Consider the following 57,057-nt stretch of genomic DNA (forward strand, 5'->3'; position numbering starts at 1 on the left):
GACCCTGACCACCGCAATCGCCCGCCCCGCTGCGCGAGATGAAAGCTCCGCGCGCCGGGCGATTGCTCAACCTGCGCCAACCGGCGTAAACACTAACCGGGCTCCGGTCGTGGCTGGATGAAAGTTCAGTGGCAGGTCAGTTCGGATCTTGTCCGGTTCGCTTCTGAATGCCGTGACCGGCGTGGCCGAACTTCGCGCTCACATCGAACGCCTGTTTCGCACCTTCGAATTGAAATGGGCGCGGCATTTGCCGGGCTGGACAGCCGGTGCGCCCCATTTGAGAAATGATCGGAATCCTGGGCGCGAGGCCTGCCTCACGGATGATGATCTGCATCGTCTCTTCGTCACATTCGTGGCGGATTACAACGCATCGCCTCACCGCGGTCTCGGCGGAGCGACCCCGTGCGGCACATGGGCGAAGCTGTCGAAACATGAACAGTTTGACCCCTTCGCGCTGCCTGGGTCTCAAGCACTGCGCGAAGCTTGTGGCAGTTCCCATGCTGCTGGCGTCTCGGAAGCCGGCATCCGATTTGAGGGGCTGGTCTATTCGAATGAGTTCATCCGCAACCAGCGCAAGGCTCCGGGCGTGGACAGGATCGCCCAATCGGGGGAAAAGCTGGAAATCATCGTCGACCCGATGAACCTCGGGGCCATCTCGGTCGCCGCCAATGGTGATCTGATTTCCGTTCCCTGCCTCGACGAGACCATGCGTGGAAAGTCACTCACCTGGTGGAAGGCGGAAAAGACCCGGCGCAAGGCTGAAGCCGCACTTGATGTCGCCGATCATTCCAAAGCCCAGTCTGAAGCCCGTGAGAGTTGGCGCGGGGAGGCAAAAGCCATCGCAGACTCGGCCGGCGTCACCATGGAAGGTCGCAGCGACGAGGAGGCGGCGCGTCTTCGCAAGGAACTGGAGTTCGGCAAGGGCGCACATGAAAAGCCCTTTGTCGGCCGCGACGAGTTCATCGATCCTCTTCAGACCGGCTACGTGACCGGTCCCAGTGGCAATCACACCGCATCAGCGCCCACGTCACCATCTGAGACCGAGGCCGCCGAACGCCCCGATGGAGCAAATCCCCTCGATCGCTTCCGCTCCAATGGCGCCCGACGCCGCCCAAGATCCTGATCAGGAGATAATCCATGACCACAAATGAAGCCCTGGCCGTGATGGAGAAAACGCGTACCAAAGCGGCCGCGACCGCCGCGCTGGATGACTTCTTCTTTGAAACCGAGACCCACCGCTTGATCCGCGAGCGGGTGTTCAGTGTCCTCGAAGCGCGGGAAACTCGCCTGGCGCGTGGGCTGTATGAGCAGAAGGGGGCTGCCTTGATCGGCCCAGCCGGTAGCGGGAAGTCGACGATGATGGCGCGGGTGATCCGTGAGTATGAGGAGGCGGCGGTCGCCACTGGCGGTCGGGAGTTCGGCCACAGGATCGTCAGTGCCATCGTGCCGGGAAAGGCGAGCGTGAAGGACACGTGCTGTGCCGTCCTCAGAGAAATTGGTTATCCGACCAAGGGCAACCGGACCGAGGACTACCTGATCGACTGTCTGCGCAGGCAGCTCCAGCATCATCATATCGCGGCCATTCACCTCGATGAGATCTAGGACGCAGGGCGTTACGCGACCGAAGAGGCGATGTCCGCCTTCGCGAAGCGGTTCCGCAACCTGATGCAGGTCGGGCCCTGGCCTGTTTCGCTTATCCTAACCGGGACCTCGGAAGGACGCGAGTTCATCAACCACGATCCCACCCTGACGCGGCGACTGCGTCCTGTCGAGATTTTGGCCATGACGCCCGAAGCCGATGGTCCCACCCTCCGAAATGCCATGACCAAGCTATTGAAGGGATCTGGCCTGACCGATGAAGGCCTGTTCCGACTCGCGGAATTCATGCCGCTCATGATGCATGCTGCAGCCTATCGGTTCGGTTTGGCCGTCGAGATCACGATCGAAGCGCTCTCAGAGGCCCTAGAGATGGGGGATGCCCGGGTCACCCTCGATCATTTCGCCGAGGCTCACTATGTCCGCACCAACTCTGATGACGAACTCAACCCCTTCCTGTCTGAGCATTGGCGCGGGATCGACACCTCCCGCGCCATGGATCGTTCTTACGAGGTCACGAATGAGGCGAAGAAGCCGCGCAAACGGAAGTAGCCAGAAATCTTCTCCCCGCTAATCCACGTTAGGGTCGCCCGTTGGGCGGCCTTTTTCTTTGTCTGCGCGCCGCAGGGCCCAGGGACAGGTCGGGAAAGCGATGTCGAAAGACGGGTTTTTGATGTCGGCAGGACGGTATTCGAAATGTCGTGTGAACGCATAAATTTATGATATTAATTGTTAAAATTCCAGAGCAGGACGGTCTTTGAGTGTCGGGCGATAGTCGCAGCGCGCCTGCACAGAAGTTCCCTTCGCTGTGATGTGCGGGGGATCGGGCGGATCGCCGATGGCGCAGGTCGTGTTTGCCGAACCGCCGATTTGACGGATCCCGTGGTCGGATCGGCAAGTCCCCGGGCCGACGGCATCTCACCGCGCGCCGAACCGGTTCGACCGCTTTTCAGCCGCCGAAGGTGCGACCGGCGGCGGTCCCGCCGAAACCGCCTGTGGAGCGGACGGTCGCGCGGGTCATCGGTGCGGCGGTTTTCGTCGAAGGCGCCGAACGGAAGGACGTCGAACGCAGGTTGCCCGCGCCGCGGTTCGTGTTGATGACGGTGCCCGCCGGTGTGGCGAAGCTGCCGGATTTGGTATTGACCAACGGTTGGGCCGCGATGCCGCGGTTCTGCGCCATCATGTTGCCGATCAGGTAGCCTGTCATCAACGGCAGGAAGACCGATCCGCCACCGGCCCGTTCCTCGACGATGCAGTCGCCGTTGTGTTCTTCCTCGCACAGCGCCTGGCTGTCGTAACGCGGGGCCTGCTCGTCGTGGGCGGCAGTCGCCTCGGCGAAAGCGCTCTCGCACTCCGCTTGCGTGTACCAGCTGCCTTGCTGCTCGGCCGCGCTGACGCAGGATTCCAGGTCGGGGAAAACGCTGGTTTCGACGGCGTCATCCTCGCAGGCGGCCAAGGCGAAAGCGGCGGCCCCCATGAGGGCCACGTTTGCGGCACGGGATCGTTTGCGTCGAGTGTCGGTTCGGGTGATGGTCATGAGTGTTATGTGAGGGCTTGCGGCGTCGCACACAAGCCCCGCCGGTCCGCGCGGTCAGGCGCGGATGTAATGGGGTTTGAACCGGCTGAGATCCTGCGTGATCCGCGCGCGATCCTCTCGCAGGCCCATGCCGACGCAGCTTCGCCCCACGATCCATGATCCGATCACCGGCCGAAATCCGTCGAACACCGGCATCGGGGCATAGGCCTGTGCGATCATCGGGTGATCGGCGTAGGCGCGGTCCTTGGCCTCCTCCGTCGTCCGGCCGCCTTCCTGGATCGTGATCGATGAGCCTTCGCGGCTGAAGAGCGGCTTGAACACGGTGCCCCGGTGCAGCGCCTCTTGCGCCCGGGATAAGGCAGGTGTCGCGGCCTCCAGATCATCCGCGAAGAAGGCTGGAAGCAGGTTCGGGTGCCCTTCGAACAGCTGCCACAGGACGGGCAGGATGCCCTTGTTCGACACCACGGCCTTCCACGCGGGCTCCAGAAACTGGCAGCGGGCCCCGGCGAGGTGGTCGGCGAAGTCGTCGCGTAGCATGTCCTCCCATGGATAAAGCTTGAACAGCGCGCCGATCACCCGAGAGTCCGCGTCGGCGAACTGGCCCGTCTCCGTCAGACCGATCTGGGCGACATCGACGAAATGGGCCCCCATGTCGGCGGCCCGGGCGGCGTAGGCCAGCATCTCGACGGTGGAATAATCCTCCAGGAGCGACTCGAAGGCGGTAAAGTGAATGTCCGTGCTGGGGGGAAATATCTCGGCGAAGCGAGCGGTCAGCGCCTCGAAAGTGCCGTTGAACTGGTCGGTATCGGCGGGCAAACGGCCACGGTCGAGCATATCTTCGAGCCAGCTCCACTGGAAGGAGGCCGATTCGAAGAGCGAGGTCGGCGTATCGGCGTTGTACTCGATCATCTTCGCGGGACCGGTGCCGTCGTAAACCAGATCGAAGCGGCCATAGAGCTCGGGCTCATCGTCGGACCAGGAGCGTGCAACGAGGTCCCAGTGCGCCCGCGGGATCGCAAGACGTTCCATCAACTCTTCCGAGGCGATCACGTGGGCCGCCGCCTCGCGACACATGGCGTGCAGCTCGGTGGAGGGGTCCTCAATATCGTTCTCGACCTGTTCGAGGCTGAACTCGTAGACGGTCTCCTCGTCCCAGTAGGGTTCGCCATACATGGTGTGGAACTTGAAGCCAGCCGTCTCGGCCTTTTGCTGCCAGTCGTGGCGGGCGCCGATGTGGATACGTTTCATGATGGTCCTCCGCTCGCTGCATGGATCCTTGATCGGGCAGCCGTGCAGGGCGTCGATACGGCCGGGCGACGCCGCAGGAGGCAGACCTTCGGGCGCGACGCAGGATGATCGTTTTGGTGTCGCACGCAGGCAGTCCTCGCACGGGTCTCTTGGGTCCTGACAGAGCTAGAACGATCGCCCCTTCCGTCTGCCCCGCATCCCAGGACATCAGGTATCTTTCCTTGCGCGTCGGGCGGTGACCGACGGGACGTAGGCGAATGATTGACGCCGATCCTCCCCTACCCCGTGCGTAACGTCGTGACCTCGAACCTCAAACCAGGTTTGCCTGTATGATGAAAACACGCCACCTTCGGCTAAAGTATCCTATCGAAGTGCGAAGACGCTTTGTGACCCGGCGCGAGGTCCATAAGGTCGATTCGATTGTTACGAGCGCACGTCTGAGTTGAGTGATGAATTTTTCGATGCGTCAGCTGGTGATCCCGCTGTCCCTGATTTTTACCGCCGTGACGGTCTGGATCACCTACGACCTGACGCGCAGCAGCGCAGATGACGCCTTCGAGGCACTGGTCGACGACAGTCGGCTCCAGCTGAAGCAGCGGGTCCAGAACATCTCGCTCGCGCTCAACGGACTGGCCGGGTTTCTCGATGCGTCCGAAAACATCACCCAAGCCGAGTGGGAGCGCTACGTCGATGCCCTTGATCTTGATGAGACCTTTCCGAGGATCGACGGGTTCGGCCTGATCGTACCCGGCGAAGCAAGCAACCCTACGGAAGGGGCAGACGGGACGCTTGATGCCTCCACGTCCGAGTTCGCCGCCCCATCGGAGTCGCCTTCGACACAAGACACGATCTCGCGCGTCTTTGCTCCATCCGGACGGCCCACATCGTTCTTAGCTGACAATACCGACTTGACGGCATCAATCATGGACGCCGCCAACGCGGCCCGCGACACCGGCGAGATCCGATTGACCGACCCCATGCCCGTGGCGCAAGGCCAGGCCGACAACGACATGGCCTACCTGCTGCACCCCCGCTACCGGAATGATTTGCCGTTGGACACCGTTGAAGAGCGCCGCGCGGCCTTCCTCGACTGGATCTACGCCCCCGTGATCGTGAACGAGGTCATGGCCGGGATGAGCCCGAACCAGAGGGAGTTCTACACGATCTCCATCTTCGACACCGAACGCCCCGATGATGCGATCTTCGGTCAGAGCGATCCGGAGCCGGGGTCGTTCCAGATCATCCACACAAATGAATTCCTTGGCCGAACCTGGGAGATGCACTGGAACAGCACGCCGGCGTTCGAGGCGACGCGCGGCATGTCGATGTTCGTCTTCGTGGTGATTGGCGGTGCCCTGATCTGCGTGCTGCTGTCGGAATACCAGCGCGCGATCGCCCAGCGCGACCAGACCAAGTCGCGGCAACTCGTGTCGAACGAAGATCGCAACCGGGCCGTCTTCGACAATGCGGTGTTCGGGTTGCTCGAACTGGATGGCAAGAACTTCATCCTCAGCGCCAATGCGGCGGCGCACCACTTGTTCGAGACGGAGGATCTTCGGGGCGTCCACCTGCGGGAATTGGTCAGCTCGCCCGAGATGTCGGATGGCTGGACCTTCGCCACCGCGACGACCCAGACTGCGACGGGCCGCAAGATCCACCTGGAACTCCAGCGCAACAGCTGGACACACGCCGACGGCGCGCCCCGGCATACCGTGATCCTGCGCGACGTGACGCAGGCCACCGAGAACGCGCGCGCCTCGCGCAAGAGCGAGGAACGCTGGAACCTCGCGTTGAAGAACGCGGATATCGGCGTCTTCGACATCGACTTGCGCACCATGACTTCGGTGGTGTCCGACACCTGGCTGCGCCTGATGAGGATCGACCCCGATACGTTCACGGAAGACCCGCGGGACGTCTTCCACGCGCGGCTTCACCCGGACGATCTGCCCGCAATTTTGAAGGCCGACCGCGACTGCCTGACCGGACGGACGAACCGATCGGTGAGCGAGTTTCGGATCAAGTTCGACGACGGGACTTGGCGCTACATGCGATCCGACGCCGCCGTGGCAGAGCGGGACGAAAGTGGCCGCGCCGTGCGGATGGTCGGCGCGCAGACCGATATACACGAATTGCGCACCACCCAGGACGCGCTGCACGCCAGCGAGGAACGCCTGCGCCTGGCCCAGTCCCATGCACCCGTCGGCATGACGATCCTCGACGGGAACGGTGCGCTGACCGATCCGAACGCCGCGTTGGCTTCGCTGACCGGCCAGGATCTCGACACCTTGTCCCGGATGCAGCTCAGCGATCTCTTTGCCCCCGACGACAGCGCGGAAATCGTGGCCTCGGTCATCGATCTGCAGGGCGATCCCGATCGCATGTTCCGCAAGCAGGTCCGCATCCGCAACACCGAGGGGGTCGAGCGCTGGGGCATGGTCAAGGTGACCTGGGCCTCCGGCCCGCATGGCGGCGGCGAGATCTTCGTCATGCAGATCAGCGACATCACTCAGGAGATCGAGGCTCAGCGGCTCAAGTCACAGTTCGTGGCCACCGTCAGTCACGAACTGCGCACCCCGCTGACCTCGATCAAGGGCGCGCTGGGCCTGATCCACAAGGCCGCCGATGCGCCCGGGGCAAAGTTTCCCACTCGACTGCTGGATATCGCGCAGGCCAACGTCGATCGACTGATCTATCTCGTGAACGATATTCTGGACTTCGAGAAAAGCTCGTCCGGCAGGCTGGAATTCCGCCCGTCCGAGCAGAATGCGGCGTCTTTGGTGCAACAGGCGATCGAGGACAACACGCCTTACGCCGACCGGTTCGGCGTCACCCTTGCGGCGGACGATACCACCCAGGGCGCCAAGGTGCTGGCGGACCCCGACCGGCTGGCGCAGGTCTTGTCGAACCTCATGTCGAATGCCAGCAAGAACGCGCCCGAGGGCTCGGAAGTGACGGTACGGATCGAGCGAAAAGGCGCGCGATTGCGCTTCGGCGTGATCGACCGCGGCCCCGGCGTCCCGAAGGAATTCCGCGACCGCATCTTTCAGCCGTTCAGCCAAGCCGACAGTTCGGATACCCGCGCAAAGGGAGGAACCGGCCTGGGGCTCAACATTTCGCGCCAGATCGTCGAGGCGATGGGCGGCGAGATGGGCTTCGAAAGCGAACCGGGGCTGACCGAGTTCTGGTTCACCTGCCCCGAAGCGGCGGCATCCAAACCTCGGCAAGCGGCAACGGCACCTTCTGCACCGCCCCCAAGCGACGCGCCGGGCCCCCTGAAGCGAGTCCTCTATCTTGAAGACGACGAGGCTTTCGCGACGACCCTTCGCACCCGGCTCAAGGATCTCGCGACAGTCACGACGGCCCGGACGGTGGCACAGGCACGCGAGGTGATCGGTGATCAGTCGTTCGACATGATCCTGCTTGATTGGGCACTGAACGACAGCGAATCCGAGAACCTTCTGGACGATCTTCTGGACACCTATCCAGACGCCAAGTTCATGGCGTTTTCCGTCGCCGGATCTGCCAAGCCCGGTGCGGCCATCAAGGTCAGACTTGCCAAGACTCGCCAAACGCTCGAAGTCGTGGCAAGTCAGTTGCACCAACCCCAAGGGGGGATCGCGGCACAATAGGAACAAAGCCGACTCAAAGACATTGTTTCGGCGCAATGACTTGATAACGATCAGGCAGATTTACGAGACACTGCACCGGGGACCGTGCCCCGGAGGCGGGGGGATTTTACACATGTCCAGTTTTCTGAAGGATAAGACTTCCTTCACGACTGATGCGCCGAACGCGTCAGATACGTCGACACGCTCGGGCGCCCTGCTCGATGCGGTCCCGGACCCGGTGCTTGCGATCGCGGCGGATACCTTCGACGTTGTTTACGCCAATCCCGCGGCCCTGCGCCTTTTCGAATGGAACCGATCCGCAAACCGCAGCCTCGCCGACCTCGGCCTGGGGCCGGAAGAGATTCGTTTGCGTACCGTTCTGTCGAGCAGCGACCATACCCGTCGCGAGATACAGGTCGCGCGTGACGCCAAACTTTACCGCATCGACTGTCAATTGCTCTCGACGGCGGGGACCGCCGACGACGACCAGGTAATCCTGACGATCTGGAGCCCGGCCGCGGACATCGATCGAAACCGCCGCGACCACGAGTTCGTGGCGACCGTCAGCCATGAATTGCGCACGCCGGTGACGTCGATCAAGGGTGCTTTGGGACTGGTGCTTTCCGGTGCCTCCGGCCCGGTGGCGGACAAGACCCGCGCCTTGCTGGACATTGCGCATCGCAACGCCGGACGGCTGCTGTTGCTCGTCAACGATATCCTCGACATCGAGAAGCTGACCTCGGGCAACATGAGCTTCGACAAGGACTTGCTCGATCTCGTCGCCGTGCTCGATGCCGCCCACGACGCCACCGCGAGCTTCGCGCATCAATTCGAGGTCCGTATCGAGGTCGAGGCGCCGAAAGGTCCCGTCATGGCAACCATAGATGGGGCGCGCATCCACCAGGTGCTGACCAACCTCATCTCGAACGCCTGCAAGTTCTCTCACCCGGGCGGCGTGGTGACCCTGTCGCTGGATGACAGCGACCCCGAAAAGGTGAGGATCTGCGTCGACGACACCGGCGTCGGCATTCCGCAAAGTGCGTTGCATACGATCTTCGATCGCTTCAACCAGGCGCAATCGGGCCATCGCAATCGGACCGGCAGCACGGGCCTTGGCCTGGCCATCGTCAAGACCATCGTCGAGGCGCACGGCGGCACGATCTCCCTCGACAGTGTCGAGGGTCAAGGCACCCGCGCCTGTTTCACCCTATCCCGCCCCGCGCCTGAATGAGGAAAGTGCGTCCATGACGATCCGCCTGCTGCATGCCGAAGACGATCCCGATATCCGCGAAATCGCCCTTCTGTCGCTGGAAATGTCCGGCGCATTCACCATCCGCCAGTGCGAGGACGGCCAAAGCGCGCTTGACTGCGCCGAGGCCTTCGCGCCCGATGTCCTGCTCTTGGATGTGATGATGCCTGGGATGACCGGGCTCCAACTTCTGGAACGGCTGCGGGACATTCCGGCGCTGGCCGAGACGCCGGCGATCTTCATGACCGCCCGCGCTCAGGAATCCGAACGGAAGGCCCTCCTGGACAGCGGTGCGGTTGCCGTGATTGCCAAGCCCTTCGACCCCATCGCCCTGTCCGACGAGATCCGGGCGGTGGTCGGACGCTAGCTCGACTCTACCGGATTCGCCTTACCCACCCGGGTCGCCTCGACCGGGCGGTGCTGAACCGGGTCCTGCCCGCGATCGAACGCGCGCAGCGCCCCGGACGATCAGGGCCCGGTCGCGTGATTTGCAGAGATGGTCATGAACCCGCACAGCAGATCGGCCAAGGCCGGATCCACCGGGCCGTTCGGGGGCAGTGCATCGAGGTGGCGAAGCAAACGGGCCTCTCCCTCCTGTGCCGCCTTGCCAAGAGCGGACAGACCGATCGTTCCGGCCGTCCCGCCGATCCGGTGGAGGATACGCGTGAACTCGACGAGACATGCTCGATCGCCCTGCCCCGCCCGTATCAGCCGGAACAGCCGCTCCAGTTCGGCATGCTGTGCGGGATAGGCGTCGAGGAACCGTGCCCGAAGACGATCAAGCGCACCCGACATGTTCAGCGCCGGTGCTGTCTTCGAGCCGGGGGTCATGTGGCGCTTTCACCCAGCGTCCAGAACTTGTCGAGGTTCTCTTCCATCCGCTGCGCCTCGCTCTCGGCGTTGGCATGCGCCTGGGAAAGGCATTCGATCGCCTGGTGTCCCGGACGCCAGAACAGGCGCACCGGCTGACCCGCACAGACGCGCAGATGCAGGGGTTGGCCGTTGCTGTCGTGCAGATCCATGCGATGAATGGCAAGGTTCAGCGCATCCGTCATCCGCTCGCGGTCCAGGCAGGCGCCGTCTTCCAGAACGCAGACGAAGCTTCCGCCGCCGACGTAGGTGATCAGCGACTGGGTGCTCATCAACTGGTCGCTGATCGCCTCTGCAATATCGGCGATGAGGCTCTTGAAGTCGAATTCGCTCAGCCCATCGAACAGATGCGGCGCGCGGCGCAGGGTCACGCCGAAGACGCTCGACCCGAACAGCGCACTGCGCGACAGGCGGGTCACGTAATTTTCCAGGGCGGTCAGGGTCACCACGTTGTCGATGTCGTGGACGTCAAAGGGCTGGTACAGCGAAAACGGGGCCGAGGATTGGGACACACTGTGTCCGGAGGCGGTCTGCGTCAGGCGCTCGTCCTGCTGGCGCCGCTCCTCGACGCGACGCTTTTCGAGTTCGAGTTGGTCGCTGAGTTCGCTGATGTCGAAGGGCTTGTTGATGTAATCCGTCGCCCCCGCGGCAAAGGCGCGGTCGATGTAGACCTTGTCGGCCATCGCCGTCAGCATCAGGACGGGTGCGCGCTCGAATCTCTTGTCGGCCCGGATATCGCGGACAAGGCTGATACCGTCGCGCTCAGGCATCTGGATGTCGACGAGGAAACACTCGATATCCCCATGATCGGCCATCACCTCCAGCGCCTGGGACACGCCTTCGGCCGTCAAGAGATCGAACCCGTCCATCAGTTCCACCAGAGATGTCAGCACCTCAAGGATGAACGGATCATCATCCACGGCTAGAATTTTCATCTCGGAACACCTTTGTCTGTCGTCAGCTCGACGTGGCTGGATAGACCCGACAAGACCGTAGAATTTGGTCAACAAAGTGTTTAAGGCGCGAAAATTTCTGACGACGTTGGTTCTTTTTGCAGGCTTAAAGCCCTTAAAACCTAGTGTTTCGCGTCGTTAAGTCCTGTGGCGCGATGTTTGCGGAGAATTGGCGACTGACCCCGCCCCTGCCGCGCCCGTCCTGGCCGAGCTTCGCAAAATGCCGGGGTCACCCACTTGCACGCATGGGGTGAACAGATCGATTCCGTGCAGGCCAGGCCCGGTCGGTTCAGAACCCGGCCTGCCCGGGACTACAGCATCCCGGCAACCCGCGGCAGCCAAAGAGACAAAGCCGGCACGAAGGTAAGCACGAGCAAAATTACGATCAGAATCGCAAGGAAGATCCAGGTCTCGCGGATCATTTCCGCCACGGGGATGCCGGTCAGCGCCTTGATGATGAAGAGCAGGATCCCGTAAGGCGGCGTGATCAGGCCGATCATCATGTTGAACACCAGCACGATCCCCAGATGGTGCAGATCGATCCCCAGGGCCGAGGCGGTCGGGATGAAGAGCGGTGTCACGACCAGCAGGATCGTCGAGACGTCGAGCACGCAGCCCATCAGCAGGTAGAGCACGTTGAGCAGCAGCAGGAAGCCGATGACGCTCAGATCCATGCTGTCGAAGATGCCGAAGACGGCCTGCGGAACCCGTTCGACGGTAATGATGTAGTTGAAGATGAAGGCGCCGCACAGGATCAGGGTCACGATAGCGGTCGTCTTCACCGTGGAAAGGACCACGCCGTAGAATTCCCTCGGCCCGAGGACGCGGTAGGCGAAGCTGGCCAGCAGCAGCGCGTAGAAGGCGGAAACGGCGGCGGCCTCGGTCGGGGTGAAGGCGCCCGAATAGATGCCGCCCAACAGGATCACCGGCATCAGGAGCGCGGGGAAGGCACGGATGAAGACCATGGGGAAGGACCGCCATGGGATCGCCTCTTCCACCGGGAAACCGCGGATCTTGGCCATGATCATCACGGCGATGGCCAGCACGATGCAGACCAGAAGCGCCGGAACCACGCCGCCAAGGAACAGCGCACCTACCGACGTCGAGGAGATCAGCGCGTAGAACACCATCGGGATCGACGGCGGAAAGATCGGCCCCACGACCGAGGAGGTCGCCGTCATCGCGCCCGCGAAACCGCGCGGGTAGCGTCCGTCCTTCATCATCATGCCCGTGATGACCTTGCCCACGCCCGCGGCGTCCGAGATGGCGGAGCCGCTCATGCCCGAAAAGATCAGCGAGGTCATGATATTCACCTGCGCCAGCCCGCCGGGCATCCGCCCGACGACCGCAAGCGCAAAGGTCAGCAACCGGTCCGAGACCTTGCCCGCGTTCATGATGTTCGCCGCGAAGATGAAGAGCGGCACGGCGAGGGCCACGAAATTCCCGAAGACGCCGTTGAGCACGTTCTCGGCCGCGAGACCCACGTCGCGGCCCGCAAGCATCAGGTAGAAGATGCTCGAGGTGATCATGGAAATCGCCAGCGGCATGCCCGCGATGGTGGTGGTCACCAGGATCACAAGCATGATCCACAGCGCGTTGTCGGCAAGGAATTCCATCGGTGGGGGCCTTCAGATCTGGTCGGTCCAGCGCGGCCCGAAGAGGGCGGCCAGCCGCGCGACGGCCTGGATCGTGAAGCCGACGAGGAACAGGATGTAACAGCCGTAAATCAGGTGCATCGGCAGGCGCAGCACCGGGCTTTTCTTGCGAGTCAGGAAGTCGAGGTAATCCCATGTCGCCGGGATCAGCACGACGAAGGCCACGATGATCAGCACCATCGAGAAGATGTTGAAGACGCGCCTGACCTTGGGCGAGACGACGTCGTAGACCACCTCGAACGAGACATGCTCACGGATCGGCACGAGGAACGCCGCCGCCCAGAAGACCGTCCAGATGAAGGCGATCATCGTGAACTCCTCGGTCCAGCGCAGCGGATTGTTCAGGACGTAACGATAGTAGATCTGCACCATGAAACCGCAGAACGCGGTCAGGAACAGCGCCACCCCGATCCAGTCGGCCGCCCGCTTGAGCAGGCGACCGACGGTGGTCAGGGACGACCGGGTCAGGACACCGGCCATCCTGGATCACTCCGCCAAGGCGTTGATCTGCTCGACCCAGCCTTCCGGCCAGTCCTGCGAGCGATCGCTGTCGAAGTAGACCTGCTGGACGTGGGACCGGAACGCGTCGACATCCGGGGTCGAGATGGTCAGACCTTCCTCCTCGAAGAAGGAGACCAGGCGCTCCTCCTCGGCGATGCGCTCTTCGTTGTTGAAGTCGCAGGAGGCCTGGGCGGCTTCGGTCATCGCGGCCTTCTCCTCGTCGGAGAGCTGGTCCCAGGTCTCGTTGTTGACGGCCACGTTGATGGCGTCGACGAGGTGGCTGGTCATGATGATCTGGTCGGTGACCTCGTAGAACTTGGCCGCCTCGACGGTGGGGAGCGGATTGTCCTGCGCGTCGATCGTGCCGGTCTGCAGCCCGAGGTAGACCTCGCCGAAGGGCAGAGGCGTGGGGCTGGCACCAAGCGCCTCGCCGAGGAACAGCCAGGCGTCCGACCCCGGCATCCGCAGCTTCACGCCGCTCAGATCCTCGGGGGTGTTCACCTCCTGGTCGCCGCGCAGGTTCAACTGACGCGTGCCCAGGTAGCAGGCCGCCAGCAACTGGATGTCCATCTCGTCCGAGACGCGCTGCTTGAATTCGCCGCCGAGGTCGCTGTCCAGGAAGGCATCGTAGTGCTCGGGGCTTTGAAACAGGTAGCCCGCGGTCAACAGGCCGAAGGCCGGGATCGCATCGGCGATGAGCTGGTAGGAGACGTAGGTCATCTCGGCGTTGCCGCGCTGGAGCGCGTCGAGATCCGCACCCTGCCCGAACAGCGAGCCCGAGTCGTAAAGCTGGATGTCGAACCGATCGGGCTGCGATTCCTCGAGCGTGTCCTTGAACACCTGCATGGCGCGGGTGTGGATGTCGCTGGGCACCGACGGCACGGTGTACTTCAGCTCGATCTGGTCCTGGGCGAAGGCCGGGGCCGACAGCAAGGTGCTGCAGGCCAGGGCGGTAAGAATGGTGCGTGTCATGACGTCCTCCCGTTTGGTTCTTCAGCCTCGATACATCACTGCGCCAAGGCTCTCGACGGATATTTACATTACGGGCTGACTGATGCAAACACTTATTGTATCAGTTATGGGATCAAGACATCGTCAAGATGTCGGTCCAGCGCAAACGGGAAGTCCAAATGGCCATCAGCGAAGATCTCAAGGGTGTCATCGGCGCCGCCGTCACCCCGGTGACTACCAGCTTCGACATCGACACGGGCCGCTTGCGTGCCCATTGCGAGACGATGCTGGACCAGGGCTGCCACATGGTCTCGACCTTCGGGACGACGGGCGAAGGGGCCTCCTTCTCGGTCGAGCAGAAGCTTTCGGCCATGGCGGAAATGAAGGCCGCGGGTCTCGACATGTCCCGCCAGGTGCCTGGCGTGATCGCGGCCTCTCTGGATGACGCGGCACGGCTCGTGCGTGGGTATGCCGACCTGGGCTGCCGCGCGGCCCTGATCCTGCCGCCCTTCTATTATGCCTACGACGCGCCGGGCGGATTGGGTGATTTCTTCGCCGCCGTGATCACGCGGGCCGGAGGGCCGGACATCGACGTGCTGCTCTACAACTTTCCCGCATTCAGCGGCCTTCTGTTCACGCCGGAGCGTGTGCAGGAAGTCCTCGACCGGCTGGGCGATCGCGTGGTCGGCCTGAAGGATTCGACCGGCGACCTCGACGCGGGCCGCGCGCTGGTCCAGGCCTTCCCGGATCTCGCGATCTATACCGGTGACGACCGCATCCTCAGCCGGATGGTGCAGGCGGGTGGCGCCGGCATGATCGGCGGCCTTCCGAATGTCTTCCCCGCCGATTGCGCCCGGCTGGCAGGCGCATCGCAGGACGATCCGCTTCAGCAGATCGCCTCGGCCCGGATCACGGCGGTCGATGCCCACGGCGGACTTTCGGTTCTGAAGGGCCTGCTGGCGCGGCTTTACGACGACCCAGCCTTCGCCCGCATGGTTCCGCCCCTGCGCCCGGTGCCGGCCGGGACGATCGACGCCATTGCGGCAGAGCTTTACAGTCCCGAGAAAGAAAGCGCCTGAACCGATCGTCGGGCCGGGCTGGCCGGGTAAGGGAGAGCGCCATGCAGAACCGTTCAAGTCGAGCCTCCACACCGCACCACAGCGTGCGCCAGACGGCGTACGAACTGTTCCAGGATGCGCTGCTGGACGGGCGGCTGCGGCCCGGGCAACTGGTCAGCCAGCGTGACCTGGTCGACCTGCTGCACCTGTCCATCGGTGCCTTGCGCGAACTCTTGCCCCGGCTTCAGGCCGAGGGCCTGATCGTCGTGCTGCCCCAGCGCGGCATCCAGATCCTGTCGATCGACTTGCCGATGATCCGCGCCGCCTTCCAGATGCGCGCGGCGCTGGAACGCGAAGCGGTGTTGCACGCGGTCCGCAAGATGCCCGACGAGACGCTGCGGCAACAGCGCAGCCGTCACGAGGCGATCCTGGAGGAATTGAAGACCGATGCAACGGACGAGGTTCTCGACCGCGGACAGGAGATCGACACCGGCTTTCATCAGCTTTTGATCCAGTCCATGGGCAACGACCTGATCAAGCAGGCCTACGACATCAACTTCATCCGGATCCGCCTGATCAATCTCGATCGGATCCGGCTGTCCTCGCAGATCCTGCCGGATGCCTTTGCCGAGCACTTCGTCGTCATCGACGCGATCCTGTCGCGCGACCCGGCCCGGGCCGCCGTCGCCATGGACGACCATATCACACACGCACGCGATCGGGCGCTCGAACTTTGAACGATGCGTCACGCGACACCTCGACCGACCTGCGCCCCGTGCGCCTGCGGTGCGAACATCTCGCCGCGCCGCGCGGGCTGAATACCGATCGGCCCCGGATGGGCTGGGCGCTGGACGGCGCCGGGGGACGCATGATCGCCTGGCGCATCGTGGCAGGGCGCGACCGGGCCGCGGTCCGCACCGGCAGGGGTGATCTTTGGGACAGCGGCAAATGCCCTGCCCGCGACGATCGCCTGGTGGATTGGGGCGGTGCCCCCCTCCCCTCCGACCTGCGGCTGTGGTGGAGCGTGCAGGTCTGGGACGAGGCCGGCCGCGTCTCGGACCTTGCGGAACCGGCAGAGATCTTCACCGGGCTTACCCCGGACGACTGGCGAGCCGAGTGGATCGCCCGCTACTTCGTCCTGCCCGCGGGGCGCGAGGTGCCGCAGGACAACACCTACGACAACCGGTTCCAGGCCCGTCCCGCGGATTACCTGCGGTGCGAGGCCGACCTGCCAGCGGCCCCCGTCCGCGCCACGGCCTACGTCTCGGCGCTTGGCCTTTACGAGCTTCACGTCAACGGGACCCGCATCGGCGAGGACGTTATGGCCCCAGGCTGGACGGACTACCACACCCGGGTCGAATACCAGGTCCACGACGTGACGACAGCCCTTCACGCCGGGCCGAACTGCATCGGCGCAATCCTGGGCGAGGGCTGGTATTCGGGACGTATCGGCCACAATCAGCGCCGCGCGGGCAACCACTACGGCGGACGCCCGGCCTTCCTTTGCCAGATCCACCTGGACTTCGCCGACGGCACCACTCGGATCCTGCGCACCGATCAGACCTGGCAGACCCGCCAGGGACCGATCTGCTATTCCGACTTCCTCGTTGGAGAGCACTACGACGCACGGCTGGAACTGGGCGACTGGTCCCGCCCCGGTCACGGCACGCGCGGATGGCAACCGGTGGAATGCATCGTTCCCGAACCGGGCCTGCCCGGACTGGACGCCGCCAGGATCCAGCCTACGCGAGAGGTCGCGCGTTTCGCCCCGAAACGGATCACGGCGGCGCCCGACGGGACGCGGATCATCGACTTCGGTCAGAACCTGGCAGGCTACTGCGAGATGACCGTCGAGGCCCCCGCAGGCACCGTCTTCCGGCTGCGTCACGGCGAACGCCTGACCGAGGATGGGGCGCTCTACACCGAAAACCTGCGGTTCGCCGTTTCGGAGGATATCTACGTCGCGAAAGGCGGCGGACCCGAGACGTTCAAGCCGCGCTTCACTTTCCACGGGTTCCAGTACGTCAGCCTTACGGTCGAGGGCGACGCGGCCGATCCGCAGCTCACCGCCATCGCGATCCAGACGGATCTGCCCATGGCGAGCGGCCTGCAGACCGGCCACCCGATGGTGAACCAGCTTCTGAGCAATATCGAATGGGGTCAGCGCGGCAATTTCCTGGCGGTGCCGACCGATTGCCCGCAACGGGACGAACGCTACGGCTGGACCGCCGACGCCCAGGTCTTCTGGCGAACGGCGGGCTTCTTCGGCGACGTCTCGGCGATGTTGACGAAATGGATGGAAGACCTGATCGACGGTCAGTCCCCGGACGGTGCATTTCCCGATGTCGCCCCCACGAAGCCGCTAAATCCCTACCGTCTGACACCCCAGCCCGGCGCGCCCGCCTGGGGCGATGGCCCGATCATCATGGCCTGGCACCACTGGCTGCGTTACGGGGACCGGGACCTGCTGGAGCGGTGTTGGGCCCCCTTCACCGCGTGGATGGATTACATCGCGCGTCATAACCCCGGTCGTATCCGCCGCCACGCCGTGAACAACAACTACGGCGACTGGCTCAGCGTCGGGCCCGAGACGGATCGCGCCTTGCTCGCCACCGCCTATTGGGCGAATCTCGCGGACCTCATGGCGCGGATCGCGGGGGTAACGAACAGGGACCCTGCGCCGTGGCAGACCTTGGCGGCAGAACTACGGCAGGCATTCCGGGCCGCGTTCTGGGACAAGGGCCGCCTCGCCGGCGACACGCAGACCGCGTATCTTCTGGCGCTCGATTTCGATCTGCTGGACCCGGGCGATCGCGCGGCGGCGGCGGCCCGGCTTGTTGCGCTGATCGACGACGCGGGCGGGCATTTGCAGACGGGCTTCATCGGCGTGCGCCATCTTTGCCCGGTGCTGGCCGACAACGGCTATCCCGAGAAGGCGGTCAGCCTTCTTCTGAAGGACAGCTACCCAAGCTGGGGCTTTTCGATCCGCCACGGTGCGACGACGATCTGGGAACGCTGGGACGGCTGGACCCCCGAGCGCGGGTTCCAATCGACGGCGATGAACTCGTTCAATCATTACTCCTACGGTGCGGTGGGCGAATTCATCTGGTCCCGGCTCGCGGGGATCGACTGGGACCCGGACGCGCCCGGCTTTGCCCGCGTCGTCATGCGCCCGATCTTCGATCCGCGCATCGCGGAGGTCACCGCCACCCACGCCGCCCACAGCGGCGACATCTTCAGCGCGTGGAAAATCGACGGGGAGGAGGTGCGCTGGACCGTCGCCCTGCCGCCGGGCGTGACCGCGCGGGTGACCCTGCCCACCGGGATGGCACTGAATGCGAAGGCCCCTGCCGAAACTTTCGACCTGACGCCCGGACGCCACGAGATGACGATCCGCACGGACTGCGGGATCACAGCAATCAAGGACAAGACATGACCTATTACCTAGGCGTCGATGTCGGCACCGGCAGCGCACGCGCCGGAGTCTTCGACGCGACGGGACAGCTTCTGGGCACCCATGCCGAGGCCATCGCGACCTACCGGCCCGCGCCGGGCTACGCCCAGCAAGCCACCGCCGAGATCTGGGCGGCGGTCGGAACGGCCTGCCGCGCCGCCATCGCCGCGGCCGGCATCTACAAGGACGGTATTCGCGGAATCGGCTTCGACGCCACCTGCTCCCTGGTGGTCTCGGACGACGAGGGCGGACCGGTACCGGTCGGCCGCGACGGCGTACCGGACCAGGACGTGATGCTCTGGATGGATCACCGGGCCATCTCGGACGCTGAAGAGATCAACGCCATCGGCGGCGCGCCGCTGAAGTATGTCGGCGGCACGATCTCGCCAGAGATGGAACTGCCGAAACTGCGCTGGATGAAGCGGGAACTCCCCGAAGCCTGGGCACGGACCGCCCGGTTCTGGGACCTGCCCGACTGGCTGGTGCACCGTGCGACCAATGGCGAGACGCGCTCGCTTTGCTCGACGGTCTGCAAGTGGACCTACCTCGGCCACAAGGGACAGACCGGCGAAGGCTGGGACGATGAATTCCTGGCGAAGATCGGCCTTGGCGACCTTGCCACCGCGAACCACGACGCCCTCGGGGCCGAACTGGTCGCACCGGGCACCCCCTGCGGTGGCGTGACGGAGCAGGCGGCGGCGGAACTTGGCGTCGCGCCCGGCACACCGGTCGCCGCCAGCCTGATCGACGCCTACGCGGGTGCCCTGGGAACCCTCGCGGTCGACCGGGGCGCGGACCCGCTGTCCACGCGGCTTGCCCTGATCGCGGGCACGTCCTCGTGCCATATCGCCGTGTCGCCCGATCCGGTTTTCGTGCCCGGGGTCTGGGGCCCCTACTTCGGTGTCCTGCTGCCCGACCTCTGGGCGCTGGAAGGCGGTCAATCCGCCGCCGGGGCGCTGATCGACGCGGTCATCGCCCGGCACGGTGCCTCGGCCGCGTTGATGGAACAAGCCGAGGCCGAGGACTGCCGGATCACCGACCTTCTCGACCGGACCCTCGCCGGAATGGCCGAGGAGACGGCGACGCTGAGCGCGGACCGCCACGTCCAGCCGGATTTCCACGGCAACCGCTCTCCCCTGGCCCAGCCGTGGCGCAAGGGCGGGATCAGCGGGCTGACGTTGGACGCGGGCGTCGAGGATCTCGCGCTCGATTATCTCGCGACGGTACAGGCGTTGGCCTACGGCACCCGCCATATCATCACTGAAATGAGCGCCGCGGGGGCGGATGTGGACACGCTTGTCGTCAGTGGCGGTCTTGCGCGCAATGCGCTCTTCCTGCGCGAGAATGCCGATGCCACCGGCTGCCGCGTCGTCGTGCCCGATCAGAAGGAACCGGTCCTTCTGGGCTGCGCCATGCTGGGTGCCGTGACCGCGGGCGATCAGCCCGACGTCGAGACGGCCATGTCCTCGATGTGCGGCACCGGCACCGTGGTGGCCCCGCGCGGCGGCGCCATCGCCGCTTATCACGACCGCAAGTACGAGGTGTTCCGCAGCATGCAGGAAGACTTCGCCAAATACACCAAGATCATGGGAATGACGAAATGACCGACATCGTCCTCGTCGCCAGCGGCGACCTGCGCGAAAGCGCTAACGTGCAGTGCTGGCCGGCCCAGGCGGCCATGGAGGCGCGGCTGACCGACGTCCTGGCCGGTATGGGCCATACGCTGACACGCGCGCACCCCGTAAAAGAGGACAAGGGCCACGGTTTCATCGCCAGCCAGCGTGAAGGGATGGATATCTTCGCCGGGATCGACCGCGACGCCAAGCTGATCGTGGCCGAGGCCGTCTGGCAATATTCCCATCACGTCCTGCCCGGTCTCAGCACCCACCGCGGGCCGATCCTCACGGTCGCAAACTGGTCCGGCGAATGGCCCGGCCTCGTGGGCCTTCTGAACCTCAACGGCTCGCTCACCAAGGCGGGGATTCCCTATGCCTCTCTCTGGTCTGAAGACTTCGACGACGATTTCTTCCGCGCGGGCCTGTCCGAGTGGCTTGAGACGGGAACGGTCACGCAGGACACCACCCACGTGCATTCCTCCGGCGGCGACGCCGGCGAGGATGCAGAGCTGGTCGCCTCGATCGCCGACGACCTGCGCCGGAGGAAGGCGATCCTCGGCGTCTTCGACGAAGGCTGCATGGGAATGTACAATGCCATCGTCCCCGACGATATGTTGATGGCACTGGGGCTCTTCAAGGAACGGCTGTCCCAGTCGGCGCTCTACCACGCGACCAACCAGGTGCCGAAAGAAGAGGCGCGCGCGGTCTACGACTGGATGGTCACGAAAGACATGACCTTCCATCTCGGCACCGACCCCGCCACCGAACTGACCGAGGATCAGGTCATCGGCCAGTGCGCCATGTATATCGCCGCGGTCCGCATGGCCGACGACTTCGGCTGCGAGGCGATCGGCATCCAGTACCAACAGGGCCTGAAGGACCTTCTGCCCGCCTCTGACCTGGTCGAGGGCATGCTGAACAACGACGACCGCCCCGACGTGACCCGCGCCGACGGCAGCGTGATCCGGCAAGGTCAGGCGATCGTGCATTTCAACGAGGTGGACGAATGCGCCGCCATCGACGGCGTGCTGACGAACCGCCTGCACCGTGCCTTGGGCCAACCGGTCGAGACGACGCTCCACGACCTGCGCTGGGGGGGACCGGACGAATCCGGGACCCACGAGGGCTTCGTCTGGGTGTTCGAGATCTCGGGCGCGGCCCCGCCGGCCCATCACGCCGGCGGCTGGGCCGGGTCGGAGAGTTTTCGTCAACCGGCGATGTTCTTCCCCTCGGGCGGTGGATCCCTGAAAGGTTATGCCAAGCCCGGAGAGATTATCTGGTCGCGCATCTTCATAGAGGACGACCGCCTGAAAATGGACATCGGGCGGGGACAATCCGTCGAACTGCCCGAAGAAGAGCAGCTTCGCCGCTCGAACGGGACGACGCCCGAGTGGCCGATCATGAATGCCATCCTGACCGGCGTCAGCCGCGATCAGATGATGGCCCGGCACAAGGCCAACCATATCCAGGTGGCTTACGCCGACACCGCTGAAGCGGCCGACCGTGCCATGCGTGCCAAGGCCGCCCTCGCCGCCGACCTGGGAATAGAGGTCAGCTACTGCGGCGTGACCGGTTGAACGACGACGGGGCGCTTCACCGGAAGCGCCCCCTCCCCGACGGCATTGTCCGATTGCTCTCCGCCGCGTCCTTTCACGCCCCGATGGTAGCCCGACACTCAACCGGGCAAGGACGTGACCTGAAATCGACCGGCCGTCCGGACCGATCCAGCTTTCAGAACAGGATATCCCCGTGGTCCGCTTGCCCTGTCTCGGGAGCGGCCCCCGACAGGGCGTCGCGAAGACGTCGAAGCTTCAGCATCGCGATACCTGTCGTGGCATCGACACTGGTGTCCGGGACGCTTCGGGACAAAGCCTGGGTAAAACTCGCCAGGTCTCGCAGCGACTGCACCAGCAGATCGAGGTCCTGCAGGTCAGTCGGCACCGCCCGCCCACTCTGCCCGACGAGGTCGCCCACCAGCACCTCCACCCGGCCCCCGATCGCCTCGAGCGTGCCGAGTTCCGCCGAAAGGCGGCCCATGAGCCGGTCGAGCGGGATCGCCCCGCCGGTCAAAACGGCCCCGTCACGGTCTGCAGGCAGGACTTCAACTGGGCGGTGTTGAACGGCTTCGGCATGAAGTTGTTCAACTCCCACTTGCGCGCTTCCTCCAGGAGCGGCTTGGTCAATGATCCGCTGATCAGGATGAATCCCACGCGCGAGGTCGATTTCTGCATGCGCAGCTTCTTCAGCAGGTCCAGTCCGCTCATCCCCGGCATGTTCTGGTCACACAGGATGATGTGCACCCCCTGCCGGGTCGCGATATCGAAAGCTTGTTCGCCACTGCTGCAGAAGTCGACGTTCTTGAAGCCGATTTCGTCCAGCGACATGCAGACCAGCCCACGGCTGACACTGGTATCGTCGACGACGAGAAGTTTAAGAGAGGTCTTGATGGACATGCTGGCATTCCTTGAAAGACGGATGGGGTGGGATGGGGCTGACCCGCGGGCGGCGGAACGAGGTGGGCGCGAAAAGCTCCAGCCGATCCGACGAGGGCGGGCCGATATGTTCGGAGTGACCGATGAAGAGCAGACCTTCCTCGTCCAGCATGCGCGCCAGCCCGGCCCACAAGTTCTGTTGCGTCTCCGCGCCGAGGTAGATCGCGACATTGCGGCAGAAGATCACGTCGAACGGCCCCGAGATCGGCCAATCGCCTATGAGGTTCAGATAGCGGAAGGTGACGAGGTCGCGCAAAGCGCGGCGGACGACAAGACTTCCCCCCTGCCGCGCCGGCTCGAACAGCGCGGCCCGCGCCGCGGGGGACAGATCGCGTCCGGCGTCGATGTCGTAAAGCGCCTCTTCGGCACGCGACAGCATGTGCGAATTGATGTCCGTGGCGAGGATCCGTAGGTCGTACTCCGCCGCGTCGGGAAAGGTCCCCAGAACGGTCGCCGCGATGCTGTAGGCCTCTTCACCGCTGGAACAGCCGGCCGACCAGATCCGCACACGACCGCCCGCTTTCGCCTTGCGGGTCAACCGCGGCATGGCCTGCCGCGCAAGGCATTCGAAATGATCCGGCTCGCGGAAGAAGCGCGTGGTGTTCGTGGTCAGCGCATTGATCATCTGATCGCGCTCGGCGGCCCCCGCGGGGGTCGTGACCAATTCGAGGTAGGTGTCGAAGTCGCGATGGCCGAGGCGGCGAAGATGCCGTGCCAGGCGCGAGATCACGAGCCCCATCGACCCTTCGGCAAGAACGATGCCGGCCCGCTCTTTCAGGATCGCCGTGATCCGGGCGTACTGGGCCGCGGACAGATCGAGATCGAGCGCGGCGGAGGATGGGTTAGGCAGATCGGTCATGCCACCGTCGACACGGCCGTCATCGTGGCCGCCAGCGCATCGGTGCAGAGCACGCGGAGGGTGTGGTCATTGGAGGAAATGATCCCGCCGATGAAGTCGCAGGCCTCGGCGCAACTGATCGTCGGCATCGGCTGGATGTCCTCCGGGGCGACCTCGACGATGTCGACCACGGCCGTGACCAGGAAACCGACAGCCTGTTCGGAGATCATCGCGATGATGATGACATTGCGGTCCCGTCGTTCGCAGGGTCCGAGTCCCAGCCGGGCCGACAGATCGACGATCGGCACGATGGCCCCGCGCAGATTCATCACGCCCAGCACATCGGCAGGGGCGTGGGGCAGCGTGGTCACGCTGGTCCAGCTTCGGATCTCGCGGACCAGCATGATGTCCATGCAGAATTCCTGTTCACCGACGTAGAAGGTCAGGAACTCCCCCATCCGATGCGCGGGCGCAGGAACCTCGGCCGTCATGCTGGGACCTCTTTCGTGGCCGGGGTGCCCGGCTGAAGGGCCGGGGTGCCGGTGTTGGTGATCTCGTCGATATCGACGATCAAGGCGATGCGTCCGTCGCCGAGGATCGTCGCGGCGGCGATCCAGGGAACATGACCGTAATTGCTTTCGAGACTTTTGATGACGACCTGCCGCTGCTCGTAGATGCGATCCACGGCCAACGCGCGCTGCGCGCCCTGGTCGTCCTCCACCAGAAGCAGCACGCCTTCGCGGTCCAACGCGGGCGCGTCGGCATAGCCGAAGACCTGGCCCAGATCGATGATCGGCACGGTCGTGTTGCGTAGATAGATCGTCTGCGTCCCGCGATCGATCCGGCGTATTTGCGAGGACCTGGGGCGAATCGTTTCGGTGATCGCCGAGATCGGCACCACCAGCGTTTCCCCGGCCACGTCCACGATCATCCCGTCGAGGACGGCCAGCGTCAGCGGCAGGCTGATGGAGATCGTGCTTCCCTCCCCCGGGGTGGAGAGGATCGACACCCGCCCGCCCAACTTCTTGATCTCGCTGTTGACGACGTCCATCCCGACGCCGCGCCCGGACAGGTTCGTCACCGCGCTGGCGGTCGAGAACCCCGGAGTGAACAAGAGCCGGTCGATTTCGGAGGGGCTGAGTGTGGCGTTCTCGGCCACCAGCCCCTTGGAGACGGCGGAGGCCAGAACTTTCTCGCGATTGATACCGCCGCCATTGTCCGCGACTTCGATGACCACGCGGCCCGAACGATGCGCGGCCGAAAGCGTGACCGTCCCTTGCGTATCCTTGCCCGCGGCCGCACGGGTCTCGGCGGTTTCCAGGCCGTGGTCGATGGCGTTGCGCAGGATATGGGTCAGCGGATCGACCAACCGCTCGATCACCGTCCGGTCGACCTCCGTGTCGTCCCCTTCGGTCACGAACCGCACCTCTTTGCCGGCGATCTGTGCCGTCTCGCGCACGATCCGACCCATGCGCTGGAACAGGGGTTTCACCGACTGCGCGCGGATCGCCATGACGCTTTCCTGGATATGCCGCGTCAGGTTTTGAAATTCCTCCAGCGACACGGCCAGCCGCGTGCCCGGCTGCAGACCCGCCTCCTTGATCGATTGGGTCACGACGGACTGGGTGATGACCAACTCGCCCACCGTGTTGATGAGATCATCGACGACGTCCAGATCGACCCGAACCGTGGCCTTCGGACCCGCCTTGGCGGTGGACTTCTTTTCCTCTCGGGCGGGCTCGGGCACGGTAGGCTCGGCTTCGGCGAGCTGCGGTTCCGGCTCGGCGGATGTGGACGATGAAGAATCCGCGCTCTCCGCCGCGTTTTCCGGCCCCGCCGGCGGTGCAAATCCCTCGCCGTCCTCCGCAGGTGCTTCGAAGGCCGACAGGTCGAAGGCCGGAGCGGGCGGATCGAGCGGGACGATCGTCAGATCGGCATGAGGTTCTGCGAATTCGAAGATCTCGCGGATCGCGCTCTCGTCACTGTCCGTCGTCAGCGAGAGCGACCAGGCCAAATGCGGCACCTCCGGATCCGTCTCGTCCGTCAGCGCGTCGTCAGGGACGACCTCCACCGTCAAGCGCCCCAGGGTTTCCAACTCGCGAAAGAGATGCAGCGGCTCGTGGCCGTTCGCATATAACGCAGCCGTAGGCGCGAACCGGATCGAGAAGCCCGCGCTTTGGTCGTCCGCCTCGTCCCCTGCGGAAACGAAACCGAAATCCAGGGATACCGGCACGAAGGACTGCGAGAAATCGACCTCCCCATCGTCCTCCGCCGTCGACAAAGCGGCGATTGCGGCGATGCGCTCCTCGAGTGCTGCGTCCTCCGGTTCGTCCCCTTCGGCGCTTTGCGCGACGAGGCCGGCCAAGTAATCCGAGGCGCCGTAGAATTCCTGCAAGAGATCGGGCGTCAGCTCCTGCTGTTGACCGCGGACCTCGTCGAGGATCGTCTCGAAGATGTGGGCGAACCGCGTGATCGCGTCGAGCGAGAAAGACGCGGCGCCGCCCTTTATCGAATGCACCGCACGGAAGATCGTGTTGACCGTCTCGCCGTCCTGCGTGCCGTCGGACACCGCATCCTGCAGCGTGTCCAACCCGTCGGTCAACTGTTCAAGTTGTTCCTCGCATTCAACGAAGAACATCTGGCGAATTTCGTTCAAGCTCGACATAGGCTCAGACCCTCGCGACACGGCGGATGGCAGAAATCAGGCGGGCATCGTCGAAGGGTTTGACGATCCAACCGGTGGCGCCGCTGCGCCGCGCGCGGTCCTTCATCTCCACCCCGCTTTCGGTGCTGAGCACAAGGATCGGAACGCTCCGCCCTTCGTCCGATTTACGGACAGCTTCGATCACGCCGAACCCGTCAAGGCGCGGCATGTTGATATCGGTGATGATGACATCGGGCGCCACAGCTTCCAGACGCTCCATCCCGTCGATACCGTCCTCTGCGGTCGTCACGTCGAACCCCGCCTCTTCCAGCGAGGCGCGCAAAAGGCCCCGCATCGTGCGGGAATCATCGATGGCAAGAATGCGTAACGTCACGTCGCCGCCTCCTCTTCCGGTAGAAGGTCCTGGAGGCCAAGAAGGCGCAGATCGTCGGCGCACTCGGACGAAGCGGTGATCTCGACCCGCGTGTTCGCGGCCTCCGCCGTCCGGACGAACCGCAAAAGCTGTTCGGCGGCAAGCGCCCCCATGATGCGAACACCGCTGGCGTCGATCCGGATCGGCGTATCACCCAGGCTGGCATCGGCCAGCAGGCGGGACAGTTCGCCGACCGCCGAAGAGGGCATCTTGTCGGGAAGCACGATTGCGTCGTTCACAAGTATCAAACCTCGAAGAATAGGGGTGGTCGTCCGGTACGGCTGGGCGGGAAAGCGGGCGGGATCTTAGTAGCTCCGCCGTGGCGCCCTTGCGGTTGGGCAGACCCGGGAACCTTTCGCCTGATGGCATTCGGATGCGCCTGCCCCGAGAGACGGATCCAGCGGATCCCGCATCGGTCGAAAATGTGTCGTGTGATCGGTCACGAGTCTTGTCTCCGTTGGGGTTGTCCGGTCAGCGTGTCGGGTCGGTCAGAAGTCCGCCCACCCACCTGCCGCGGCTGTCGGTCCCTCCGCCTGCGGCGCGCTGGAAGTTGTGTCCCCTCCTTGGTTCGCCGATGGGTTCGACGGTTTGTCACCCTTCGGCGTGAAGGCATGGACATTCCCGCCCCGGAAGCCGCTCACCAGTTTCCGCAGCCGCGTGCCGCGCTGCGCGAGTTGCATCGCCGCCGCGGCACTTTCCTCGGCGATCGCGGCGTTCCGTTGCGTGGTGATGTCGATCTCCGAGATCGCCTGTCGCACCGAGGAAATTCCCTGCGCCTGTTCGGACGTGGCGTTGGATACGTCGCGCATGTTGTCGGCGAAGGCGGAAACCGAGGTGACGATCTCGGACAGCGCCTCTCCGCTGCGGGTGACCAGGTCCGAGCCATGGGTCACCGCCTTGTGGCTCTTCTGCACGAGTTCGTTGATGTCATGCGCCGCATCGGTCGCCCGTTGCGCCAGCGCCCGCACTTCCGAAGCGACCACCCCGAAGCCGCGCCCCGCCTCCCCCGCCCGCGCGGCCTCCACGCCGGCGTTCAGCGCAAGCAGGTTCGTCTGGAACGCGATGGCATCGATCATCTCGTTGACCTTGCTGATGTTCCTGGCGCTTTCCTCGATCTCCTTCATGGAGGTGATCGCTTCGCTGACGATATCGTGGCCGGTTTCGGCGACGCAGACCGCCTTGGCGGCGCGGTCGGTGGCGGTCTGGGTATTCTCCGCGTTCGACTGGATCGTGCCTTCCATCTCGGTCATCGCGGCAGAGGTCTCTTCGACCCGTGCGGCTTGCTGCTCGTTCCGGGCAGAGAGGTTCTGCACGCTGCCGGCGATGACGTCGGTCTCTTCGGCGATCCGATCGGTCGAGTCGCGGATATCGCTCACGAGGCGGCCCAGCGCCACGATGGCCGCGTCGACCGCGTCGCGCAGCCCGGCGAAGCGCCCCCCCACCGTTTCGGGAATACGGATACCGAGGTCGCCACCGGCGAGCGCCTTCAGTCCATCCGAGAGATATTCGATCGCTGCGATCTCCTGCGAGATATCGCGGGCCAGGCCGACCACCTTGTAGGGAACGCCATCGGCATCGAGCACCGGCGCATACTTCAGTTCGATGCGAACCTCGCCCTTGGCGCCGCGGCAAGCGATCTCTTCCAACAAGCTTTCCCCGGCAGAAAGCCTGTCCCAAAGATCTTTCGCTTCCGTTTCGCCCATGCGCTCGCCGTGCGGCCGCCCTTCGAGTTCGGACAGGGCGCACCCCGTCATCGTCAGGAAGTTACCGTTGGCAGTCAGGATCCGGCCGGTAAGGTCGAACTCCACGAAGGCTTCCGCCGCAGACAAGGCGTCGAGTTGCAACGCCGCTTCGGCAGAGCGCAGGCGCGCCGCGCCGACTTCGGAACTGAAAGCGACGACCCGGGTCACGACGTCGCCCGCACCGGTCACCGGGATGTAGTCGGTCTCCACCCAGATGCGGCTGCCGTCCTTGGCCAGGCGGCCGAACAGGCCGCGCTGCGGATCGCCCTTCGACAGCGCATGCCAGAATGCGGTGTAGCCGGGATCCTGCGCTTCCTCGGAGGAGACGAGGAGGCTGTGCTTGTATCCGGTCAAATCGCTCGCATCATAGCCGAACAAGGACAGGAACCGCGCGTTCGCCTCCAGGATCGTGCCGTCGATGTCGAACCAGATCACCGCATGGCTCGCGTCGACCGCCCGACCCATCTGCGACACCAGGCTCGGGCTTTCGGAAACCGCAGTGCTTGGCCTTTTCGCGCGCAACCAGTTCATCGTTCAACCTCCATGGCTCTGGGTGGTCGTACCGATGGAGCGTTAAACCGCGCTTAAAACCACCGTACGAAACTGCAACGAAGAGAGTTTTTCAAAAGGGCCGGAGGCGTTCTGATGACCGATCGGGTCGCGGGACCCGCGCAGAGGCGCAGTTTCAGCTTCTGGCCTGCACCGACTTTGAGGAATTGCCCAGCTTCATGACGAGCGCCGGAATTTCGGCAAGACCCGCCTGCACTTCCACCGCGCCGCACCTCATCGCCTCGGCCGGCATGCCGTAGACCACAGAGCTTGCTTCGTCCTGCCCCACGGTCCGCGCCCCCTGGTCACGCATCTCCTTGAGGCCACGTGCCCCATCATCGCCCATACCAGTCATGATCACGCCCAGCGCATTGGCCCCTGCCACCCGGCTGACCGAACGAAAGAGCACGTCGACGGAGGGCCTGTGCCGATTCACGAGCGCGCCGTCCTTGATCTCGACCCGGTAGTTCGCCCCGCTGCGGGTCAGCAGCATGTGCCGTCCGCCCGGTGCGATCAGGGCCTGCCCCGGCAGCACGCTGTCGCCGTCCCGCGCTTCCTTCACCGTGATCTGGCACAGCTCGTCCAGGCGTCGGGCGAAGTTCGCGGTAAAGGCTTCCGGCATGTGCTGGACCACCACCACCGGGGGGGCCGTGCGCGGCAGCGCTTCCAGCACGACCCGCAGCGCCTCGGTTCCACCGGTGGAGGCGCCGATCGCCACCACCTTGTGCGTGGTCTGCACCATCGCGCTGCGGGTGGCCGGGGCAAGGATCGCGTCCGCGCTCAGCTTAGCGGCGGGGGGTATCTCGCGCCGACGGCCGAGGCGAGCGTGGGACGCCGCGAGGACCGCGTCCTGTATGCGGATCGAGGACTCCTGCAGGAACTGGCGGGTGGACAGGTTCGGCTTCTGGATGATCTCCACCGCGCCGGCTTCGAGCGCGGCCAGGAAGGTGCTGCTGCCCTTCCCCACGAGGGTCGAGCAGATCACCACCGGGATCGGCTTTTGCGCCATCAGGCGGCGCAGGAAGGTGATACCGTCCATGCGCGGCATCTCGACATCGAGGACGATGACATCCGGCAAGCCCCGTCGCAGCCGTTCCGCGGCCTGGAACGGATCGTTGGCGGTCGCCATCACCTCCAGCCGAGGATGCGCCCCGATGATGTCGGACAGGGTCTGGCGGACGACGGCACTGTCGTCGACGATCAACACCCGCTTCCTGGAGGACGGTTCGCTCATCAGGTCACCTTGCGGTAGATCGAGGGACGTACGAGGTCGAGTCCGTCGCGGCGCGCGTGGGAGGCTTCGGTATGCCCCGTCATCAGGATGCCGCCGGGCTTGAGGCGTCGGAAGACGTTGTCGATGACGCGCGTCCGGATCTCTTCGTCGAAGTAAATCAGAATGTTGCGCAGGAACACGATATCCGCGGAGATCCCGTCGAGACCGTCGCCACTGGCAAGGTTCGCCGGCCGCCAGGTCGTCTGTTCGCGCAGTTCGGGAACGATCCGGTAGACGTCGTCGGCGGATTTCGACGACAGCAGAAAGCGCCGCCGCAACTCGAGCGAAATTCCTTCCACTTCCGGCTTCGAATAGACCGCCGTCTTGGCCCTCTGGACCACGGGTCGCGAGATGTCGGTCCCGATCAGGCGCGGCGCGATCCCCCGATGACCGCGGTCGCGGGCCTGCTGCATCACCATCAAGGCGGAATACCCCTCCTGGCCCGTCGAGCAGGCCGCACTCCAGATCACGACCTCGCGCTGCGGCTGGTCTTCGACCAACGCGGGAATTCCTTCTTCCAGAAGCCAGTCGTACTGGGCCTTCTCGCGAAAGAAGCTTGTCGTATGGGTGGTCAGGGCCTCTCCGAAGGCCGTCCGTTCAGCGGCGTTCGACTGCAACAGCCGGCAATACTCGGCGTAGTCCTTCGCGCCCGTGGCCACGAGCCTGCGTCCCAACCGGCCACTCAGAAAATCCGTCTTGTGCGTGTCGATGGTGATGCCGACCACGGTGCGCGCCATTGCCACGAGCTGTCTGACCTCTTCTGGCCGAAGCGGCGACGGGTTGATGGGACGGTGCAGCATGAAGGATACTCCCGCGGAGTTTCAGGGTTCGCTCCGGGTAAAGCCGTCCCGGGTGCCGGCTCGCCCCCCATCGGGAGCGAAGGAATGAAAGGATCGCCGGCCGCCGGATCACGGCCCCGGAGGCGCGGCCTTGACGGGCCCGATACCGTGTCCGGTCCGGCAAGATAGGCTGGGACCAAACTCTGGCTCGCCGGGCGACCATGCATTCTGCATCAGAACAAACCAAAACCGTCGGAGAGGTCGATCTCGGCCGCGGCCTCTCCCATCAGGGCGTCGACGTCGATCAAGACCACGAGATCCTTGTCGGTCCGACACAGGCCCTTGAGCGCGCGCGCATCCCAGCCCCCCAGGCCCCGGCGCGGCACCGGCTCGATCGTGTCCGCCGCGATCTGCTCGACCTTGTGGACCCGGTCGGCCTGGATCCCAATGGGATAGGGTTCTTCGGCCCGTCCGAGTTCCAGGACGACGATACGCCCCTCCGTCCCGGACATCTCTGCCACCATTCCGAGCCGCGCCCGAATATCGAGGATCGGCACGCTCGTGCCGCGTACATCGACCACCCCCAGCACATCGCCCGGCGCATTCGGCAGCGGCGTAATCGCCTGGGCATCCAGCACCTCGCGCACGTGCCGCACGTCGAGCCCGAGCCTCTGTCCGCCAAGTTCCAGGGTGAGATAGGTGGAGGACACCTCGTCCTCCGCCTCCTCCTCCACGGCCCCGGCCTCCGCGACGTTCGCATCCAGCATGTTCACCCCGCGTAGCGCTGGAAATCGGCGTCCGAGACCTCTTCGGAGCCAAGATCGAGATCGAAGGCTTCCTCGCGCGTCTCCGGCGCATTCCGATCGGACTTGCCACCGGGAACGACCGACATTCTCGGCCCGGCGGAGGTGACGCGCTCAGTGCGTGCGGGTGCCCTCACGTTCGAGGGCTCGACCTCGAAGTAGGAGATCACGCCGGTCAACTGCTGGGATTGCGCCGCGAGCTCTTCGCTCGTCGCGGCGGATTTCTCGGCGGCGTCGGCGTTTTGCTGGATGACCGCGTTCAGATCCCGGATCGCCTGGTTGATCTGCTCGGCGCCCACGTTCTGCTCGCGGGTCGAGGCGGAAATCTCGGAAACCAGGTCCGCGGTGCGCTGGATGTTGGGGACCAGCGCCTCCAGCATGCGGCCCGCTTCGCCGGAGACGTCGACCGTCTCGACCGAAAGCTGGCTGATCTCGGCCGCCGCTTGCTGGGACCGCTCGGCCAGCTTGCGCACCTCGGAGGCCACCACCGCGAACCCTTTGCCGTGGGATCCGGCGCGTGCCGCTTCCACGGCGGCGTTCAGGGCCAAAAGGTCGGTCTGGCGGGCGATCTCTTGGATGATGGTGATGCGCTCGGCGATGGTCTTCATGGCACGGACCGCGTTGCCCACGGCCTCGCCGGACCGGCGGGCGTCATCGGCGGACTGGCCGGCGATCTTCTCGGTCTGGGCGGCGTTGTCGGCGTTCTGGCTGATGTTCGCCGTCATTTCCTCGACGGAGGCCGAGGCCTCTTCCACCGCAGAGGCCTGCTGCGTGGACCCCGTGGACAGTTGCGTGGCGGTCGTGGACATGTTCGACGCACCCTGCGCCACGTGGCTTGCGCTGACGGATGCGTTGGAAATCACCTCGCGCAGTTTCAGCACCATGTCGCGCAACGCGATCCCCAGACGGTCTTCGTCGGAGCGTGGCGTCACATCCGCCTTGAGATCCCCCTTGGCGATCGCCTCCGCCGACCGGCTCATGCCCTTCAGGTCGACGACCATCTTTTCCATGCTGGTCAAAAGCGTTCCGATCTCGTCGCGGTTGTCGGCCTTCGCATCGACGTCAAGATTGCCCCTGGACACTTCGCGCACCACGGATACGGCGCGATCGAGCCCGCGGCTGATCGTCGTCGACAGCCAGAAAGCCGCGGCCACGGCGATGAGCGCGGCGGCAATGCCCAGCCCAAGAAGAAGGTTGCGCGAAGTCTGATAGGCCGCCTGAGCCTCGACCTGAGCTTCCGCAAGGTTCTGACGCGCCTCCGCCCCGATGGCCTCCGCACCTGCCGAGCTTTCGGCGAAGGCGGGTTCCACGCGATTCATCAGGATTTCGTCCGCGACGAAGCCGGAGTTTTCGAGGGACAGGGCAAGACTTTCGTTCAAGGGAACCTGCCAGGCCTGCCAGGCCTCCCCGACCGAGGCGACGGCGCTGCTATCGGCGCCGCTGGCGAACCGCGTGGCGGCCGCGAGGTTCTCGGTCAGCGCCAGCTCCTGAGCGGTGATCAGCTCTCGCACGGCGGCGAGCGCCTCTGCATCGGTGAGCCACAACATGTCGCGCTCGTAGCTCTGGATCGCCCGGACGTTGTCGATCATCGCGTCGATGGACGCTTCCAGACTGACCAGCCCCGGAACACGCACGGTCGCACTCGCGATCCGCGCCCGCACGTCGGCAATCAGGGCCTCGGCCTCTGTGTAGAGGGCGCGGAAAGCCGGTTCACTCTGGGTGGCATAGATCCGGTTTGCCTTGAGGCCGGTATGCGCCAAACCCGGACCACGCAGCTCCGCTTCGACACTGACGAATTCCTGCCATTCCCGGTCGAAGGCCGCGAGCATCGTCTGAAGCTCAGGGTCGGTCACGATCGAGGCCAGGTGATCGTAGGCTTCGCTGACTTCGGCGATCTGGTGGTCGACCTCCTCGGCGATGTCCTCCGCGATCGCGGTATCGGGTTGCACCAGGTAACTCTTGATCAGGCTCATGGCACGGGCCGCGCCCGCCTCCATGATGAGACTCTCGTCGAGCCGGTAGGCGGTTTCGTTCACGATCTCGTTGAGCTTGGCCTGAAGCTGCGAGGTCGATCGCAGCGCCATGACGCTCGAGACGCCCAGCAGCACGATGAGCACCGCGAAAACGGCGATCAGTTTGGCTTTTATTGTGATGCGCATGAGGGGAGGCCTTTCTTTCAAGTTCGAAGCGGCGTTTACGAAGGCGTCGGAGCGAAGGCCGCGTCGACGTCAAGAAGTATGATCAGGGCATCGTCCTGTCGGGCGACGCCGCGGATGAGGTGGGTGGGCCAGCGGACGCCGAGTTCGGGGACCGCTTCCAGGTCGGAGGCGGCGGCATCGGTGATCTCGTCCACGTCGTCGGCGAGCATGGCGACTTTCGTGGGCTCCCCGTCGATGACCAGGTCGAGCACGAGGACGCGGCTCGTTTCGCCCAGGTCGGCGGGTGCCATGCCCAACCTGCGACGCAGGTCGACAAAGGGGGCGATCGCGCCGCGCACGTTGACCAGACCCGGCGCGAAGGGATCCGCGTTCGGCGCCCGGGTGATCGGCAGGGGATCGATGATCTCGTTCACATGGGCCACGGGGATGGCGAACCGCTCCCCATCCAGAGAGAAGGTCAGCGCCGTCTGCAAAGCGGCTGTTTCGTCCATCGCGGCTTCCTTCATGCTGCGGCCTTCTGCGCACCCTGAGCGCGCCTGACGACCGCCGCGGCATCGAGGATCAGCGCCACCGATCCGTCACCGAGGATGGTCGATCCCGCCAACCCTTCGATCCCGCGGTGATAAAGGCTCAGCGGCTTGATGACGGTCTGGTACTGGCCAATCACCTCGTCCACGACGAGGCCGGTCCGACGACCCTCCACGCTGGTGATAACGACCCGCCTGACGGGGCTCTCGACACGGTCGAACCCGAACAAGGCGTCGAGGCTCAGGAACGGCACCAGTTGGTCGCGGATGCGCAAAAGCGAGCGGCCGCTCTTTCGGGTATTCTCGTCGGGGGGAAGCTCCACGCATTCCTCTACGTTGGACAACGGCAGGACGAAGGGATTGTCGCCGACCTTGACGAGAAGCCCGTCGATGATCGCCAGCGTGAGCGGCAGGCGTAGCGTCACCTCCGTCCCGCTGCCCTTCTGCGATTTCACCTCGACGCTGCCGCGCAGATCGTCCAGCACCCGGCGTACCGCATCCATGCCGACCCCGCGCCCCGAAACGCTGGACAGGGACTGCGCGGTGGAAAAGCCGGGCTCGAAGATCAGGCCGAACAACTGGTCCTCCGAGATGTCCTGGTCGGCCATGATCAATCCGCGCTCGATCCCGCGGGTGCGGATCGCCTCCGCGTCCAGCCCCCTGCCGTCATCGGTGACCGAAATCAGCACCTCGCCCCCAGATTGCCGGGCGCGCATGATGACCCGCGACTGTTCGGGTTTGCCGGCGGCGCGCCGGCCCTCTGGCGTTTCGATCCCGTGGTCGATGGAATTGCGTATGATATGGACCATCGGTTCGGTCAGGCTGTCGATGACGTTCTTGTCGACCTCGGTCTCGCCGCCCCGGGTCTCCAGCGTGACGGTCTTGCCAAGCTCGGTGGAAAGATCGCGTACCACCCGGCGGAACTTGCCGAAGACCAGCTCGATCGGCAGCATCCGGATCGACAACGTGGTGTCGCGCAAGCCGGTCACGAGGCGCTCGATCTCCTCGGCGGTGCTATCAAGTCCGGTATCCCCGAGGTCGTCCGCGATCCGGTTGAGCCGTGCCTGGGCGATCACCAGCTCGCCCAGTTGGTCCATCAATTCGTCCAGCCGATGCGACTGCACCCGGACCGAATCCGTCTTTTGCGCCACGCGGCTGTCCTGCGGGGCCGCCTGTGCAGGCGTGGCCGCGTCGGAAGCCTGGCTGTCGTGCAAATCCCCGGCGGATTCGGTCGGCGCCCCGTCAGCCGCCGCCCCCGGCTGCTCGATCCGAAGTGTCCAGTCCGAGGCGAAGATGAAGACATCGTCGATCGCCTCCCGCCCGGCGGCGGTCTTCAGGTCCACCTGCCAGGAGAGGTGACAGACCGTGGGGTCCAGATCCCGCAGGCCCGGCACATCCTCGGCCTGCGTGAGAACCGTCGCCTCGCCCAGTTCGGCCAGTTCCTCGATGATGAGGTCCGGGCGCATGCCGTTCTTGAGCGCGGCGGCATCGGGCTGGAAGGTGATTACGAAGCGCTCGGTCTCGGGCGCAGTTCCGGTCGGGGCCGCCGCCCCCGTCTCCAGCGCCTCGATCCGGGCCACCAGCTCTTCGGTCGCCGGGTCACTTGCAGGCGCGCCGTCCGTGTCGGGGCCCGCATCGAGCATGCGTTCCAGGTGATCCCGCGACGCCAAAGAGAGCTGAATCAGTTCCGGCGTCACCATCGCCTGGCCGTCGCGGATACGGTCGTAGGCATTCTCGAAGTGATGGGTAAAGGCCGACAAGGTGGCGAAGCCGAACATCGCACCCGAACCCTTGAGCGTATGCAAGGCGCGAAACACCGCGTCGATCCGCTTCGGGTTGGCCGGATCGGCCTCCAACTCGAGCAGGATCCCTTCCAGGTCCTCCAGGATGTCCCGTGATTCCTGAACGAAGGACTGTGCGGCGGGATTCATCAGGCGCCCCCGATCATCTTGTTGACGACCGCGACCAGCTTTTCCTCGTCGAAGGGTTTCACGAGCCAGCCGGTGGCACCGGCCTCCTTGGCCTCCATCATCTTCTCTTTCTGCGCTTCGGTGGTGAGCATCACGATGGGAAGACCGTCGAAGCGCCGATCCTCGCGGGCCTTCCGGATCATCTCGATCCCGTTCATGTTCGGCATGTTCAGGTCGCAGACCACCAGGCTGACCTCGTTGGCGGCGAGCGCCTCCAGCCCCTCCACCCCGTCACCGGCGCCGATCACGTCGTAGCCCTTCGGCCGCAGCGTGAAGCCGATCATGTCGCGGATACTTTTGGAATCGTCGACGCTGAGAACGGTCTTCGGCATGGCTCAGATCTCCTTGGGTCGGTCGAGTACCGCCAGTGCGGCGGAGGCGGCGGGGCCCATCGTCAGACGATCGGCCGGAAAACTGCGTGCGGCACTGGCGAGAAGCTGCAGCGAAAGCGGACTGACAGCGGCATCGTCGGGCTCAAGGTCCAACGACACCTCCAATTCAGACCTTTCGGCTTCGTCCAGAAGCGATACGAGGTCAGCGTGGGCCGTCGTCACGGTGCCGGCGTCGAGGTCGGCTGGCAGACGCAGCGCGCCTGTTGCGCGAGTGTTGGGAGGGGGCATCGTCACCTCTGGGGTTAATGGTCCCACACCTCATCGGTCGAACCCCCAAAGATCCGGTAAACGCGCGCCCGAAAACTTGCGACGGAAGGTCCGGCAACATCCCCACGCGCCTTAAGACGGAGGTAACCGGTGCCCGCTAACAAGCGTCCGGTCCAGTATCGGAGGTCCCATGACATCGCCTCACGCCGCGCTCGAAAAGGCGCTTGAACGCCTGTCCGATGATATTTCCGGCGCCTTTTCGATCGCGTTCTTCGAACTCGAGACAATCCGCAGCACCGCCGCGGAGTTCGGGACGGATATCGGAAACCTCCTGACCGCCACCGCCCCGCAGGACACGCCGGACCAGCAGGACGGCACCTTCGAGCTTTTCCTGCAGAACGCCGCATCGGCCGCCGACGCCGCCGGGGGAGCCGCGGATTCGCTGACCGACCGGGCCTTCCAGGGCGCGCTGATCCGGATCTCGGCTTCGCTTCTGGAGATGAAGAAGCACACCATCGCGCTGACCAGCATCTCCTCGCTGACCAAGATCACGCAAAGCGAAACCCGTGACATGGACAACCGGCTGACGGCATTCACCGAATCCCTCGACGACCGGTGTCGCGACCTGAGGGAGGCGACGGGACGCTCTGCGAACCTGGTGGTCGAGACGCAGCAGCAAAGCGGCCTTGCGCGAGACAGGCTGACGGCCATCGGGCTCGAATTCCGCGCCCTGTCCGACAATGCCGGTGACGAGGCAACCCGCCTTGCCGACCTCGAACGCGTGCATCACGCCTACATGGCCGAAATCCGGGAAGACGCGAACCGTCTCGACGCCGAGGTCAGACGCGCCGTCGGCGATTTGATCGGCTGCCTGCAGTTCCCCGACAGCTTCGCCCAGCGGACGGAACACATGCGCACCGCCATTGCCGCTCTGAATACCGCGTCGGCGGAGGATCGCGCGCTCCTAGCCAAGGTCATCGCCGCCCAGCTCCAGGCGATGGCCGGGGCGCTCAAGCAGATCTCCGGCACCGCAAGCCGCGCGCTCGGGACCTTGCGGGAGGCTTTCGAACTCAGCCCGATCATCCACAACCGCAGCGATGCGGCGGACCCCTCGGACGCCTGGATGACCGCCACCGCCCAGGCCAACGACGTCATGCTCGAGTCCGTCGCCCGTGCGCGTGAGCAATTCGGCGCCGCCTTGGAACTTCTGGCGGGCCTCACCCGCCAGATCGATGCCACGCAGGAGAACCTGGAAACCTCTGTGGAATTGAACCGCGAGTTGGAGATTTCGGTTCACAACGCCTCATTGGTGGCGCACCGATCCGGTTCACAGACCTCGCCTTTGCGGTTCCTGGCGGGATCGGTCAAGGACGTGGTGGACCGGACCTCGAACCTGATCACGCCGATTTCAGAGGCGCTCGGTCATATCCGCTCCACCTCGGAGGCGCTTGCCGCCTCGAGCCTCGACCGCGACCTTCAGACCCTGCTCGGCTTGCAGGAATCCGCGGCGAAAGAAGCCGAGGCGCAAGGCCAGCGGCTCGACCGGGTCCGCGGCATGCGACGTGCCCTTCTGGACCACGCCGACCGGCTGGATGGAGCGGCGACAGCGGGCGGCAACGCTTTCGACGTAGCGGCGGAGCACGTCGGGGCCATTGCCGAGCTGGCCCGGGACGTGGGCGACATTGCCCTGGGTTCGGACAGCCCGGAAGGCGACCTTCATTGGCTTTACGCGCTCTACACGATGGAAGAGGAACGGGTCGTTCACCGAAAAGCTCTGGGATTGCCCGAGATCGCGGAAACGGCGGAAGACACCACCGAAGAGCTCGACGATTTCCTGCTGTAGGTTCGCTCGACCGTCTTCGATCAGTACGATTGCTGCATGGCGCCGTCGTAGTCGCGCATGCCCGGCCAACACGAAGCGCTGACCGTTGGCCTCTGGACCCGCGCTCTGCCTGGGCGCGGCGATGACCCGACCTCCCCTTGAACCGAGGTGATCCACCGCGCATAACGTCAGGGTCAGACTCTAAGAAGGAGGCACGGCGACAAATGGTCAAATCGTCCATTCGGCGCATTCAGGTTGTTAGCTTTTTTCTGTCTCATATTCCCCTTGCAGCACTCGCCACCGTCCTTCTTCAGGATGGCAGCGATGGCGACTGGGGGCTGATCGGGCTTTGTTTCGTGGCCACCGCGATCGCAGCCGCGCTGCTCTTGTTCTACCTCGACCGCGCGATCAAGACCGTCGTGGCGCGCGCCGATCCCACCGTGCCATAAACGTCCGAAAGGGCGCGCCGGCCATGCTTGGCGGCCTCAACGCAAGGCGAGGACCCAGACCAGCGCCGCGATCAGCACGACTTTCACCGCAACGATCGCGATCACCGCCCCCCTACTTTCGAAGTCGGGCAGGAAATCTCGCCAGGATCGTTTCGTTCGGGAGAAGATCTGTGCCTCTACCCCGCGCAGGACACTCGCGGGCGGTGTCACCGGATCGGTATCGAAGAGATTGGCGAAAGAGCCTTGCCAATGGTCGACTTCGGCCCGGAACGCCCCGTCCCGCGCGGCCAGTTCCTGAGCCTGCCGAAGATCCTCGCCCTCCAACAGATCGAGAGCGTATTCTCCGGCCAGCATGATTCTCTCATCGCGACCCATGGAGCCCTCCGATGGTCCGGTGTGGCGTGTTCCCAGTCTAGACGGGGAACGGCCCCAAGCAAAACCCCGATCCAGAAGGCTTTTCCATCATGTTTCGCGCCGCGATCCGATCCGCGCATGGGGTGCCCGCGGCAATCGGCTCCGCTTCACCAAAACGGGAAGGCTCGTAACGCGCTCACAATGTTCAGGTTTTGATCTCTCGCCGCCGGGTCTCACGGTGCATGCAGCGCACGGTTCGCAAGACGAGACCCCGGGGGGCCATGAGCAAGAAAAAGCCCGTCAATTCCGCGTTCCAAACAGGCCGACCCGCCAGATCCACGGGTTTTCCCGCTCGATCGATGGACGTCGATCGCGCTTTCAAGATGTTTCACGCCCGATTGGGCCCAAGTCTATCCCCGCTCACGCCTTTCGAAACGCGGCAGCATGGCCGAGAAATCGCGACCCGCGCCGTCCTCCTCCTCCACGAAGATGCGATAGAGTTCTGCCGCCGCGCGCCCCAGCGGCGTGTCCGCATCGGCGGCTTCGGCAGCCTGTTGCGACAGGCGAAGGTCTTTCAACATCAGGTCCGCCGCGAAGCCCGGGGCATAGCCGTTGTCGGCAGGTGATGCCGGGCCGACACCGGGGGCCGGGCAATAGGTGTTCATCGACCACGACGACCCCGACGAGGTCGAGACGGCATCGAACATCGCCTGCCGGTCCAGCCCCAGCTTGTCGGCCAATGCGAAGGCCTCGCAGGTGCCGATCATCGTGATCCCGAGGATCATGTTGTTGCAGATCTTTGCCGCCTGTCCGTTGCCGGACGGACCGCAATGCACCGTTTTCTGCCCCATCACCTCAAAAAGCGGTGTCGCCGTTTCGAAGGCTGCCGGATCACCGCCCACCATGAAGGTCAGGGTCCCCGCCTCGGCCCCGCCGATCCCGCCGGACACCGGCGCGTCGAGCGCCCCCAGCCCGGCGGCCTGCGCCTGGTCCGCAACGGCGCGGGCGCTTGCCACGTCGACGGTCGAACAATCGAGAAGCACGGCCCCTTCGGGCAGTGCGGGGATGACCTCGTCGGCCACGCTGCGCAGGATATCCCCGTTTGGCAGCATGGTGATCGCGATCTCGGCGGAATCGCAGGCCGCGGCAGCGCTTTTCGCCAGCGTCAGGCCCTGCGGGCGCGCCGCCACGTCGTAGCAAAGGACGTCATGACCGGCGGCGACGAGGTTCCGGGCCATGGGCGCGCCCATGTTGCCCAAACCGATGAAGGCGATCTTCATGGACGGTCTCCCAGGACAAGTGCGTCATCGCCCAACGGGTCCAGCATCGCATCGACGTCCGCTTGCGTCACATCGGCGACACCCAGATGGGTCCATTTCGGTCGGCGATCCCGGTCGATGATCGCGGCCCGTATCCCTTCGAGAAAATCGCCCTGCTGCTGCGCGCGAAAGGTGTAGCGGAACTCGTGCCGCAGGGCCCGCTCGACCGATCCGTCGCGCGCGTCGCGGATCAGGCGCAACGCGCAGGCCATGGCGAGCGGGGCATTGCGCGACATCCCTTCGGTCGCGGCCCGGGCGACGGCACCTTCGGCCGCGCCACAGGCGATGACGATGTCCTCCAGCCTGTCGTGCGCGAAGAGCATGTCGAGCTCCGGCGCGTCCCGCTTCAAGGGGCTGACGGGCGGATCCTGCGCAGCCTGGCCGAGTGTGCGCACGTCGCCTTCGGCTTCGAGCGTCGCGATCAACCCGGCCCAGTCCTGCCGCGGGACGAAGTGATCTGCAAAGCCCGCGTGGATCGCATCGCCCGCGCTCATCCGGGCCGAGGTCAGGCCGAGGTATTCCCCCACCCGACCCGGTGCGCGGCCAAGCAGGTAGCTGCCGCCCACGTCCGGCACCAACCCGATGGAGCATTCGGGCATCGCGATCTGGCTGTCCTCGCAGACAATACGGTGGCTGGCGTGGCAGCCCACGCCCACGCCTCCACCCATGGTGAACCCTTGCAGGAAACTGACGGCCGGCTTGCCGTAGCCCGCGATCAACGCGTTCATCCGGTATTCCTGCCGCCAGAAGTCCTGCCCGAAGCCGTAGCGCCCCGCCGTGCCGTTCTCGTAGAGCTTTGCGATATCGCCGCCCGCGCAGAACGCCTTGTCGCCGGCCGCGTCGAAGACGACCAACGCCACGGCGTCGTCCGCAGACCAATCGCGCAGAGCGCGCTCGATAGCGAGGCTCATGTCTTCGGTCAGGGCATTGAGCGCCTCGGGTCGATTCAGCGTGATCCGGCCCGCCCGCCCGGTGATGCGGATATCGATGTCGCTCATGCTTCTGCCAGCAAGTTGCGCGCCACGATGAGGCGCATGATTTCGTTCGTCCCTTCGAGGATCTGGTGCACCCGCAGGTCGCGGACGATCTTCTCGACCCCGTAGTCGGCGAGGTAGCCGTAGCCACCGTGCAACTGCAGGCACTGGTCGGCCACGCGGCTGGCGGCCTCGGTCACGTGCTTCTTTGCCATGGCACAGAACTTGGAGGCATCCGGCGCGCCGGTGTCCAGCTTCCACGCTGCCTGCCGCAGGAAGATGCGGGCGGCCTGCAACTCGATCTCCATGTCCGAGAGGCGGAATTGCAGCGCCTGGAAGTCGCTCAGCGCCTGCCCGAAGGCGGTCCGCTCGCGCATGTAGGCAAGCGTCGCGTCCATCGCGGCCTGTGCCCCACCCAGCGCACTGGCGGCGATGTTCAGCCGCCCCCCATCGAGCCCGGCCATCGCGTAGGAAAACCCGCGTCCCTCCTCGCCCAGAAGCGCGCCGGGGCAGCCGTCGAACTGGACCTGCCGGGTGGGTTGCGACCGCCAACCCATCTTGTCCTCTAGCCCGCCGAAGGACAGCCCGTCCGCCCCGTCCTCGACCAGGTAGGCGCTGATTCCCCTGGGCCCCGCGTCGCCAGAGCGGGCCATCACGACATAAAGATCGGAATATCCTCCACCCGAAATGAAGGCCTTGCTCCCCGTCAACGCCCAGCCGTTGCCGCCCTGCACGGCCTTGGTTTTCAGTGCCGCCGCATCCGACCCGCTGCCGGGTTCGGTCAGGCAGTAGCTGGCGAATTTCTCCATCCCGATGAGGCCGGGTAGAATCCGATCCTTGGTTGCGTCGTCACCGAACTTGTCGATCATCGCCGCGACCATGTTGTGAATCGACAGGAAAGACGCGACCGACGGGCAGGCCATCGAGAGCGCCTCGAACACCAGCGTCGCGTCGAGCCGCGTGAGGCCAGTTCCCCCCGCCCGTTCGCTGACGTAGAGCCCGCCGAAGCCCAGCTCGGCCACGTCTTGCCAAAGCGCCTTGGGGATCGTGCCCGCCGCCTCCCACTCCCGCGCGTGGGGCGCGATGCGGTCCTGGCCGAAGGCGTGGGCCATGTCGAAGATCGCGACCTGCTCGTCGCTCAGCGCAAAATCCATCGGTGTCCTCCCGATATCAGCCTACCCCTCGGACGCGTCACGGCAACCCCTGGCAGCGGTTCAGGGCGTCGCGGGCGATTCCGGTCAGAAGCGGATAGCTGCCCAGACGATCCCTTGCGCTGGCCGAGGCCGCGGAGCCCCGTGCCACCCGCCCCTTGATCCCGTGGAAGATCGCGGCGAGACGAAAGAAGTTGAACGCCTGATAGAAGTCCCAATGCGCCAGCGGATCGCGCCCGGTGCGGTCGGCGTAGGCCTCGATATACGCCCGCTCGGTCGGGATGTTCAGCGCCGCCAGATCGGCGCCCTTCAGCCCCGCCACGATGTCGGGCGGCATCCGGTACATCATCGCGTGATAGGCGAAATCGGCAAGCGGGTGGCCCAGCGTCGACAGCTCCCAGTCCAGCACGGCGACGATGCGCGGCTCGGTGGGGTGGAACACGAGGTTATCGCAGCGGAAATCGCCATGGACCAGCGTGGTCTCGTCGCCGGGCGGGATCAATTCCGGCAGGCGGGCGATCAGCGCGTCCATGTCGTCGTCGCGGCCCGCGTCGGTATCGGCGAGGTAGCTTTTCGTCCAGCGCCCGATCTGACGCTCGAAGTAATTGCCGGGGCGGCCGTAGTCGCCAAGCCCCGCGGCTTGGTAATCGACGCTGTGCAGTGCTGCGATCACGCGGTTCATCTCGTCGAAATAGGCGGGCCGTTCGGCGGCGGAGACATCGGGGAAGCGCGCGTCCCAGACGATGCGACCCTCTACGGGCGCCATGATGTAGAACTCGGAGCCGATGATCTCCGAGTCCTCGCATAGCGCATGGATCTTCGCCACCGGCACGTCCGTATTGGCCAGCGCGCGCTGAACCCGTGCCTCGCGGTCGACGGCATGGGCGCCCTTGGCCAACTTGCCAGAGGGCTTGCGGCGCAGGACATAGTCGCCGCCCGCTGTTTGAAGCAGGAACGTCGGGTTTGACTGCCCACCCCGGAACTGGCGCACGGTGAGCGGGCCGGTGAAGCCCGCGACGTGGTCCTCCAGCCAGCCCGCCAGCGCCGCCTCGTCGAAGGCGAAACCTTCGCGGACCGGCGTCGTGCCCTTGTTCTCGCCGGTCATTGCGCCCGCTCCCAGGCGCGCTTGATACCCTTGGCAAGTGACCAGCGGTGCACCTCCGACGGGCCGTCGTAGATGCGAAAGGCGCGGATTTCGCGAAAGACCTGCTCCACGATCGTGGCCTCCGACACGCCGGTGCCGCCCATGACCTGCACGCACCGGTCGGCCACGCGCATCAACGCCTCGGACACGGCGACCTTGGTCATGGAGCTTTCGCGCCCCGCCCGTTCCCCCCGGTCGAGCGCGTCGGCCGTCCAGTCGATCATCAGCCGCGCCTGTTGCAGGTCGATGAGGTTGTCGGCCAGCATGAAGCCCACGCCCTCGTGGTCGATGAGCCGCTTGCCGAAGGCCTCGCGCCGGTTGGCGTAATCGCTGGCGATCTCGTGACAGCGGATGCAGGCGCCCAGCCAGCGCATGCAGTGCGTCAGCCGCGCGGGGGCAAGGCGGACTTGCGCGTATTTGAACCCTTCGCCCGGGTCACCCAGCATCTGATCGGCGGGAATGCGCAAGTCCTCGATCTCGACGGTGCAATGACCGCCGGGCAGGGAACTGTCGATGGTGCGCGGCTGATCCATGATGCGGATCGCGGGGTCCGGCAGGTCGACGAGGAACATGCACGCACCCTCCTCGGCTTTCGCCATGACGATGCCGATCTGCGCCTGAGAGGCCCCGGTGATCCAGCATTTGCGCCCGTTCACCACCCAGTGGTTGCCGTCCGGCCGACAGCTCGTCTGCATCATTGACGGGTCGGATCCCGCGCCGCCGTCCTCCCAGGGCTCCGACATGAAGAAAGCCGAGCGCGCTTCGCCTTTCACCAGCGGGGTCAGGAACCTCTCTTTCAGCGCGTCGGAGCCGACCTTTCCCAACAGGAAGATGTTGCCCTCGTCGGGGGCCGCGGTGTTACAGGCCAGCGGCCCAAGCGGTGACAGGCCCGATGCGATCAGCACCTCCGCCGTTTCGCAGTGGGTTAGATGGCTTCCGTCGGCGCGCAGGTGTGGGGTCATCACCCCGGCCTCGCGGGCCAGCGCGCGCAGATCGGCGATGACCTCCGGCGTCGGGCAGTTATGGGCGTCGCGGCGGGGGTCGCGCTCGAAGGGGGCGACCCGTTCGCGCACGAATGTCTCGACGCGCGTGGCGATGCTCCGAGCAGTTTCTTCCGTCATCTGGGCCTCCCTTACAGGCCCCACCCTAGCAGTCCCGGGACATCGCACCAGCCCCGGTCGATGCCGGTTCTGGACAGCAGAACGGCGATATGAGGACATGACCCGCCCTGCGCGCGTGCGACAAGCGGGGCAGCGCGAAAGGACCCCTCATGTTTTTGTCGATCACGGATGTCTTCAAGATCGGCGTCGGTCCGTCGTCCTCGCACACCATGGGCCCGATGACCGCCGCGGCGCATTTCCTGGCCGACCTGCGCAGAGGCGTCGAACGGATCCCCGGCGCGGGCGACCTGGGCGGCGTGTCGGCCACCCTGCACGGCAGCCTCGCCTTCACCGGGCGCGGGCATGCGACCGACCGCGCCGTCCGACTGGGCCTGCTGGACATGGTGCCCGCCACCTTCGACGCCGATCGGGCCGAGACGCTGGACACCGCCCTCGCGCGCGAAAAGGTGCTGCACCTTGACGGTCTGCCACCCCTGGCCTTCAACCCCGAAACCGACGTGATCTTCGACTACGGCCCCGCGCTGGACCTGCATCCCAACGGGCTGACCCTGCGGGCCTTCGACACGGCCGGACGGCCTTACTATACCCAGGTCTACTACAGCGTCGGCGGCGGCTTCGTGCAGACCGAGGCCGAATTGCGCGCCGAACGCGACAGCGACAAGAGCGCCGTCGCGACCGCCGAGTACGAGACCCCCTACCCGTTCCGCACCGCGCGGGAGATGCTGGCGATGGGCGAAGCCTCCGGCAAGACCGTGGCCCAGATGAAGCGTGCGAACGAACAGGCCGTCCATGGGGGCGACGTAAACGCCCGGATCGACGCGATCTGGTCGGCGATGGACAGTTGCATCGAACGGGGCCTCAACACCGACGGTATCCTGCCGGGTGGTCTCGGCGTGCGGCGCCGAGCGCGGGCGATCCACGACAAGCTCATGGCAGAACGCGGCACCAACCGCGCGCAGCCTCATGTGGCGAACGACTGGATGAGTGTCTATGCCATGGCCGTAAACGAGGAGAACGCCGCCGGCGGCAAGGTCGTCACCTCCCCCACCAACGGGGCGGCGGGCGTGGTGCCCGCCGTCGGGCGCTACTACCGCGACCATTGCATCGGCGCGACGAAGGAGGGGCTGCGCGATCTTCTGCTGACCGCCGCCGCGATCGGGGGGCTGATCAAGCACAACGCCAGCATCTCGGGGGCCGAGGTCGGATGCCAGGGCGAAGTCGGCTCCGCCGCCGCCATGGCCGCCGCCGGGCTTTGCGCGGCGCTTGGCGGCACCAACGAGCAGATCGAGAACGCCGCCGAGATCGCGCTCGAACATCACCTCGGCATGACCTGCGACCCCGCGGCTGGCCTGGTTCAGGTGCCTTGCATCGAAAGGAACGCGCTGGGGGCGATCAAGGCCGTCTCCGCCGCCAGCCTGTCGCTGCGCGGAGACGGCGCGCATTTCATGCCGCTCGACAATTGCGTTCAGGTCATGCTCGAGACCGGGCGCGAGATGGACGAGAAATACAAGGAAACCTCGCGCGGGGGCATCGCCGTCAACCTGCCCGAGTGCTGAACCTCCCGCGCACTCAGTCCCCCAGAACCGCCGAGAGAAGCGCGCTGTCCGGGTCGCACAGCCCGTCGATCACGTCGAAGTGGTGGCGGTTCGGCTCGACTTCCAGCCGGATACGCGCGCCCAGCGCGCCCCACATCGCCGCTAGCTGCCGGGCCTGCAGCACGAAGGCGGGACGTTCGTCCGCGCCGACCCAGGCGGTGACGGGAATGTCGCGGGCGGGACGCTGAAGGACGGGGCTTTCGGCTGTGGCCTCCGCCTCGGTCAGGCCCAGCGTGTCGTTCATGTCGGTCCACAGCAGCGGCCGCAGATCGTGCAGCCCGCTGATCGAGGTCACCCCCGCGATCCGGTCCAGCACACGCGCGGGCACCAGCGAGTCGGCGCAGACCATCCGCAGCGCAAGGTGTCCGCCGGCGGAATGGCCGACAAGGCGCACGGGGCCCGCGACCTCGTCCGCGGCGCGTCGGACGGCGCGGGCGATCTGCGCGTTGATCTCGTGGATACGGTTTTCAGGGGCCAGCGTATATCCCGGCTGCGCGACCGCCCAGCCGCGGGCCAGCGCGCCGCGCGACAGGTGCGACCACATCGACGGGTCGGTGTCGCGCCAGTAGCCGCCGTGAATGAAGATCATCAGCCCCTTTGGCGTGCCTTCAGGACAGAACAGGTCGAGCGTCTCGCGCGGGGCGGCACCATAGGCGATCTTGCTCCACGACACCTCGTCCCGGAACGCCTGCGCGGCCTTGGGCCAGCGGGCGCTATAGGATTCGGCGTCGGGGATGTGCGCCGCGTTGGCGTAGGCGTCGTTCCAGTCGGTCATGGCAGGACGTTTGCCCGATCCGGCGGGGATTGCAAAGTCCGGTCAACCGTCCGAACCTGCCTTTGCGACGGAGGACTTGAGGAGGACACCATGCCGGACATCTACATCCTGGGCGCCGCCCGCACCCCCATGGGCGCCTTCATGGGGGAGCTCTCCTCCATCCCCGCCCCGCGACTGGGTGCGACGGCGATCGCGGCCGCCGTCGACCGGGCCGGAGTGGCGCCCGATGCGGTGGACGAGGTCTTCATGGGCAACGTGCTTCCCGCGGGACTGGGGCAGGCCCCCGCCCGCCAGGCGGCGATCCATGCGGGCCTGCCGCAGCGGACGCCCTGCACGACCGTCTCGAAGGTTTGCGGGTCGGGCATGCGTGCCGCGATGTTCGGCTGCGATGCGATAGCACTTGGCCATGCCTCTGTCGTCGTGGCCGGTGGGATGGAGAGCATGTCCAACGCCCCCTACCTCTTGCCCAAGGCGCGCGGCGGCTACCGGATCGGCCACGGTCAGACGATGGATCACATGATGCTCGACGGGTTGGAGGATGCCTACGATATCGCCCCCGACGGCACCCGCCGGGCCATGGGCACCTTCGGCGAGGATTGTGCCGCGCATTACGATTTCACCCGCGCGGCGCAGGACGACTTCGCAATCGCCAGCGTCGAACGCGCCCGCTCCGCCGATTTCGGATGGGAGATCGCCCCTGTCACCGTGACCGGCCGCAAGGGAGAGACGGTGATCGACAGAGACGAAGGTCCCCGCCGCATCGATCCCGCCAAGATCCCTGGCCTGCGCGCGGCCTTCGCCAAGGACGGCACAATCACCGCGGCCTCCGCCTCGTCGATCAACGACGGCGCGGCGGCCTTGGTGCTGGGCGGGGCAGAGATCGCGAAGGACCACGCTTTGCTGGCCCGGATCGTCGGGCATGCCGCCTTCGCCGCGGCGCCCGGCTGGTTCACCACCGCACCGATCCACGCGATGGACCGCCTGTTCAAGCGCATCGGCTGGAGCTACGAGGACGTCGACCTCTTCGAGATCAACGAGGCCTTCGCCGTCGTTCCCATGGCCGCGATGAAGGAACGCGGCATTCCGCACGACCGCGTGAACGTCCACGGCGGCGCCTGCGCCCTGGGGCATCCCATCGGTGCATCCGGTGCGCGGATCGTGGTGACGCTGCTCGGGGCGATGCGCGCGCGCGGCGCGCGGCGTGGCGTCGCCGCGATCTGCATCGGCGGTGGCGAAGGCACGGCATTGGCGCTCGAACTGCCTTGACGGGTAAACCATCCGCCGGAGTCCGGATCGGCCCCGCACGCGGCACGGCTCACCGTCCGCCAACCTGAAAGGACCCTCATGGAAATCATCTACATCCTGCTGCGTGCCATAGTCGCCGTGGCAACCGTCGTCGCGCTGACCCGGCTCAACGGGTTGCGCAGCTTCTCCAAGATGTCGGGTTTCGACTTCGCGATCACCGTCGCCGTCGGATCGGTGCTGGCCAGCACCGTGATCGCCGCCACGCCGCGGGACTTCTGGACCAACGTCGGCGTTCTCGTGGCCTTCTTCCTCGTCCAGGGCGTGCTCGCCCGTATCCGTACCGCAAGCCGGACCGTCAGGGACGTGATCGGGAACGATCCCCTTCTGCTGATGCGCGACGGCAGGTTCCTGAAGGACAACATGACGAAGGGCCAGATCTCGCGGGGGGATCTGATTGCAAAGCTGCGCGAGGCGAACGCGCTGCGCCTCGACGAAGTGCACGCGGTCGTGCTGGAGGCCACCGGCGACATCAGCGTCCTGCACGGTGGGACGGAGTTCGACGAGACGATCCTCGAAGGCGTGCGAACCTGATGCGCAGGGCGAAGACCGGGGTCGAGGGGCGTGGCGCCTCGACCCCCCAAGGATCTGGAACGCCGCCCCGCGTCAGCTCTTGCGGAACGGTTTGAAGCCCACCTTCTGGCTGGTGGCCAGGTCTTCCAGAAGGCCCTTGCGGCTGTCGTCGTCGAAAGGTGCCCAGCGCTCCTCGCCCGAGATGAACCCGCCGGCCTTTAGCCGATCGTAGAGCACGCCGAAGTCGACCTCGCCGAAGCTCACGCGGCTGGGGCGGTTGTCGGTTTCGGGGATCCAGTCCTGAACCAGTGCGCTGACCGTGGTCACCTCGACGTTCTTGAAAGCCTTGAACTGGCGCGCGAAGATCTCGTCCAGGTCGCCCTTGCGGCGCGCGATGCAGGCGATCTTCTGCTGCTGGTTGCCGACCAGCGCCGTCATGTGCAAGGGCGAGCCATCGACCGAGATCACGTAGCGGGCGGCCTTGTAGGTCGCCATCTGTTTCTCGAAGCTGTCCTTCTGGGGGTGGTAGATCGTGTAGCCTTCGGCCTCCAGCAGGGCTTCCAGGCGTGCCTCGCCCAGAAGGCTGCCGCGCGCGGGCGGCAGGGCCGAGCGCGAGATGTAGATCTTCTCGGGCCCGTCCGGCTCCACGCCATGGCCTGCGTGCTTGTTGATGAAGTCGCGGAACTCCGGCGCGCCTTCGATCATCTGGAACATGCCGAAGCCCTGCTGGGGCACGTAGAGCTTCTCCACCCGCGTGGGATCCTCGAGGTTCAGGATCTTCACATCGACGCCTAGGCCTTCCAGCATCGGCTGGAACACCGACAGGGTGTGCTGCGGCCGGTTCTGGAACTTCGGCACGAAGACGATGCCGTCGATCTTGCCCTTCAGCGTCTCGACCGCCCAGAGCCGGGCGATGGATTCTACCAGGAAATGCCCGAAATGCCCGAAGAGCGGCCCCGCGAACATCCAGGTGCCGGGCAGCGACTGGATGTCTGCGTCTTCCGGCATCGGCGGCTCGGTGTTGACCTGCGTGGTGTTGCGCCAGGTGATCGAGCGTTCCTCGAAAGCGCCGTCGGCGGTCAGCACGCCGGATTTCTGCACCGACCGGTTCTGGTCACCCTTCGGCGGCGGGACGACCATCGCATTCTCGAGGTACGTGATTTCTTCCGCGATCGACGGGCCGAGGACCGGTTGTGACGGCATGATGCCTCCTGCAGGGGTGGGACCGCGACGGGCCGATGCCTTGCAATAGCCTTGGCCTCTTCACAAAGCAATCTTGCACGGGGGATAGGGGAAACCTATCACCGATGCACAGGAGGTGACCGTGACCGACCGCTACGCCTTGATCGCGGCCACGCGCAACGAGGGGCCGTTCCTGCTGGAATGGATCGCCTACCATCGCGTCATCGGCTTCACCGACCTGATCGTCTTCGCCGACGAGAGTGCCGATGGAAGCCAGGCCCTGCTGCGTGCGCTGTCGCAAGGCGGGGCGATCCAGCTTGAACAGAACGATGGCAGCGGCGGCCCGCGGGCCCGCGCCTACGAACGCGCGATGCGCATGCCGCAGGTCCAGTCCGCGACCTACGCGATGGCGCTCGACGTAGACGAGTTCGTGAACATCCACGCAGGCGACGGCCTCCTGGCCGACCTCGTCGAGGCCACCAAGTCGCCCGACGCGATCAGCCTGTGCTGGCGACTTTTCGGCCAGTCGGACATGGTCGACTTCGAGGATGCGCCGATCCTCGATCGCCTGACCTGGGCGGCCCCGCTTACCGCGCCGGTCAGCGATCGTCAGTTCGGCATCAAGACCCTGTTCAAGCCGACGTTCGCCACCGGCACCGGACCGCACCGCCCCACCCCCGTGGCCACGCGCACCGAGCGCAACACCCGTTGGGTCAACGGCTCGGGCCGGTCGGTCTCCGGCACGCTGCTGGACGGCGGCTGGAAACTTCCCGCGGCGCAAGCTGGCTACGCGCTGGCGCAGGTGAACCATTACCCGATCCGATCGGGCGCGATCTTCGCGCTGCACAACCTGCACGGCCCGGCCCTTGGGCCCGATCCGATACCCCACACAATGTCGGACTACTTCGCGCTGAACCTGAACCACCAGCGCGACACCACGATCCAACGCCACGCCGAGGCGCTGGCGGCCGAGATCGCACGCCTGCGCGACCTGCCGGGCGTGGCCGAGGCGCACGACGACAGCGTGACCCTGACACGGCGGCTGCTGCGCGATGTGCTTCCCGCCGCCACGCCCGGCGGGCAAGGTCCCATCGCGCAGGTCATGGACGCGGCCACGGCGCAAGAAGTGATGAAGACCCAGCAGGCGGACGCGGACACGCAGACCGGGACCGCGTCGCCCACTGCGCCCACGCCGCCCGCCGAGGGCCAAATCACCGTCGACCGGACCGAGCTTGCCCCCGCCTGGCTTGCCGATCTGCGCCGGACCGAGTTCCGCCGCGGCTGGTATGCCTCGGAGGAAAAATTCGCCGCGCAATTCACCTTGCGCAGCCGCGACACGCTGATCGTCTCCTTCGACAACCTCTCCACCACCCGCGACCCGTCGCTCGCCCGCGAAACCTGGGGCTATCCGTTCTACGCCAAGCAGGCCTATTCGCATATGGGCGTCATGGCCTTCGACCGGAACTGGTACCGCGACGAAGCCTTGTTCGACTTCATGGAAAGCAAGCGCGGGCTTTTCGACCGGTTCGAGACCGTCGTCATGACCGGCACCTCGATGGGGGCCTATGCCGCGACCGCCTTCGCCGACCTCGCCCCCGGCTGTACGGTGCTGGCCTATTCCCCGCAGGCGACGCTCGACACCCGCCGGGTCCCCTGGGAGGAGCGCTTCGGCTCCGGCCGCAAGCAGGACTGGTCGGGCCGCTACGCTTTTGCCCCCGATCACTGCCGCAAGGCCCGGGCCGTCTACCTGATCTACGATCCCTACTTCGAACCCGATCGCAGACACGCGGAATTCTACCAGGGCGACAACATCCTACATTTGAAGTCCTGGTACGCCAGCCACAAGTCCGCGCTTTTCCTGCGCCGGGCCGAGGTTCTAAAGGACATCACCCTGGAGGCCATCGCCGGAACGCTGACGGCGGAGCGCTACTACGAACTCTACCGCGCGCGGCGCAACCTGCCCTGGTATCTCAACGGATTGGCCGACCACGTGATCGCGCGCGACCACCCGCGCCTGGCCGAAGGCCTTGCCCGTCACCTGGCAAAGGCGCAATGGCCCAGCGTCGCCCAGGGGATCCGCAAACGGCTCGACAAGGATCAGGCACAGGCGTGGTGATGCAAGCCGCGCGGAATAACCGGATTTCCGCCTCGATTTCGCGGCAAATCCGGCCTACCCATCATTCACGCCCAAACCGGAGACGGAGAAACATAGCATGGACCTCTCCCCCACGGATCTCGACTCTGTCGTTGTCCTGACCCCGCGCGTCTTCGGCGACAACCGCGGCAGCTTCTTCGAAAGCTACAACGCCGCGACCCTCGCAGCCCTGGGGATCGACACGCGCTTCGTTCAGGACAACCAATCCCACAGCGCCGAGGCAGGCACCGTCCGCGGATTGCACTTCCAGTCCCCGCCGCACGCCCAGGCCAAGCTGGTCCGCGTTCTGGCGGGAGAGATCTTCGACGTGGCCGTCGACATCCGCCGCGGCTCTCCGACCTATGGCCAGTGGACCGGGGCCACGCTGTCGGCCGAGAACCGGGCGCAATTGCTGGTGCCCGCGGGCTTCCTGCACGGGTTCGTCACGCGGGTGCCCGATTGCGTCGTGGCCTACAAATGCTCCGACGTCTATGCGCCCGACTGCGAAGGGGCGGTGCGCTTCGACGATTCCGACCTCGGCATCGACTGGGGTATCGCCGCCCGCGACGCGGTTCTGTCCGACAAGGATGCGAAGGCCCCGTCCTTCGCCGACCTCGACACGCCCTTCACCTACGAGGCCCGCCCATGAAGATCCTCGTCACCGGGGGTACCGGTTTCATCGGCTCCGCGGTCGTCCTACAGGCGCTCGAAGATGGCCACGAGGTCGTGAACCTCGACAGCCTGACCTACGCCGCGGCGAAGGCGTCACTGGCGGCGGTCGAAGATCACGACGCCTACGCTTTCGAGCACGCCGACATCCGCGACCGCGAAGCACTCGACCGGATTTTCACAGAACACGCGCCCGACGCGGTGATGCACCTCGCCGCGGAAAGTCATGTCGATCGTTCCATCGACGGCCCCGCGGCCTTCGTGGAAACCAACGTGCTGGGCACCTTCCACTTGCTGGAAGCCTCCCGCGCCCATTGGGTGCGCCACGGCAAGCCCGCGGCGTTCCGCTTTCACCACGTCTCTACCGACGAGGTCTTCGGGTCACTGGGCGAGACCGGCCTGTTCGACGAGGACACCCGCTACGATCCCCGCTCGCCATACTCTGCAAGCAAGGCGGGCTCCGACCACCTCGTTCGCGCCTGGGGGGAAACCTACGGCCTGCCGATCCTGCTGACGAACTGCTCGAACAATTACGGACCGCGGCAGTTCCCCGAAAAGCTGATCCCCGTGACGATCCTGAACGCGCTGGCGGGCAAGCCGCTGCCGATCTACGGCAAGGGAGAGAACGTGCGCGACTGGCTCTACGTCGAGGACCACGCGACGGCGCTTCTGAAGGTCCTGACCGAAGCCGCCCCGGGCGACACCTACGCCATCGGCGGCGAGAACGAGGCGCGCAACATCGACCTCGTGCGGACGCTTTGCGAGATCCTCGATGCCCGCCGCCCCGGCGGCGCGCCGCACGCCGATCTGATCACCCATGTCACCGACCGCCCCGGCCATGACCAGCGCTACGCCATCGACCCCAGCCGCATCCGCGAAAAGCTGGGCTGGCGGCCCTCGCTGGAGTTGCGCGAAGGACTGGAGCGGACGGTCGACTGGTATCTCGCCAACGAAGACTGGTGGCGCCCGCTGCAATCCCGCGCCGGCGTGGGTGAACGGTTGGGCAATGATAGGGTGACCCCATGAAGGTCCTCGTCTTCGGCCGCACCGGTCAGGTCGCCCGCGCGCTGATCGACGCGGCCCCCGGGCACGGCTGCACGATAGAGGCCCTGAACCGCGAGGCCGCCGACCTGAGCGATCCGCAGGCCTGTGCCGCGGCCATCGCGGCCACGGATGCGCAGGCCGTGATCAACGCCGCCGCCTGGACGGGCGTCGATGCCGCCGAAGACCACGAGGCCGAGGCGCATGTCATCAACGCGGAGGCCCCCGGCGCCATGGCCCGCGCCTGCGCACAGGCGAACCTGCCCTTCGTCCATCTCTCGACCGATTACGTCTTCGACGGCAGCCCGGGCGCCGCCTGGGCGCCCGACGCCCCCACCGGTCCGCTATCGGCCTACGGTCGCACGAAGCTTGCGGGCGAACGCGCCGTGATGGACGGCGATGCGAAAGCCGTCGTCCTGCGCACCGCCTGGGTCTTCGACGGGCGGGGCAAGAACTTCGTCACCACCATGCTGCGGCTGTCGGAAACCCGGGACACGCTTACGGTCGTCGGCGACCAGGTCGGCGGACCGACCCCCGCCGCCGCCATCGCCGATGCCTGCCTGCAACTGGTCGAACAACTGCGCTCCGGCGCGCCGGGCGGGCTTTATCATTTCAGCGGGGCCCCGGACGTCAGCTGGGCCGACTTCGCCCGCGCGATCTTCGAAGAGGCCGGAGCCGACGTCACCGTTACCGATATCACGACCGCCGACTATCCGACCCCCGCACGGCGTCCCGCGAACTCTGCACTCGATTGCACCTCGCTGAGGGAGACCTACGGCATCGCCCGCCCGGACTGGCGCCTAGCCCTCAAGGACATCATCGGAGAGATCGTATGACCCAGCGCAAGGGCCTCATCCTCGCCGGCGGAACCGGCAGCCGCCTCTGGCCGATCACGCAAGGCCTGTCGAAGCAACTGATGCCGATCTACGACAAGCCGATGATCTACTACCCGCTGTCGGTGCTCATGCTGGCCGGCATCCGAGAGATCGGGATCATCACCACGCCGGAGGATCAGGCACAGTTCCGCAACCTCATGGGCGATGGGTCGCAATGGGGGCTTGCGATCGAATGGCTGGTCCAGCCCAGCCCCGACGGCCTGGCGCAGGCCTACCTGATCGCCGAGGATTTTCTCGACGGCGCCCCCAGCGCGATGGTCCTGGGCGACAACATCTTCTTCGGGCACGGCCTGCCGGAACTGCTGGCAAGCGCCGATCAGGGCAGCGGCGGCACGGTCTTCGGCTACCGCGTCTCCGACCCCGAGCGCTACGGCGTCGTCGGCATGGATACCGACGGCGCCGTAACGCAGATCGTGGAAAAACCCGCGCAGCCGCCGTCGAACTACGCCGTGACGGGTCTCTACTTCCTGGACGGCAGCGCGCCGAACCGCGCACGCGGGATCACCCCCTCGGCGCGCGGCGAGCTCGAGATCACGGCCCTGCTGGAGACCTACCTCGCCGACGGTACCCTCAATGTCGAGCGCATGGGTAGAGGCTACGCCTGGCTCGACACCGGCACCCATGCCTCCCTGCTGGAGGCGGGCAACTTCGTGCGCACCCTGCAATCGCGGCAAGGCATGCAGACCGGCTGCCCCGAGGAGATCGCCTACCAGAGCGGCTGGATCGATCAGGCCGCCCTGCTCACGCTTGCGGACCGCTATGCCAAGACCGAATACGGGGCCTACCTTCGGGGCCTGATCTAGCCGCGTTCCGCCGGCGATCGGATTGCTCGCCCCCGCCTTCCGGCCGCGCGGCCGCCAAGGTCATCCATCTGCGCAACCGATGGTCGATTACGCGTCGCCCCCCTTCATCTGGCCAGATAAACTCCCGCCGGAGGCTCCCGCACCCTCGGCACGCGCCGACGGTTCGATCCCTCCCGACCGAGAGGTCATCCAGCACTCACCGATCCAGGACGGCGAAACCGGGCGCATAGGGCTCACTCGGCCTGAACCGCCCCCATGAAGCGGTCGCGGATCGTGACGGGGTCCATCGTGATGACGGGCATCTTCGCGTTGCCGCTGTCGCATTTCACGACGATCACCGTCTTCTCGCCCGCCTCCAGCGCGCGCTGGAGCGCCTGGCCCGCGTCTTCGCCGCGGCATTCGACGACCCGCTCGGTTCCGCAGGCGCGTGCCACCTCGGCGAGCGAGGTGCGCTGGCCCGCGTAGGTCGGCTGATCGCCGGTAGATCCGTAGGAGCCGTTGTCGATGATCAGAAGGATGAAGTTCGGCGCATGGGTATTGCCGATCGTCGCGAGCGTGCCGAGGTTCGTCAGCACCGACCCGTCGCCGTCGATCACGATCACCGGTTTCTTCTGCGCCACGGCGAGGCCCAGCCCAATCGAGGAGGCAAGCCCCATGGTCCCCAGCATGTAAAAGTTCGACGGCTCGTCCTGGATGGCGTGCAGTTCCT

General features: G+C 65.5%; 53 protein-coding genes (1 of these 53 only partly in view). 21 read left to right on the forward strand and 32 right to left on the reverse strand.

The window, feature by feature from the left end:
* Positions 1-148: 148 nt before the first annotated feature.
* The 3 genes from EU805_RS15860 to EU805_RS15870 are packed head-to-tail and all read left to right on the forward strand — an operon-like array spanning position 149 to position 2,148.
* Positions 149-1,123, forward strand: coding sequence for a hypothetical protein (locus EU805_RS15860; protein ID WP_129764962.1), 975 nt, complete (start codon positions 149-151; stop codon positions 1,121-1,123).
* 14 nt (positions 1,124-1,137) lie between these two features.
* A complete protein-coding gene (locus EU805_RS15865) occupies positions 1,138-1,602 on the forward strand; it encodes an ATP-binding protein (protein ID WP_129764963.1) in 465 nt (154 codons plus the stop codon).
* A gap of 30 nt (positions 1,603-1,632) precedes the next feature.
* Positions 1,633-2,148 carry a hypothetical protein gene (locus EU805_RS15870; protein WP_129764964.1) on the forward strand — a complete coding sequence of 172 codons (516 nt, stop codon included), beginning with the start codon at positions 1,633-1,635 and terminating at the stop codon, positions 2,146-2,148.
* Positions 2,149-2,545: 397 nt separating this feature from the next.
* Here EU805_RS15870 and EU805_RS15875 read toward each other — a convergent pair whose 3' ends face one another.
* Positions 2,546-3,133, reverse strand: a complete 588-nt coding sequence (locus tag EU805_RS15875) for a DUF1190 domain-containing protein (RefSeq protein ID WP_129764965.1) — start codon at positions 3,131-3,133, stop codon at positions 2,546-2,548.
* 54 nt (positions 3,134-3,187) lie between these two features.
* Positions 3,188-4,381, reverse strand: a complete 1,194-nt coding sequence (locus EU805_RS15880) for a glutathionylspermidine synthase family protein (RefSeq protein ID WP_129764966.1) — start codon at positions 4,379-4,381, stop codon at positions 3,188-3,190.
* Between the two features lie 449 nt (positions 4,382-4,830).
* On the opposite strand from EU805_RS15880, the gene EU805_RS15885 reads away from it, so the two are divergent.
* The 3 genes from EU805_RS15885 to EU805_RS15895 are packed head-to-tail and all read left to right on the forward strand — an operon-like array spanning position 4,831 to position 9,605.
* Complete coding sequence (locus EU805_RS15885) at positions 4,831-8,010, forward strand: ATP-binding protein (RefSeq protein ID WP_129764967.1); 3,180 nt, start codon at positions 4,831-4,833, stop codon at positions 8,008-8,010.
* A gap of 22 nt (positions 8,011-8,032) precedes the next feature.
* Entirely contained in the window at positions 8,033-9,220 is a 1,188-nt protein-coding gene (locus tag EU805_RS15890; RefSeq protein ID WP_129764968.1) for an ATP-binding protein, read from the forward strand.
* Positions 9,221-9,233: 13 nt separating this feature from the next.
* On the forward strand, positions 9,234-9,605 hold the full coding sequence (locus tag EU805_RS15895; RefSeq protein ID WP_129764969.1) for a response regulator: 372 nt from the start codon (positions 9,234-9,236) through the stop codon (positions 9,603-9,605).
* A gap of 101 nt (positions 9,606-9,706) precedes the next feature.
* Here EU805_RS15895 and EU805_RS15900 read toward each other — a convergent pair whose 3' ends face one another.
* The 5 genes from EU805_RS15900 to EU805_RS15920 form a co-directional block, all read right to left on the reverse strand.
* Complete coding sequence (locus EU805_RS15900; RefSeq protein ID WP_129764970.1) at positions 9,707-10,069, reverse strand: Hpt domain-containing protein; 363 nt, start codon at positions 10,067-10,069, stop codon at positions 9,707-9,709.
* Complete coding sequence (locus EU805_RS15905) at positions 10,066-11,043, reverse strand: two-component system response regulator (protein ID WP_129764971.1); 978 nt, start codon at positions 11,041-11,043, stop codon at positions 10,066-10,068. The genes EU805_RS15900 and EU805_RS15905 overlap by 4 nt, the downstream gene beginning before the upstream one ends.
* Before the next feature lie 329 nt (positions 11,044-11,372).
* Positions 11,373-12,677 carry a TRAP transporter large permease gene (locus tag EU805_RS15910; protein ID WP_129764972.1) on the reverse strand — a complete coding sequence of 435 codons (1,305 nt, stop codon included), beginning with the start codon at positions 12,675-12,677 and terminating at the stop codon, positions 11,373-11,375.
* Positions 12,678-12,689: 12 nt separating this feature from the next.
* The gene (locus EU805_RS15915) at positions 12,690-13,196 is read right to left on the reverse strand and encodes a TRAP transporter small permease (protein ID WP_129764973.1); all 507 of its coding nucleotides are present in this window, start codon (positions 13,194-13,196) and stop codon (positions 12,690-12,692) included.
* A gap of 6 nt (positions 13,197-13,202) precedes the next feature.
* Positions 13,203-14,189: a sialic acid TRAP transporter substrate-binding protein SiaP gene (locus EU805_RS15920; RefSeq protein WP_129764974.1), complete on the reverse strand. Its 987-nt coding sequence runs from the start codon at positions 14,187-14,189 to the stop codon at positions 13,203-13,205.
* A gap of 158 nt (positions 14,190-14,347) precedes the next feature.
* Between EU805_RS15920 and EU805_RS15925 the strand changes: the two genes are divergently transcribed.
* From EU805_RS15925 to EU805_RS15945, 5 genes are read left to right on the forward strand one after another with little or no spacing between them, the layout of a single operon-like run.
* On the forward strand, positions 14,348-15,247 hold the full coding sequence (locus tag EU805_RS15925) for a dihydrodipicolinate synthase family protein (RefSeq protein ID WP_129764975.1): 900 nt from the start codon (positions 14,348-14,350) through the stop codon (positions 15,245-15,247).
* Positions 15,248-15,288: 41 nt separating this feature from the next.
* Positions 15,289-15,963 carry a GntR family transcriptional regulator gene (locus EU805_RS15930; protein WP_129764976.1) on the forward strand — a complete coding sequence of 225 codons (675 nt, stop codon included), beginning with the start codon at positions 15,289-15,291 and terminating at the stop codon, positions 15,961-15,963.
* Entirely contained in the window at positions 15,960-18,662 is a 2,703-nt protein-coding gene (locus EU805_RS15935) for an alpha-L-rhamnosidase (RefSeq protein WP_129764977.1), read from the forward strand. The genes EU805_RS15930 and EU805_RS15935 overlap by 4 nt, the downstream gene beginning before the upstream one ends.
* Complete coding sequence (locus EU805_RS15940; protein ID WP_129764978.1) at positions 18,659-20,284, forward strand: FGGY-family carbohydrate kinase; 1,626 nt, start codon at positions 18,659-18,661, stop codon at positions 20,282-20,284. Before EU805_RS15935 ends, EU805_RS15940 begins: the two co-directional genes overlap by 4 nt.
* Positions 20,281-21,873 (forward strand): fucose isomerase, encoded by a 1,593-nt coding sequence (locus EU805_RS15945; protein WP_129764979.1) that lies wholly within the window; start codon positions 20,281-20,283, stop codon positions 21,871-21,873. Before EU805_RS15940 ends, EU805_RS15945 begins: the two co-directional genes overlap by 4 nt.
* Positions 21,874-22,027: 154 nt before the next feature.
* Here EU805_RS15945 and EU805_RS15950 read toward each other — a convergent pair whose 3' ends face one another.
* From EU805_RS15950 to EU805_RS16025, 16 genes are all read right to left on the reverse strand, one after another.
* Complete coding sequence (locus tag EU805_RS15950) at positions 22,028-22,366, reverse strand: hypothetical protein (RefSeq protein ID WP_129764980.1); 339 nt, start codon at positions 22,364-22,366, stop codon at positions 22,028-22,030.
* Positions 22,363-22,749, reverse strand: coding sequence for a response regulator (locus EU805_RS17525; protein WP_165351996.1), 387 nt, complete (start codon positions 22,747-22,749; stop codon positions 22,363-22,365). The genes EU805_RS15950 and EU805_RS17525 overlap by 4 nt, the downstream gene beginning before the upstream one ends.
* A complete protein-coding gene (locus EU805_RS15960; protein ID WP_129764982.1) occupies positions 22,727-23,647 on the reverse strand; it encodes a protein-glutamate O-methyltransferase CheR in 921 nt (306 codons plus the stop codon). Before EU805_RS15960 ends, EU805_RS17525 begins: the two co-directional genes overlap by 23 nt.
* A complete protein-coding gene (locus EU805_RS15965) occupies positions 23,644-24,117 on the reverse strand; it encodes a chemotaxis protein CheW (protein ID WP_129764983.1) in 474 nt (157 codons plus the stop codon). The genes EU805_RS15960 and EU805_RS15965 overlap by 4 nt, the downstream gene beginning before the upstream one ends.
* Complete coding sequence (locus EU805_RS15970) at positions 24,114-26,264, reverse strand: chemotaxis protein CheA (RefSeq protein ID WP_242494203.1); 2,151 nt, start codon at positions 26,262-26,264, stop codon at positions 24,114-24,116. Before EU805_RS15970 ends, EU805_RS15965 begins: the two co-directional genes overlap by 4 nt.
* 31 nt (positions 26,265-26,295) lie before the next feature.
* Positions 26,296-26,664, reverse strand: a complete 369-nt coding sequence (locus tag EU805_RS15975) for a response regulator (protein ID WP_129764985.1) — start codon at positions 26,662-26,664, stop codon at positions 26,296-26,298.
* A complete protein-coding gene (locus EU805_RS15980) occupies positions 26,661-26,942 on the reverse strand; it encodes an STAS domain-containing protein (protein ID WP_129764986.1) in 282 nt (93 codons plus the stop codon). The genes EU805_RS15975 and EU805_RS15980 overlap by 4 nt, the downstream gene beginning before the upstream one ends.
* Before the next feature lie 249 nt (positions 26,943-27,191).
* Complete coding sequence (locus EU805_RS15985; protein ID WP_242494204.1) at positions 27,192-28,910, reverse strand: methyl-accepting chemotaxis protein; 1,719 nt, start codon at positions 28,908-28,910, stop codon at positions 27,192-27,194.
* A gap of 220 nt (positions 28,911-29,130) precedes the next feature.
* A complete protein-coding gene (locus EU805_RS15990; RefSeq protein WP_129764988.1) occupies positions 29,131-30,228 on the reverse strand; it encodes a chemotaxis response regulator protein-glutamate methylesterase in 1,098 nt (365 codons plus the stop codon).
* Positions 30,228-31,067: a protein-glutamate O-methyltransferase CheR gene (locus EU805_RS15995; protein ID WP_129764989.1), complete on the reverse strand. Its 840-nt coding sequence runs from the start codon at positions 31,065-31,067 to the stop codon at positions 30,228-30,230. Before EU805_RS15995 ends, EU805_RS15990 begins: the two co-directional genes overlap by 1 nt.
* Positions 31,068-31,279: 212 nt before the next feature.
* Entirely contained in the window at positions 31,280-31,813 is a 534-nt protein-coding gene (locus EU805_RS16000) for a chemotaxis protein CheW (protein ID WP_129764990.1), read from the reverse strand.
* A gap of 2 nt (positions 31,814-31,815) precedes the next feature.
* Positions 31,816-34,008: a methyl-accepting chemotaxis protein gene (locus EU805_RS16005; protein WP_129764991.1), complete on the reverse strand. Its 2,193-nt coding sequence runs from the start codon at positions 34,006-34,008 to the stop codon at positions 31,816-31,818.
* 35 nt (positions 34,009-34,043) lie between these two features.
* Positions 34,044-34,499 carry a chemotaxis protein CheW gene (locus EU805_RS16010; protein WP_165351998.1) on the reverse strand — a complete coding sequence of 152 codons (456 nt, stop codon included), beginning with the start codon at positions 34,497-34,499 and terminating at the stop codon, positions 34,044-34,046.
* Positions 34,500-34,510: 11 nt separating this feature from the next.
* Positions 34,511-36,466: a chemotaxis protein CheA gene (locus EU805_RS16015; RefSeq protein ID WP_129764993.1), complete on the reverse strand. Its 1,956-nt coding sequence runs from the start codon at positions 36,464-36,466 to the stop codon at positions 34,511-34,513.
* On the reverse strand, positions 36,466-36,837 hold the full coding sequence (locus tag EU805_RS16020) for a response regulator (RefSeq protein ID WP_129764994.1): 372 nt from the start codon (positions 36,835-36,837) through the stop codon (positions 36,466-36,468). The genes EU805_RS16015 and EU805_RS16020 overlap by 1 nt, the downstream gene beginning before the upstream one ends.
* 3 nt (positions 36,838-36,840) lie before the next feature.
* Complete coding sequence (locus EU805_RS16025) at positions 36,841-37,125, reverse strand: hypothetical protein (protein WP_129764995.1); 285 nt, start codon at positions 37,123-37,125, stop codon at positions 36,841-36,843.
* 169 nt (positions 37,126-37,294) lie between these two features.
* On the opposite strand from EU805_RS16025, the gene EU805_RS16030 reads away from it, so the two are divergent.
* The gene (locus EU805_RS16030; RefSeq protein ID WP_129764996.1) at positions 37,295-38,947 is read left to right on the forward strand and encodes a hypothetical protein; all 1,653 of its coding nucleotides are present in this window, start codon (positions 37,295-37,297) and stop codon (positions 38,945-38,947) included.
* Between the two features lie 203 nt (positions 38,948-39,150).
* Positions 39,151-39,375 (forward strand): hypothetical protein, encoded by a 225-nt coding sequence (locus EU805_RS16035; RefSeq protein WP_129764997.1) that lies wholly within the window; start codon positions 39,151-39,153, stop codon positions 39,373-39,375.
* Between the two features lie 36 nt (positions 39,376-39,411).
* Here the strand turns inward: EU805_RS16035 and EU805_RS16040 are convergent, their stop codons facing one another.
* From EU805_RS16040 to EU805_RS16065, 6 genes are all read right to left on the reverse strand, one after another.
* Positions 39,412-39,750 carry a hypothetical protein gene (locus EU805_RS16040; protein ID WP_129764998.1) on the reverse strand — a complete coding sequence of 113 codons (339 nt, stop codon included), beginning with the start codon at positions 39,748-39,750 and terminating at the stop codon, positions 39,412-39,414.
* A 389-nt stretch (positions 39,751-40,139) separates the two neighbouring features.
* Entirely contained in the window at positions 40,140-41,009 is an 870-nt protein-coding gene (mmsB, locus tag EU805_RS16045; protein ID WP_129764999.1) for a 3-hydroxyisobutyrate dehydrogenase, read from the reverse strand.
* Entirely contained in the window at positions 41,006-42,046 is a 1,041-nt protein-coding gene (locus EU805_RS16050; protein WP_129765000.1) for an enoyl-CoA hydratase/isomerase family protein, read from the reverse strand. The genes mmsB and EU805_RS16050 overlap by 4 nt, the downstream gene beginning before the upstream one ends.
* Positions 42,043-43,176, reverse strand: coding sequence for an acyl-CoA dehydrogenase family protein (locus tag EU805_RS16055; RefSeq protein ID WP_129765001.1), 1,134 nt, complete (start codon positions 43,174-43,176; stop codon positions 42,043-42,045). The genes EU805_RS16050 and EU805_RS16055 overlap by 4 nt, the downstream gene beginning before the upstream one ends.
* A gap of 37 nt (positions 43,177-43,213) precedes the next feature.
* Positions 43,214-44,278, reverse strand: a complete 1,065-nt coding sequence (locus tag EU805_RS16060; protein WP_129765002.1) for a phosphotransferase — start codon at positions 44,276-44,278, stop codon at positions 43,214-43,216.
* On the reverse strand, positions 44,275-45,438 hold the full coding sequence (locus EU805_RS16065) for an acyl-CoA dehydrogenase family protein (protein ID WP_129765003.1): 1,164 nt from the start codon (positions 45,436-45,438) through the stop codon (positions 44,275-44,277). The genes EU805_RS16060 and EU805_RS16065 overlap by 4 nt, the downstream gene beginning before the upstream one ends.
* A 149-nt stretch (positions 45,439-45,587) precedes the next feature.
* On the opposite strand from EU805_RS16065, the gene EU805_RS16070 reads away from it, so the two are divergent.
* Positions 45,588-46,994 carry an L-serine ammonia-lyase gene (locus EU805_RS16070; RefSeq protein WP_129765004.1) on the forward strand — a complete coding sequence of 469 codons (1,407 nt, stop codon included), beginning with the start codon at positions 45,588-45,590 and terminating at the stop codon, positions 46,992-46,994.
* A gap of 13 nt (positions 46,995-47,007) precedes the next feature.
* Here the strand turns inward: EU805_RS16070 and EU805_RS16075 are convergent, their stop codons facing one another.
* Positions 47,008-47,808 (reverse strand): alpha/beta hydrolase, encoded by an 801-nt coding sequence (locus tag EU805_RS16075; RefSeq protein WP_129765005.1) that lies wholly within the window; start codon positions 47,806-47,808, stop codon positions 47,008-47,010.
* A 90-nt stretch (positions 47,809-47,898) separates the two neighbouring features.
* Between EU805_RS16075 and EU805_RS16080 the strand changes: the two genes are divergently transcribed.
* A complete protein-coding gene (locus EU805_RS16080; RefSeq protein WP_129765006.1) occupies positions 47,899-49,074 on the forward strand; it encodes an acetyl-CoA C-acyltransferase in 1,176 nt (391 codons plus the stop codon).
* A 78-nt stretch (positions 49,075-49,152) separates the two neighbouring features.
* The gene (locus tag EU805_RS16085; RefSeq protein WP_129765007.1) at positions 49,153-49,644 is read left to right on the forward strand and encodes a DUF421 domain-containing protein; all 492 of its coding nucleotides are present in this window, start codon (positions 49,153-49,155) and stop codon (positions 49,642-49,644) included.
* Between the two features lie 72 nt (positions 49,645-49,716).
* Here the strand turns inward: EU805_RS16085 and EU805_RS16090 are convergent, their stop codons facing one another.
* Positions 49,717-50,826, reverse strand: a complete 1,110-nt coding sequence (locus EU805_RS16090) for a DUF563 domain-containing protein (protein ID WP_129765008.1) — start codon at positions 50,824-50,826, stop codon at positions 49,717-49,719.
* Between the two features lie 121 nt (positions 50,827-50,947).
* Here EU805_RS16090 and EU805_RS16095 point away from each other — a divergent pair, with 121 nt between their 5' ends.
* The 5 genes from EU805_RS16095 (at position 50,948) to rfbA (ending at position 56,348) form a co-directional block, all read left to right on the forward strand.
* Positions 50,948-52,921, forward strand: coding sequence for a glycosyltransferase family 2 protein (locus tag EU805_RS16095; protein ID WP_129765009.1), 1,974 nt, complete (start codon positions 50,948-50,950; stop codon positions 52,919-52,921).
* Between the two features lie 97 nt (positions 52,922-53,018).
* Positions 53,019-53,588, forward strand: a complete 570-nt coding sequence (gene rfbC / locus EU805_RS16100) for a dTDP-4-dehydrorhamnose 3,5-epimerase (RefSeq protein WP_129765010.1) — start codon at positions 53,019-53,021, stop codon at positions 53,586-53,588.
* A complete protein-coding gene (gene rfbB / locus EU805_RS16105) occupies positions 53,585-54,634 on the forward strand; it encodes a dTDP-glucose 4,6-dehydratase (RefSeq protein ID WP_129765011.1) in 1,050 nt (349 codons plus the stop codon). Before rfbC ends, rfbB begins: the two co-directional genes overlap by 4 nt.
* Complete coding sequence (gene rfbD / locus EU805_RS16110) at positions 54,631-55,485, forward strand: dTDP-4-dehydrorhamnose reductase (protein ID WP_129765012.1); 855 nt, start codon at positions 54,631-54,633, stop codon at positions 55,483-55,485. Before rfbB ends, rfbD begins: the two co-directional genes overlap by 4 nt.
* Positions 55,482-56,348, forward strand: coding sequence for a glucose-1-phosphate thymidylyltransferase RfbA (gene rfbA / locus EU805_RS16115; protein WP_129765013.1), 867 nt, complete (start codon positions 55,482-55,484; stop codon positions 56,346-56,348). The genes rfbD and rfbA overlap by 4 nt, the downstream gene beginning before the upstream one ends.
* A 233-nt stretch (positions 56,349-56,581) precedes the next feature.
* Here rfbA and comE read toward each other — a convergent pair whose 3' ends face one another.
* Positions 56,582-57,057, reverse strand: partial view of a sulfopyruvate decarboxylase subunit beta gene (comE, locus tag EU805_RS16120; RefSeq protein ID WP_129765014.1) — the 3' portion only. The gene runs 82 nt beyond the window's last position; only the last 476 of its 558 coding nucleotides appear in the window; its start codon lies beyond the right edge, outside the window — the gene reads right to left on this strand; its stop codon occupies positions 56,582-56,584.

This window comes from Salipiger sp. IMCC34102 (assembly GCF_004145405.1).
Taxonomy (GTDB): Bacteria; Pseudomonadota; Alphaproteobacteria; order Rhodobacterales; family Rhodobacteraceae; genus Loktanella.

Bases quoted from the DNA above. Each gene is read 5' to 3' on its own strand.
- EU805_RS15865 (WP_129764963.1), top strand. From the start codon at position 1,138: ATGACCACAAATGAAGCCCTGGCCGTGATGGAGAAAACGCGTACCAAA.
- EU805_RS15870 (WP_129764964.1), top strand. From the start codon at position 1,633: ATGTCCGCCTTCGCGAAGCGGTTCCGCAACCTGATGCAGGTCGGGCCC.
- EU805_RS15875 (WP_129764965.1), bottom strand. From the start codon at position 3,133: ATGACCATCACCCGAACCGACACTCGACGCAAACGATCCCGTGCCGCA.
- EU805_RS15880 (WP_129764966.1), bottom strand. From the start codon at position 4,381: ATGAAACGTATCCACATCGGCGCCCGCCACGACTGGCAGCAAAAGGCC.
- EU805_RS15885 (WP_129764967.1), top strand. From the start codon at position 4,831: ATGAATTTTTCGATGCGTCAGCTGGTGATCCCGCTGTCCCTGATTTTT.
- EU805_RS15895 (WP_129764969.1), top strand. From the start codon at position 9,234: ATGACGATCCGCCTGCTGCATGCCGAAGACGATCCCGATATCCGCGAA.
- EU805_RS15900 (WP_129764970.1), bottom strand. From the start codon at position 10,069: ATGACCCCCGGCTCGAAGACAGCACCGGCGCTGAACATGTCGGGTGCG.
- EU805_RS15905 (WP_129764971.1), bottom strand. From the start codon at position 11,043: ATGAAAATTCTAGCCGTGGATGATGATCCGTTCATCCTTGAGGTGCTG.
- EU805_RS15910 (WP_129764972.1), bottom strand. From the start codon at position 12,677: ATGGAATTCCTTGCCGACAACGCGCTGTGGATCATGCTTGTGATCCTG.
- EU805_RS15915 (WP_129764973.1), bottom strand. From the start codon at position 13,196: ATGGCCGGTGTCCTGACCCGGTCGTCCCTGACCACCGTCGGTCGCCTG.
- EU805_RS15920 (WP_129764974.1), bottom strand. From the start codon at position 14,189: ATGACACGCACCATTCTTACCGCCCTGGCCTGCAGCACCTTGCTGTCG.
- EU805_RS15925 (WP_129764975.1), top strand. From the start codon at position 14,348: ATGGCCATCAGCGAAGATCTCAAGGGTGTCATCGGCGCCGCCGTCACC.
- EU805_RS15930 (WP_129764976.1), top strand. From the start codon at position 15,289: ATGCAGAACCGTTCAAGTCGAGCCTCCACACCGCACCACAGCGTGCGC.
- EU805_RS15940 (WP_129764978.1), top strand. From the start codon at position 18,659: ATGACCTATTACCTAGGCGTCGATGTCGGCACCGGCAGCGCACGCGCC.
- EU805_RS15945 (WP_129764979.1), top strand. From the start codon at position 20,281: ATGACCGACATCGTCCTCGTCGCCAGCGGCGACCTGCGCGAAAGCGCT.
- EU805_RS17525 (WP_165351996.1), bottom strand. From the start codon at position 22,749: ATGTCCATCAAGACCTCTCTTAAACTTCTCGTCGTCGACGATACCAGT.
- EU805_RS15960 (WP_129764982.1), bottom strand. From the start codon at position 23,647: ATGACCGATCTGCCTAACCCATCCTCCGCCGCGCTCGATCTCGATCTG.
- EU805_RS15965 (WP_129764983.1), bottom strand. From the start codon at position 24,117: ATGACGGCCGAGGTTCCTGCGCCCGCGCATCGGATGGGGGAGTTCCTG.
- EU805_RS15970 (WP_242494203.1), bottom strand. From the start codon at position 26,264: ATGTTCTTCGTTGAATGCGAGGAACAACTTGAACAGTTGACCGACGGG.
- EU805_RS15985 (WP_242494204.1), bottom strand. From the start codon at position 28,910: ATGGGTCGGGCGGTCGACGCGAGCCATGCGGTGATCTGGTTCGACATC.
- EU805_RS15990 (WP_129764988.1), bottom strand. From the start codon at position 30,228: ATGAGCGAACCGTCCTCCAGGAAGCGGGTGTTGATCGTCGACGACAGT.
- EU805_RS15995 (WP_129764989.1), bottom strand. From the start codon at position 31,067: ATGCTGCACCGTCCCATCAACCCGTCGCCGCTTCGGCCAGAAGAGGTC.
- EU805_RS16000 (WP_129764990.1), bottom strand. From the start codon at position 31,813: ATGCTGGATGCGAACGTCGCGGAGGCCGGGGCCGTGGAGGAGGAGGCG.
- EU805_RS16005 (WP_129764991.1), bottom strand. From the start codon at position 34,008: ATGCGCATCACAATAAAAGCCAAACTGATCGCCGTTTTCGCGGTGCTC.
- EU805_RS16010 (WP_165351998.1), bottom strand. From the start codon at position 34,499: ATGGACGAAACAGCCGCTTTGCAGACGGCGCTGACCTTCTCTCTGGAT.
- EU805_RS16015 (WP_129764993.1), bottom strand. From the start codon at position 36,466: ATGAATCCCGCCGCACAGTCCTTCGTTCAGGAATCACGGGACATCCTG.
- EU805_RS16020 (WP_129764994.1), bottom strand. From the start codon at position 36,837: ATGCCGAAGACCGTTCTCAGCGTCGACGATTCCAAAAGTATCCGCGAC.
- EU805_RS16025 (WP_129764995.1), bottom strand. From the start codon at position 37,125: ATGCCCCCTCCCAACACTCGCGCAACAGGCGCGCTGCGTCTGCCAGCC.
- EU805_RS16030 (WP_129764996.1), top strand. From the start codon at position 37,295: ATGACATCGCCTCACGCCGCGCTCGAAAAGGCGCTTGAACGCCTGTCC.
- EU805_RS16035 (WP_129764997.1), top strand. From the start codon at position 39,151: ATGGTCAAATCGTCCATTCGGCGCATTCAGGTTGTTAGCTTTTTTCTG.
- EU805_RS16040 (WP_129764998.1), bottom strand. From the start codon at position 39,750: ATGGGTCGCGATGAGAGAATCATGCTGGCCGGAGAATACGCTCTCGAT.
- mmsB (WP_129764999.1), bottom strand. From the start codon at position 41,009: ATGAAGATCGCCTTCATCGGTTTGGGCAACATGGGCGCGCCCATGGCC.
- EU805_RS16050 (WP_129765000.1), bottom strand. From the start codon at position 42,046: ATGAGCGACATCGATATCCGCATCACCGGGCGGGCGGGCCGGATCACG.
- EU805_RS16055 (WP_129765001.1), bottom strand. From the start codon at position 43,176: ATGGATTTTGCGCTGAGCGACGAGCAGGTCGCGATCTTCGACATGGCC.
- EU805_RS16060 (WP_129765002.1), bottom strand. From the start codon at position 44,278: ATGACCGGCGAGAACAAGGGCACGACGCCGGTCCGCGAAGGTTTCGCC.
- EU805_RS16065 (WP_129765003.1), bottom strand. From the start codon at position 45,438: ATGACGGAAGAAACTGCTCGGAGCATCGCCACGCGCGTCGAGACATTC.
- EU805_RS16070 (WP_129765004.1), top strand. From the start codon at position 45,588: ATGTTTTTGTCGATCACGGATGTCTTCAAGATCGGCGTCGGTCCGTCG.
- EU805_RS16075 (WP_129765005.1), bottom strand. From the start codon at position 47,808: ATGACCGACTGGAACGACGCCTACGCCAACGCGGCGCACATCCCCGAC.
- EU805_RS16080 (WP_129765006.1), top strand. From the start codon at position 47,899: ATGCCGGACATCTACATCCTGGGCGCCGCCCGCACCCCCATGGGCGCC.
- EU805_RS16085 (WP_129765007.1), top strand. From the start codon at position 49,153: ATGGAAATCATCTACATCCTGCTGCGTGCCATAGTCGCCGTGGCAACC.
- EU805_RS16090 (WP_129765008.1), bottom strand. From the start codon at position 50,826: ATGCCGTCACAACCGGTCCTCGGCCCGTCGATCGCGGAAGAAATCACG.
- rfbC (WP_129765010.1), top strand. From the start codon at position 53,019: ATGGACCTCTCCCCCACGGATCTCGACTCTGTCGTTGTCCTGACCCCG.
- rfbB (WP_129765011.1), top strand. From the start codon at position 53,585: ATGAAGATCCTCGTCACCGGGGGTACCGGTTTCATCGGCTCCGCGGTC.
- rfbD (WP_129765012.1), top strand. From the start codon at position 54,631: ATGAAGGTCCTCGTCTTCGGCCGCACCGGTCAGGTCGCCCGCGCGCTG.
- rfbA (WP_129765013.1), top strand. From the start codon at position 55,482: ATGACCCAGCGCAAGGGCCTCATCCTCGCCGGCGGAACCGGCAGCCGC.